The organism is Microcoleus sp. AT3-D2, from assembly GCF_036705715.1.
Lineage (GTDB): Bacteria > Cyanobacteriota > Cyanobacteriia > Cyanobacteriales > Microcoleaceae > Microcoleus.
In genome coordinates this window covers 57672-113756 of the sequence record NZ_JAUBVE010000015.1, presented here as the reverse complement: position 1 = coordinate 113756, position 56085 = coordinate 57672, and the positions used below count along the sequence as shown (strand labels likewise).

40 protein-coding genes (1 of these 40 cut by a window edge) are annotated in these 56085 nt (G+C 45.9%); 21 read left to right on the top strand and 19 right to left on the bottom strand.

Annotation, left to right across the window (positions count from 1 at the left end; translation table 11 throughout):
- Window positions 1–876: 876 nt before the first annotated feature.
- The gene (locus QUB44_RS09455) at window positions 877–1392 is read left to right on the top strand and encodes a phycobiliprotein lyase (RefSeq protein ID WP_333365990.1); all 516 of its coding nucleotides are present in this window, start codon (window positions 877–879) and stop codon (window positions 1390–1392) included.
- Window positions 1393–1417: 25 nt separating this feature from the next.
- On the opposite strand, the gene QUB44_RS09450 is transcribed toward QUB44_RS09455, so the two are convergent.
- The 4 genes from QUB44_RS09450 to QUB44_RS09435 form a co-directional block, all read right to left on the bottom strand.
- A complete protein-coding gene (locus tag QUB44_RS09450; RefSeq protein WP_333365987.1) occupies window positions 1418–2089 on the bottom strand; it encodes a hypothetical protein in 672 nt (223 codons plus the stop codon).
- Between the two features lie 187 nt (window positions 2090–2276).
- Entirely contained in the window at window positions 2277–4808 is a 2532-nt protein-coding gene (locus QUB44_RS09445) for a DUF3769 domain-containing protein (RefSeq protein ID WP_333365985.1), read from the bottom strand.
- A gap of 449 nt (window positions 4809–5257) precedes the next feature.
- Window positions 5258–5374 (bottom strand): photosystem II reaction center protein I, encoded by a 117-nt coding sequence (locus tag QUB44_RS09440; RefSeq protein WP_039887172.1) that lies wholly within the window; start codon window positions 5372–5374, stop codon window positions 5258–5260.
- Between the two features lie 78 nt (window positions 5375–5452).
- Window positions 5453–7447 (bottom strand): hypothetical protein, encoded by a 1995-nt coding sequence (locus QUB44_RS09435; RefSeq protein ID WP_333365982.1) that lies wholly within the window; start codon window positions 7445–7447, stop codon window positions 5453–5455.
- A gap of 182 nt (window positions 7448–7629) precedes the next feature.
- Between QUB44_RS09435 and QUB44_RS09430 the strand changes: the two genes are divergently transcribed.
- Complete coding sequence (locus tag QUB44_RS09430; protein ID WP_333365979.1) at window positions 7630–11337, top strand: alpha-mannosidase; 3708 nt, start codon at window positions 7630–7632, stop codon at window positions 11335–11337.
- A gap of 15 nt (window positions 11338–11352) precedes the next feature.
- On the opposite strand, the gene QUB44_RS09425 is transcribed toward QUB44_RS09430, so the two are convergent.
- Together QUB44_RS09425 and QUB44_RS09420 are read right to left on the bottom strand one after the other, a co-directional pair.
- Window positions 11353–11943 carry a cytochrome b gene (locus tag QUB44_RS09425; protein ID WP_333365976.1) on the bottom strand — a complete coding sequence of 197 codons (591 nt, stop codon included), beginning with the start codon at window positions 11941–11943 and terminating at the stop codon, window positions 11353–11355.
- 199 nt (window positions 11944–12142) lie between these two features.
- On the bottom strand, window positions 12143–12283 hold the full coding sequence (locus QUB44_RS09420) for a hypothetical protein (RefSeq protein WP_333365973.1): 141 nt from the start codon (window positions 12281–12283) through the stop codon (window positions 12143–12145).
- Window positions 12284–12580: 297 nt separating this feature from the next.
- Here QUB44_RS09420 and QUB44_RS09415 point away from each other — a divergent pair, with 297 nt between their 5' ends.
- Both QUB44_RS09415 and QUB44_RS09410 read left to right on the top strand, forming a co-directional pair.
- Complete coding sequence (locus QUB44_RS09415; protein WP_333365970.1) at window positions 12581–16534, top strand: PAS domain S-box protein; 3954 nt, start codon at window positions 12581–12583, stop codon at window positions 16532–16534.
- A 57-nt stretch (window positions 16535–16591) separates the two neighbouring features.
- Window positions 16592–16720 (top strand): hypothetical protein, encoded by a 129-nt coding sequence (locus QUB44_RS09410; RefSeq protein WP_333365967.1) that lies wholly within the window; start codon window positions 16592–16594, stop codon window positions 16718–16720.
- A gap of 118 nt (window positions 16721–16838) precedes the next feature.
- On the opposite strand, the gene QUB44_RS09405 is transcribed toward QUB44_RS09410, so the two are convergent.
- The gene (locus QUB44_RS09405; RefSeq protein WP_333365964.1) at window positions 16839–20096 is read right to left on the bottom strand and encodes a tetratricopeptide repeat protein; all 3258 of its coding nucleotides are present in this window, start codon (window positions 20094–20096) and stop codon (window positions 16839–16841) included.
- Window positions 20097–20306: 210 nt separating this feature from the next.
- On the bottom strand, window positions 20307–21290 hold the full coding sequence (locus QUB44_RS09400) for a glycosyltransferase family 4 protein (RefSeq protein WP_333365961.1): 984 nt from the start codon (window positions 21288–21290) through the stop codon (window positions 20307–20309).
- A 39-nt stretch (window positions 21291–21329) separates the two neighbouring features.
- Here QUB44_RS09400 and rpiA point away from each other — a divergent pair, with 39 nt between their 5' ends.
- From rpiA to QUB44_RS09385, 3 genes are all read left to right on the top strand, one after another.
- Complete coding sequence (gene rpiA / locus QUB44_RS09395) at window positions 21330–22046, top strand: ribose-5-phosphate isomerase RpiA (RefSeq protein WP_333365958.1); 717 nt, start codon at window positions 21330–21332, stop codon at window positions 22044–22046.
- 285 nt (window positions 22047–22331) lie between these two features.
- Window positions 22332–23516 carry an aldo/keto reductase gene (locus tag QUB44_RS09390; RefSeq protein WP_445299881.1) on the top strand — a complete coding sequence of 395 codons (1185 nt, stop codon included), beginning with the start codon at window positions 22332–22334 and terminating at the stop codon, window positions 23514–23516.
- 215 nt (window positions 23517–23731) lie between these two features.
- A complete protein-coding gene (locus QUB44_RS09385; RefSeq protein ID WP_333365957.1) occupies window positions 23732–24487 on the top strand; it encodes a Fe-Mn family superoxide dismutase in 756 nt (251 codons plus the stop codon).
- Window positions 24488–24669: 182 nt separating this feature from the next.
- Here the strand turns inward: QUB44_RS09385 and QUB44_RS09380 are convergent, their stop codons facing one another.
- The 3 genes from QUB44_RS09380 to QUB44_RS09370 form a co-directional block, all read right to left on the bottom strand.
- Window positions 24670–25455: a glucose 1-dehydrogenase gene (locus QUB44_RS09380; protein ID WP_333365954.1), complete on the bottom strand. Its 786-nt coding sequence runs from the start codon at window positions 25453–25455 to the stop codon at window positions 24670–24672.
- A gap of 24 nt (window positions 25456–25479) precedes the next feature.
- The gene (gene rsmG / locus QUB44_RS09375) at window positions 25480–26223 is read right to left on the bottom strand and encodes a 16S rRNA (guanine(527)-N(7))-methyltransferase RsmG (protein ID WP_333365951.1); all 744 of its coding nucleotides are present in this window, start codon (window positions 26221–26223) and stop codon (window positions 25480–25482) included.
- Window positions 26224–26327: 104 nt separating this feature from the next.
- The gene (locus tag QUB44_RS09370) at window positions 26328–26999 is read right to left on the bottom strand and encodes an energy-coupling factor ABC transporter ATP-binding protein (RefSeq protein WP_333365948.1); all 672 of its coding nucleotides are present in this window, start codon (window positions 26997–26999) and stop codon (window positions 26328–26330) included.
- Between the two features lie 423 nt (window positions 27000–27422).
- On the opposite strand from QUB44_RS09370, the gene QUB44_RS09365 reads away from it, so the two are divergent.
- The 3 genes from QUB44_RS09365 (at window position 27423) to QUB44_RS09355 (ending at window position 29634) form a co-directional block, all read left to right on the top strand.
- A complete protein-coding gene (locus QUB44_RS09365; protein WP_333365945.1) occupies window positions 27423–28439 on the top strand; it encodes a Sll0314/Alr1548 family TPR repeat-containing protein in 1017 nt (338 codons plus the stop codon).
- Between the two features lie 127 nt (window positions 28440–28566).
- A complete protein-coding gene (locus tag QUB44_RS09360) occupies window positions 28567–29019 on the top strand; it encodes a DUF3531 family protein (protein ID WP_333365943.1) in 453 nt (150 codons plus the stop codon).
- Window positions 29020–29202: 183 nt separating this feature from the next.
- Window positions 29203–29634 carry an NUDIX hydrolase gene (locus QUB44_RS09355; RefSeq protein ID WP_333365940.1) on the top strand — a complete coding sequence of 144 codons (432 nt, stop codon included), beginning with the start codon at window positions 29203–29205 and terminating at the stop codon, window positions 29632–29634.
- 151 nt (window positions 29635–29785) lie between these two features.
- Here QUB44_RS09355 and QUB44_RS09350 read toward each other — a convergent pair whose 3' ends face one another.
- From QUB44_RS09350 to QUB44_RS09340, 3 genes are all read right to left on the bottom strand, one after another.
- Complete coding sequence (locus QUB44_RS09350) at window positions 29786–30151, bottom strand: phage holin family protein (protein WP_333328440.1); 366 nt, start codon at window positions 30149–30151, stop codon at window positions 29786–29788.
- 21 nt (window positions 30152–30172) lie between these two features.
- Window positions 30173–31264, bottom strand: coding sequence for a redox-regulated ATPase YchF (ychF, locus tag QUB44_RS09345; RefSeq protein WP_333365936.1), 1092 nt, complete (start codon window positions 31262–31264; stop codon window positions 30173–30175).
- A 167-nt stretch (window positions 31265–31431) separates the two neighbouring features.
- Window positions 31432–31680: a gamma-aminobutyric acid A receptor, epsilon-like protein gene (locus QUB44_RS09340; protein ID WP_333365933.1), complete on the bottom strand. Its 249-nt coding sequence runs from the start codon at window positions 31678–31680 to the stop codon at window positions 31432–31434.
- A 555-nt stretch (window positions 31681–32235) separates the two neighbouring features.
- On the opposite strand from QUB44_RS09340, the gene QUB44_RS09335 reads away from it, so the two are divergent.
- From QUB44_RS09335 to QUB44_RS09295, 9 genes are all read left to right on the top strand, one after another.
- Window positions 32236–33294, top strand: a complete 1059-nt coding sequence (locus QUB44_RS09335; RefSeq protein WP_333365930.1) for a C39 family peptidase — start codon at window positions 32236–32238, stop codon at window positions 33292–33294.
- Window positions 33295–33397: 103 nt separating this feature from the next.
- Window positions 33398–37360, top strand: a complete 3963-nt coding sequence (locus QUB44_RS09330) for a caspase family protein (protein ID WP_333365927.1) — start codon at window positions 33398–33400, stop codon at window positions 37358–37360.
- A gap of 67 nt (window positions 37361–37427) precedes the next feature.
- A complete protein-coding gene (locus QUB44_RS09325; protein ID WP_333365923.1) occupies window positions 37428–41915 on the top strand; it encodes an nSTAND1 domain-containing NTPase in 4488 nt (1495 codons plus the stop codon).
- A 55-nt stretch (window positions 41916–41970) separates the two neighbouring features.
- Window positions 41971–43161, top strand: coding sequence for a WD40 repeat domain-containing protein (locus QUB44_RS09320; protein WP_333365920.1), 1191 nt, complete (start codon window positions 41971–41973; stop codon window positions 43159–43161).
- A 140-nt stretch (window positions 43162–43301) separates the two neighbouring features.
- Window positions 43302–44969 (top strand): penicillin-insensitive murein endopeptidase, encoded by a 1668-nt coding sequence (locus tag QUB44_RS09315; RefSeq protein ID WP_333365918.1) that lies wholly within the window; start codon window positions 43302–43304, stop codon window positions 44967–44969.
- Window positions 44970–45409: 440 nt separating this feature from the next.
- Window positions 45410–46876, top strand: coding sequence for an aminotransferase class I/II-fold pyridoxal phosphate-dependent enzyme (locus tag QUB44_RS09310; protein ID WP_333365915.1), 1467 nt, complete (start codon window positions 45410–45412; stop codon window positions 46874–46876).
- A 106-nt stretch (window positions 46877–46982) separates the two neighbouring features.
- The gene (gene cbiT / locus QUB44_RS09305; RefSeq protein ID WP_333105613.1) at window positions 46983–47576 is read left to right on the top strand and encodes a precorrin-6Y C5,15-methyltransferase subunit CbiT; all 594 of its coding nucleotides are present in this window, start codon (window positions 46983–46985) and stop codon (window positions 47574–47576) included.
- A gap of 335 nt (window positions 47577–47911) precedes the next feature.
- The gene (locus QUB44_RS09300) at window positions 47912–48829 is read left to right on the top strand and encodes a phosphatidate cytidylyltransferase (RefSeq protein ID WP_333365912.1); all 918 of its coding nucleotides are present in this window, start codon (window positions 47912–47914) and stop codon (window positions 48827–48829) included.
- Window positions 48830–48843: 14 nt separating this feature from the next.
- Window positions 48844–49068, top strand: coding sequence for a hypothetical protein (locus QUB44_RS09295; protein WP_333365909.1), 225 nt, complete (start codon window positions 48844–48846; stop codon window positions 49066–49068).
- Here QUB44_RS09295 and QUB44_RS09290 read toward each other — a convergent pair whose 3' ends face one another.
- The gene (locus QUB44_RS09290; RefSeq protein WP_333365905.1) at window positions 49069–49860 is read right to left on the bottom strand and encodes a DUF2993 domain-containing protein; all 792 of its coding nucleotides are present in this window, start codon (window positions 49858–49860) and stop codon (window positions 49069–49071) included. It abuts the gene before it with no gap.
- A gap of 618 nt (window positions 49861–50478) precedes the next feature.
- On the opposite strand from QUB44_RS09290, the gene QUB44_RS09285 reads away from it, so the two are divergent.
- Together QUB44_RS09285 and QUB44_RS09280 are read left to right on the top strand one after the other, a co-directional pair.
- A complete protein-coding gene (locus tag QUB44_RS09285; RefSeq protein WP_333365993.1) occupies window positions 50479–51273 on the top strand; it encodes a pseudouridine synthase in 795 nt (264 codons plus the stop codon).
- Window positions 51270–52154, top strand: a complete 885-nt coding sequence (locus QUB44_RS09280) for a RodZ domain-containing protein (RefSeq protein WP_333365902.1) — start codon at window positions 51270–51272, stop codon at window positions 52152–52154. Before QUB44_RS09285 ends, QUB44_RS09280 begins: the two co-directional genes overlap by 4 nt.
- Before the next feature lie 370 nt (window positions 52155–52524).
- On the opposite strand, the gene malQ is transcribed toward QUB44_RS09280, so the two are convergent.
- The 4 genes from malQ to QUB44_RS09260 form a co-directional block, all read right to left on the bottom strand.
- Window positions 52525–54033, bottom strand: coding sequence for a 4-alpha-glucanotransferase (gene malQ, locus QUB44_RS09275; RefSeq protein WP_333365899.1), 1509 nt, complete (start codon window positions 54031–54033; stop codon window positions 52525–52527).
- Window positions 54034–54496: 463 nt separating this feature from the next.
- Entirely contained in the window at window positions 54497–54622 is a 126-nt protein-coding gene (locus tag QUB44_RS09270; RefSeq protein WP_333179230.1) for a photosystem II protein Y, read from the bottom strand.
- Between the two features lie 175 nt (window positions 54623–54797).
- Entirely contained in the window at window positions 54798–55556 is a 759-nt protein-coding gene (locus QUB44_RS09265; protein WP_333365896.1) for a MinD/ParA family protein, read from the bottom strand.
- Window positions 55557–55627: 71 nt separating this feature from the next.
- Window positions 55628–56085, bottom strand: partial view of a CHASE2 domain-containing protein gene (locus QUB44_RS09260; protein WP_333365893.1) — the end only. Its footprint extends 1330 nt past the window's final position; 458 of the gene's 1788 nt are visible here — the last part of the coding sequence; the start codon falls outside the window, past its right edge; it ends in the stop codon at window positions 55628–55630.

Genomic DNA, 56085 nt, shown 5'->3' with positions numbered 1-56085 from the left:
ATCATAAGTTAGGGTGAATCCGACTTCTAAACTCTAAACCTAAACCCTGCCTACTGTCTAGAACGAAATAGCCCTGCTACCGAAAAGCCGATCGAGAATCTTTTCTCTTGACTTAGCATGACATATTTGAATGCTATGTGCTACGGGCTTGCTGTCCTCGGTTTGGTGATGGTTCGATGAATTGCTTGTTTTTTAGTCGAAGTCTGCTTTGAGAATTTTTAAGCAGTGCGATTACAATAAATCGCCGCCAATATAATTCAACTCAGGAATGCCCAATTTACCGATCAATCGACAAAAGCTCACATATATCGTTGTTTTTCTTAACATAGCTGGTATTGGGGCGATGATGTCGATCGATCAACACTGTCAATCGATTTTAGATTTTAGATTTTAGATTTTAGATTGAAGCCTTGACCCTACGGATAAATTCGGGGGCTTGTGTATCGGATACAAGTTTTTTATTTCTGGACGGATTCATTCGGGGGCTTGTATCCTGGATGCTTTCGGTCAAAGCTAAAAAATTTCCGGTATCGCAATCCTATTTAAAGTGCGAAAAAAGACTTTTTATAACGAAATATGATGGCGGATGCTCTAATTTTCTGTCAAGTCGGCCGCCTCAGCGAGGCAGATGTCCCCCTGGTTGGGTTTCCTACCTCAAAGGCATCTGCAATCTGTTTCACCCAAAGCTCTCAGAAAGCTTTGCAGGTGCGCCCCCTTCCTCTAAAATATAGAAAAGGACTTGCACTCTTAAACCGGGTTTCTAGACAAAATCATTGGTTTGACCGCTAGGTACGTAGGAAGAAACCGGGTTTCTGACTCCATAGCGCGCAAGTGGCGATCGCAAATAAAGCAGTATTGACTTTAGAGACAAATTTCATGGATGTTATCGAGTTTTTTGAGTTAAGTGCAGGCAAATGGTTTTCTCAGCGTACCGTACACAATCTCAATTCTGGGGAATTGCAGGCGGGTAAATCCGACCTCAAAATAGAAATACTGACAGCTAGCGATGCAGCAGTCGTTAAACTTTGCCAACAACACTCGATTAACCCGGCTGCAACTGGGCTAACCAGCGTTCGGATTAGTTGGGACGGTATTCCCGATCGCGACAAAGCTAAACAAATCGGTTCTACAATACTAGCGATCGTACCAAATCCCGACAATCCCAGCGAAGGCAAAGTGTTGCAAGATAAGGGTAACAGTCGCTACGTGATGGGCGACGACGTGCTGACATTGATTACAGAATCAGACACCCTCCATGCGGAAGAAAGGCTTTGGTATCTCATGCCCAACCTGCGGCTGCGGACTAGCGTTGTTAAGCAAGCTAACGGTACCGAACAAGCATCTTTTTGTTCGGAAATTCGGATGGGAGGCAGTCCCAAAAGTGAAGAGTGACAAATAACTATCTAGTTTACAAAGTTTACAGTCTATTTCTGCTTTCTCCCTTCTTTCTTCGGCCTTCTCTGGCAATCGCTTTTAACTTGGTATGAAAATCAGTGTGTTTGACAACTGGGAATGATTTTGCCACAGGTTTGTCCGCTAATTTGTGTTCAGCTTCGGCTCGATCGGCGAGGGCGGTAACAGCCACATCTTCATATACTACAAATTCTGTATTTTCTTTTGTACGATCGTCCGCTGCAGGTAATTTTCCTGTTTCCTCTGCTTCTGTGTTTGGGACTTCTGCATGAACCGCCCGATCAAGTTGCGCCTCTGACGGCCCACGAAAATCTAACTCTGCGGCACTGACTTCCGATTCCTGGTTTGATAAAAGTATATCTTCCGGTGACAGTTGAGCAGCACTTTCCCCGGTTAAATTTTGAGGAAAATTGTTGCATACCAAGCGTTCAAACTCGCGATTGAAATGATAGAGAGGTTCACCTATCCGGTGCCACATACTCAATAGCTGTCCCACAGAAACAGCCTTGTAGCGGCCTTGATACAGCGCTTCCACCACTGCTAAACGCAGCCAATAGCCGGGATACTTGGCTAGCCATTCACCCGCCAATTTCTCGGCTTTTTTGCCACCTAGGTCAAAACCGTAGTGAACCAGCAGAGCCGCTGCTTGTGCAGATATTGCGGTCACTTCTGTCATGTGTTGTCTGTTGACTGTTGACTGTTTTCTGTTGACTGTTGACTGTTGACTGTTTTCTGTTGACTGTTGACTGTTTTCTGTTGAGTGTTGTCTGTTATCTGTTGAGTGTTGTCTGTTGGTTCCAAATTCCCAATGACCAATTCCCAATCACCAATTCCCAATCACCAATTACCAATTACCAATTGAATTAATCGGATAAACGCACGCCTCCTTCTACAGTTCGCGCGTCCCCGGAAAAAGGTTCGGGAGTCCCGTTCCAGTTGAAGTCGCTAACTCTAAAAGTCAGGCTGCCGACTTGACGCTCAGGGTTAAAACGCAAAATAATTGCATAGCTGCGGCGGCTGTATTCTAAAGTGTAATTCGTACTGATTGCTTCCCCGCTTTCTAAATTAATAGCACTTTGAAATCCGACTCGAAAGCCTCCGTAAACTTGCTGGACAAGTCCAAAAGACAGGACTCTCAAATCCACTAAGCGATCGAATAAAAAGGGCGAGATACCGTCGCGCCCCACCTGGGTATAAGTCACGTTAAACCCAGTGTAATCGAGGAAAGGGCGGGAGAAATGACCGAACTGCCCTTGAATGCCGACGCTGGGGGCGAGGGAATTTTGTCGATCGCCACTGCTGTAATAAGTACCAACTCCCCGGAGTCCCAAGGCCAGTTGCAAGAAAGGAACCACTGGCGTCCGCGTATACCTCAAACCCTGGGTGGGAGTGCGCGGCAGCGGTTCGCCCTCCCACAGGTTGAAGCCGCGGCTCAAGGCGAAGCTGACTTGGGAACGGCCCAGATCGACGCGGTTGTTTTCCCGCACTGGTTCGAGCAAGTCTGCTCGATCGGTGTCAGCATTGATAAATTGATACCCAGCTTGGTAGCTGAGATTGATGCCAGTGCCTCCCAGTGGGATGACTGGGGAAGTGAGGACTGCTCCGAGGCTGCTCTGCACGGTTTGATAGCCCAGAGAACCGTTGAACAGTCGATCGCGATAACTGTATTCTGCTGCCAGAGTGTGAGTGCCGATCAATTGTCGCAGGCGCAAATTGCCCCGAAAGCTGTCTTCCGGCAAATTCGGGAAATCTTCCAAACTCAGAAATATTGCCGATCCGTCCAACCTGGTGCGCCGGCCGAGACTAGCGCCCAACCTCGCTTTCAGCCCGTAGCTGTCGGGAGAAAACGGATTACCGCCGTTCTCTGCCACAATCCGCTGCAGGTAAATTTGGGGCGTCAGAGTCAGCCGCACCGGCCCGTTTTGCAACACCTCAAAACCGCACTCGGCATACAAACCGCCCCGTTCGCCCCCGTCGTAGCCAAAGGTCAAACACGGGCCGCTCCGCTGCCTGCTGTCAAACACTTGCCTGCGGGGATACACGGGTATTTTCACGCGGTTGTCGAACACCAAGCGGGGTTTCGTTGTGACCAATTCCTCTGCCGTGGGCGAAATCCTTCTAATCGTCGCCGTCCGGGCCCTGTATTCAAATTCCGGCGGGGAAAACGGGTCGTTAGTAAGCCGAATGTTGGTTGCTACCCTCGCGCCGTCTGGCAGCAGTTCGATGCGTTCTGCTTCAAAGCGGATGCGGTTGACGGCACCGACCACTTGGGGGGCTGCTAGCTGTCCGCCGCCGCCGATAGTCACTGTAGCAGCGCCGGGGGATTTGACTCCGCGCACGGGCTGCTGGCTGGTAATTCGATCGCTCAGCGGTTGTTCGAGAAGCGTCCCGGCACTGATATCTGTCGGCAGTGTGGGGGTCAATTCGCTACCTGCTGCGGGCAGAAATATTTCGCCGCGTGCTTGTTCGACTGCGCCGCTGTTGAGGCCGAGATTGAACTCCATCCGCTGGCCACGAACTACTTGTTGCCCGCGGGTATAGGCGACATTGCCGGATGCTACCACTTGGCGGGTGACTAAGTTGACGATCGCTCGATCGGCATCAATCACAGTTTGCCGGAACCGCACAACGACATTACCCACCGCCGTGACAATTTGCTGCTTGTCGTCGAATTCTTGGCTGTCGGCCTTAACTTCAATAGTATCGGCCGGAGTGACCGGAAAAGGAACCGTCCGCTGAGAAGGGGCGGTGCGGACTCCCGGCGGCGCGGCTGGTTTCGGTTTCGGTGTCGGCGCAGCGGGTGTTCTGGGTGCAGGGGCTGGGCCTGGTGCGGGAATGTCGAACTCCTGTTGCCCGCTAGGTGCTGGTTCTAGCGCGGGTTCGGGAACGGGAATTTCAGCAGGTTCGGGAGAGTTATCTTCTAACTGCCGGCCTTGGGCCTGATACCAACTTTCCTGCTTTCCGACAACATTCGTCTCCTGTTGTTTCTGCGCCTCTGCGGTTCGTTCCCGATTCCGAATGGCAATGGCATTTTCTACCGAACCCAATTGGTAAGCCGTAAACGAGGAATCTTGCTCAACAGTCCCTGTTGCGGGTTCTCCCACAGGGGCCTGACGCTGAAATCCCAGAACTGCGTCGCCGCTTTCGACTTCCGCTAGGGGGTCGGCGATTTCTGGAGGCTGGTCGGTGGCTGGGGTGGTGCCGAGGAGTGTGGCTGCGGGTTCTGCTGGGGCTGGTGTGGGTTCTGGCTGAACGATATCTGGGATTGGTTCCGGTATTTCTGCGGGGTTGCTGCGAGTGTCTCCATCGCCGGCCGCGACAGTGAGGGCGACTTTTTTTGGCTTTGCGATGTAGATGATGCCAGGGGGTTCTGGCGGCGGTACCGGATAGGGCATAGTTATAACAGGTAAGTCATCCGATTTTAGATTTTAGATTTTAGATTTTAGATTTTATAGGGTGCAAATTATTGAAAATTTTGCATCTAAAAGGCAACTGTTTAGAGATTAATCTGACATCTAAAATTTGCAGTGGCTTTGGCGTGCCTGAAAATGGCTGATTTGAGAAGTTGCTTCCGCCACAAGATAACCTCGCTGGCGGTGCGAGGTCAATCGATTTTAGATTTTAGATTTTAGATTTGAAGCATTGACCCCACGGATCAATTCGGCGACTTTTTTATCGGATACAGGTTTTTTATTTCTGGGTCCTGAGTCTGCGAAGGAATGAATCCGGGGGCTTGTATTCTGGATGCTTGCGGTCAAGTTTTGTTCGACTAATTTTTGCTGGTTTGTCGGCTGTTGCAGGGGCTGCGGTGACGCGCCCCTACTCTGCGGCCGAGATAACTTGTTTATTCCATGTCTCTGCGGTTGGGGTTCCGGGCTGGGTCATTGGACAAAAATCCAAATATGAACAGGGAAACAAAAAATAAAACAACTACATTAACTACGATTTTGAGGGTTAGCACTGTGGGAGTCTCCAAAGATGGCATAATACTGAGCTGATTTGCTGCTGTTGCAGCAACTTTTTTATCATAAGCTAAAGATTAGTCAATTTTATCTTTGCTTTTGAGGATTTTTGGCAAGTTGATTTTTGCCCAATTCCAGAGTTGCTCAGCTATGTTTTCTAGCCGCAGCATAACTCGATCGAGCCATTCGAGCACTTGTTCTAGGGGGTGCTTAATGTATCCCATAGATTCTGCTTTTGTTTCTAAGTATTCGCCCTCCGGTGGGACGCCTGCGCTGGGATTTTTGGGTTCAGCAGCAGCGCGGTTTGCGGGGGTTGCGGGGGTGTATCTGCGGGTTTGCGCGGTGATTGCTGCTGGGAATTGGTTGTTTTGTCCGGTGTTCGAGTTTGTGTTTTTTGGCACTTGGGTTTCCGGCGCGCGCCCTGGGGTTGATTCTGCTGCGAGTGCAGAGCTATTTTTTTGAGTAACTGCTAAATCAGATAAATCAGATGCGGTTTGGGGTTGACTATTTGGGCTTTTTGTCAGCAAGCTCTGTTTTAGCTGCCCCAGCAGGCGGTGAAGTGCTTCGGGGTAAGGGGAGATTGAGACTGCAGTCGATCGACCTCCTGCCAATTCTCCTACTTCTGCAATTTTCTCCTTGACTATTGGGCTGGCTTGTGCTATGGGGCTTTGAGCTTTTACATCGGGTTCGGAACTTCCCTCGATTAAATGTTGAGGTGCTGCTTCCCCGAATAAGTCTTGCCAATTCAGCCAGGGTCGATCGACCTCTGGGCTATTTTGTGTGTTTTCTAGTTTTGAGCGCTGTTTCAAATAATACTGAATTGCGACTGATTTCTCCGTATTATCACTTGCTGCAGTTTCTTTGCCCAAAAGGTGGTCTACTGACGACCAAATAATTTGTTCGATGTTTCGAGCGTATTTTTCGAGGATGTCGCGGGCGGACAAATCTACATTGGCGTTTGTGCCGGATGTATTAATTTTGACTGCGGAGGCTTCTGTGGGTGCGGCGATTGTTTTTGCCGCTGGCGGCAGGGTAAATTCTTCGAGGTTGACTGCGGCGCGATCGAGTAATGTAACAAAGGAGAGAGGAGTAGAAGGTCGATCGAACTTGGTGTTAAAATTAGTTTCTAGTTTTGGAGTATTGTGGTCGATCGAATTCGATGCCGCAATTGACTGCTGTGCGGTTTTTGCTTCGATCTGCGCGCGGGCTTTTTGGACTAGGATGGCATTGCGGTCGATCGATTTTTTAACTGCGAGGATTGATTCTCCAAATTTATTTCTTTTGAGGGCAACCGGACTCGTCTGAAGCCATGCCATCAATTCCCAAAAACGACGCATCGGCGGCAACTGCGCTTTTTTGGCAGCCGACTCCAAACCGAGATTAAATTTTAATTCTTTTTGGGTAATTTCCCGCCGTTCCGGCCCGCTGTTGGCTACTTCCCAAGTTATGCGACCTTCCAGCATTTCCTGCTGTTCGGGTGTCAAAATATCTAATATCTGATTTTCTCTTCCCACCAATACTAAAGTGCGGGCTGGGATAAAACTGGCAATTCCCTCAACTTTTGGTTGCGGTTTTAGTTCAGTTTTAGCAAGCGGGTGTTCTAAGACGGAAGTTGTTTGATGCTTTGTGATTTGTCCGCTAAAATTGATAGCCGGAGGTAAATCGCTAGCAGTATTTCCCTGATTAATTAACAGCGGGAAGCTGGCTAAAGTTTTCGCAGTTTGCGACGAGTTTAGCAAATTTTCGGCGAGGTGCAAAATTTCGGCGATCGAACTTTCCTCGGAAGTTTCGCCCTGATACCAATTTTGTGGCAAATCGGGATTTTCGTCACCGCCAAATTCTTGCAGTTCCGGTAAATCTACTTTTTGACTTGATTCCCGCAACTGTCGGCCTAGCAGTCGGGAACTTTGCACCAGCAAATAAGCTGGATAAAGCAGAATTTGGGTGGCGGTGAGAGTTGTTTCTTTAATTTGACGCCAAGTTCGATCGCAATTGTCAGCGACTTGGCGGGACTGTTTCGATATAAAATTTAATAGTCGGCTTTGGTATGGGCCGTAGTAACCGTTGGACATAAGTTTTATTATTGAATTCAGATTTTTGATTCGCGCCGGAATTGCGAAATATTGCTGTAAAATCAAAGCGAGATTTTAATCGCAGCTTCAAACCCTCTGAAACCTTTATTTCTTCGCGTCCTTTGCGTCGGGGCGGTTCAATCCGATTTTTGATTAATACACAATTCCTATTTTAGCGAAATATGAGCGCTTCTGTGTCACCTGCTAGCAACAATATTTCTGCCACTGTCGAAAAGTTGCGCCGCCTCAGCCAAGTGGAGGTTCAGTCTGGTTGGAGGTACTGCGATTCTGACTCGGCTGTCTCTTCGGTAAATATTTGTAACAGCCCTGTTGCCGAACTTAACAGCAAAGGACATATTGCTTGGCCGTCTGGGAAGCAAGTTTTGTATTTGGGCCAGCAATTGGTAATTCCTGACAATTTGCACGGCTATCCTGTGGTGGGTTTGCGGTTGCTGCTGGGTTTGACTTGGTGGGCAGAAGATGCTCAAATTTTTGTGAACGGCGAGTTAGTCGGACAGGGAGATTTATTTGATTTTGCCGATCGAGTTTTGTTGAGTTCGTCGGCAAATCCCGGAGATGAATTTTTAGTGATTTTGCGGTTGGTAAGTCCGGGTCACGATAACGGCGCTTTAGTGCGATCGATTTGTTTGTACGAAGCTGCTGACTCTTCTTGTTTCGATCCGGGTTTTGTGGCTGCCGAATTAGAGATTTTGCAAAATTCGCTGTCCGGTAATCTGGAAAATTTAAATTCCCAATACCTCCCCAATGAAATAATAGCCGATAGCGCAATTCTTGTCAAGGGGGAAATGCTGAAATCTGAGATTGATTTGGCGCTTGGTTTGATTGATTGGTCGGCGGTGTGCGATCGCGAAAAGTTCGATCGCTCGCTGTCTGTTTTGCGGCACAATTTACTGGGCTATCTGCGGACTTTTTCGGGGGACTTAGATGAGGGAACCGCAGAGGGCGCAGAGAACACAGAGGGAGGAAGAAGAGATGAGGTTTTTGAGGTTGGAGAAAATAGCAATCCTACATCTATATATATAGGAGAAAGTGGTGCTCTGACATCTTTTTCTGGGGATTTAGATGAGGGAACCGCAGAGGGCGCAGAGGCCGCTGAGGGAGGAAGAAGGGATGAGGTTTTTGAGGTTGGAGAAAATAGCAACGCTACATCTATATATATAGGAGAAAGTGGCGATCGGACATCTATATATAGAGGTAAAATCTATTTGGTCGGTCACGCTCATTTAGACTTAGCTTGGCTGTGGCCTGTCCCGGAAACTTGGGAAGCGGCAGAGCGAACTTTTGAGTCGGTATTGAAATTGCAATCCGAGTTTCCAGATTTGATTTTCTGCCATTCAACTCCAGCACTTTATGCTTGGGTGGAAGAACATCGGCCGGACTTATTTGCTGCGATTAAAAAACAGGTGGCGGCGGGTTGCTGGGAAGTTGTCGGGGGGATGTGGGTAGAACCGGATTTAAACTTGATTTCTGCTGAATCAATGGTGCGGCAAGTTTTTTACGGACAGCGTTATGCAAAAGAAAAATTTGGAGAATTGATGCGGGTAGCTTGGCTACCGGATACTTTCGGTTTTGGGTGGCAATTACCTCAGATTTTGCGGCAAGGCGGAGTTAACTATTTTGTGACGCAAAAGTTGCGTTGGAATGATACAACGGAATTTCCCCACGGTACATTTTGGTGGGAAGGGTTGGACGGTACTAAAATTTTTAGTATGATGTCTCCTCCAATTGGCGAAAGTATAGAATCTGTGAAAATGGCAAGTTATGCTTTTGACTGGCAAGTTAAGACTGGTTTGCAAGATGCTCTTTGGTTGCCTGGGGTTGGCGACCACGGCGGTGGCCCGACTCGTGATATGTTGGAGGTGGCGAAACGCTGGAAAATGTCGCCTTTTTTCCCGAAGTTGGAGTTTGCAAAAGCGGTTGATTATTTGTCTTTGATTGAGAGTCAGTTTTTGCCGGAAGTTACGACAACTAAGCCAGAAAGTGATGTTGCAGAATCGGACAATCAGGAGAATTTGGGGGCGCGAAAATTGTCAAACTTGTCGGCAATTTCGGGTGCAAATCTTCCCATCTCACAACTCAAAACTCTTCCCGTTTGGAAAGACGAACTTTATTTAGAATTCCACCGGGGTTGCTACACGACTCGCGCCGACCAAAAACGCCAAAACCGCCGCTGCGAAGAATTACTCTACCAAGCGGAGTTGCTGTCTTCGCTGGCAACGATTTGTACTGGTGCGGTTTATCCGAAATCTGAGTTAGAATCAGCTTGGAAACAAATTTTGTTTAACCAGTTTCACGATATTTTGCCCGGTTCTGCGATCGCCCAAGTTTACGCGGATGCTAATCTAGCCTTTGCCGAGGTCGATCGCACTTGTCGCGAAATCCTGCTAAAATCTTTGGATGCAATCTCGGCTCAAATTTCTCTGCCGAATCCCCCGCAGCCCGACGCTCAACCGATTTTGATTTTCAATACTCTCAATTGGTCGCGCTCTGAGGTTGTCGCCTTACCGCTTCCCGATGCCGGTGATTCAGCTTGGCAAATATACGATTTTTCCCGACGGCGACTGGCTTCGCAGATTGTCAGGGGCGATCGACCGCAATCGCACTCTACACTGTTATTTTGGGCAAATAATCTCCCCGCCGTTGGCTACCAGGTGTTTTGGCTGTGTCGCGAAGACGCTCAAACTGTGGATAATGCGTCCGCGAGTCCAGAAACCGAAAAAAAGACAGATTTATCAAAACTTACATACGGTATAGCACAAAAAAACACACCTGGTCAAGAAAGGCATTTTGCAGTCGCACAAATGGTTTTAGAAAATGAATTTATTCGCGCAACAGTAGACGGCAAAACAGGGGATTTATCCAGCATTTGGGATAAAGTAAATAACAGAGAAGTCCTGAATGCAGCAGGTGGCAATCAACTGCAAGCATTTCAAGACAGCGGTCAATATTGGGATGCTTGGAACATAGACCCAAATTATGAAAAACATCTGTTACCCGCGCCGACACTTAAAGAGATTGCTTGGGTACAGCAGGGAGAAATACGGCAGAGTTTGCGCGTAGTCCGACAAATTGGCAAATCGGAGTTTTGTCAAGATTATATAGTAGAAATAGGTTCGCCGCTGCTGAAAATCAAGACAGTTGCAGATTGGCAAGAAAAGCACGTTTTAGTAAAAGCAGCCTTTGGGTTAAATGTAGAAGCAGATTTTGCAACTTGCGAAATTCCCGGGGGTGCGATCGCACGCACCACCAAGCCGCAAACATCCGCCGAAAAAGCCAAATGGGAAGTGCCGATTTTGCGCTGGACTGATATCAGCAATGACGGTTTTGGAGTGAGTTTGCTCAATGATTGCAAATACGGTTGCGACCTTCAACCAAATCAAATTCGGCTGACATTGCTCCGGGGTTCGACTTGGCCGGATGAACAAGCAGATGTAGGAGTTTCCGAATTTACTTGTGCAGTGTATCCCCACGCTGGAAATTGGCAGGATGCAGGTACTGTTCGACAGGGCTACGAGTTAAATTTACCACTGCTAGTAAAGGTGTTACCCAAGTTAGAGGAAAATGGGAACAAGACTCTGCCGCTAGTTGGCAAGTTTTTGGATTTGTCCGCCGAAAATTTAGTGCTGATGGCATTCAAACAATCGGAAGATGATTCTAATGTGTGGATTTTGCGGTGTTACGAGTGTCATGGTGAAGAGGCGAAGTTGGAATTAAAGAGTGATTTGGGTTTGGCGATTAGTCAGCCCGTCGATTTATTAGAACAACCCATAAATTTGCCTCAGAAGTCAGAAGATGGGAGAAGTTTCAGAATATCACGGTGGAAAATAGCCAGTTTTGCAGTAAATTTATCATTACCAATTGAGAGATAGTACCTCCGCGCAAATTTATCCAACCTTTTGAGACTTTGGGAACTTAGTGCGAACAAAATTCGTCAACCTACGCCAATTAGCTCTCACAACTTTCTTCTGATCTAAAATATGCAAAATCGCGAACGCTAAAAATGTGTACGCCAGCCAAAAATGCAAACTACTTCCCACCTCAACCATTGCGGAATCCTGCGGAAACAGATCCGGCAAAAGAATTCCGAAAAATTTCACATTGTTACTTTTGTAAGAGTTAGTAAGTAAGAAACCAGCAACCGGAACTAGCCACATAAAAAGGTACAAACTCACGTGCAGAGCAAAATTTTTGTACCATTCCTTCGTAAACTTTGGCAGGCGTTTCGTATATTTTTTCCACCATACGCGGAGCAAAGTTAAAATCCGCCAAGTCAGCAAAGCCATTGTCAGCACTCCTACGGATTTGTGAAAATCGTAAAGGGGGCCTCGAATAGACAATTCTCCTGGCAATTGAGCCATAGAAGTACCGCTAATAAACAGCACTAAATAGCAAGCTGACATTACCCAGTGTAAAGACATCAGTTGTTTGAACGCAGAATTAAGTCTGGGTTTCGCAGCGGGTTTTAGGGTAGTCACTCTTTCTTACCTCCTTAGCGTTTGCTGGACAAGATTAAGTATAAACTATAGGACTAAAGCTCGTGGTCGATTGTGCATTATAAGATTTACTTAACTTAATTATTGCAAATATTTATTAAACAGTCAAATTAACTATATTTACGATCGTCATTCCCAACACAAAACATCGTACTGGGGTCGATTGCCTCCCAAGCAGTTTTCAGGTCGAGTATCCCAAAGCCACCGCAAAAGCTGACCCGATAATTGCCACCGCCGCCCGGTTCATCCGCAGCCCCGGCAAATATCCCAAACCGAATCCGAAGTAGGTCAGTCCCAATACTAGGTATTTGAGTGTTATCATATATACTTAAAACCATTGATTGTCGGTTTTTTTTTATTGTCTAGGATGCTAAAAGTACAGACCGGGTAATTGCAGCTAAACCTGCTGGCATTGCAACTAGCGGGAAATATCGTCTGCAGACCGTGTACCAGCTACAAACAAACACAGTGGTTGGATGGGGAAGCGAAAACCAGCACGCTGGACAAGTGGTATTTTTGTTACAACTTGTAACTTTTTTCAAACAACAGGTTTAATTTAGTTTCACAAAAAAGTTAAATTCCAGAAAGTAAAATTAATTACAGTCGAGTTAAGCTAAAAGTGTTTGCTAAAAAAAGTAATTCAAGCAACCCCGAAACCAACTATTCTCACTTGATCGACACGGACGGCGACTTCGCGACAGCAAAACTTTCGTGCAGCCAACAAGTCGAACAAGATTGGTATGGAACTCTCTACGATAATTTTCCGGGCATTTACTTCGTTCTAGACGCTTTGGGAAGAGTTTTTTCGCTCAATCAATTCGGCGCGTCTCGCCTCGCCTACAAATCGCAGGAATTAATTTGTCATTCAATTTTTAACATATTTTACTGCCAAGAGCAAGGCAAAATGCAGGCAGAATTTGCTGGATTGGCCCAGCCGGAAAACGGTACGCCAACTCCAAAAATTGCCTGTTGGGAAGGCTGCTTGACTTGCAAAGACGGCAAGATTATTAAGGTAAAAGCAACCGCGCGCCCAATGCCGGCGGTAGATTGGAAAATAGAGGAAAATACTAATGGTCGTTCAATTGCCAATTTCCAACGGCCGGCTGTACTGTTAGTTTGCGAAGAAATTAAGGCCGCTTCGCAGTCACCCATGCCGCCCAACCAGAGAGGAAATTGGCGCAGTCCAACTTTAGCGATCGCAAAATTAGCCAAAAGTCAACTGAAAGAACGCAACAATATAGAAGACTTCATCCGCGAAGTAACAGAAACCGCTGTCAGTATTGTCAACTGCGATCGAGCCAGTATTTGGCTGTATGGCGAAGACAAAACACAGCTTCACTGCATCGACCTTTACGAACAAAATACTAAACTCCATTCCGTACAAATCATCATCACAGCAGCCGACTGTCCGGCATATTTTCAAGCTTTAAAATCCGCAAGTGCGATCGCAACAGTTGCTGCAGAGAATGATCCCCGAACGCGAGAACTTGTCGGTCTTTATTTGCTCGATCAGGCAACGACTTCCCTGTTAAATGTACCGATTGTGCTAGCGGGTAAAATGGCGGGCATAGTCAGCGCGGAACGCCAGGGTTCCGACGGTGATTGGACGGAAGAAGAACACGAATTTACCCAAATATTAGCAGATTTTGTCTCCTCAAGTTTGTCAGCTAGCGAAAAGTTAAAATTAGAAGCAATGCGGCACGAACAGCAGCAAAACTTGCTGACCCAATACTACGATCAACTAGAGGAAAGAGTTGAAAGACGCACTGCTGAACTCAAAAAAGCTAACCACAAACTGCAAAAAGAAATAATTAAAAGAAAGCAAGCCGAAGCAGAACTACGCCTGCAGCAACAAGAACAGCAAATAATTTTTGATTCCGTGCCGGCGATGATTTGGCTCAAAGATACCGAAAGTCGCCTGCTGCGAATTAATCAAGCCGCCGCTGCATCGAGAGGTTTGCCTGCGGCTCAATTAGAAGGTAAATCTTTTTATGAAATCTATCCAGACGAAGCAGAGCAATATTATTTAGAAGATTTGGAAGTAATCAATTCCGGCGTTCCCAAGCAGGGCCAAGTCGAACTACTACCAACAGCATCGGGTCAAAAATGCTGGGTGCGGACAGATAAAATACCTTACCGCGATGAAACAGGTAAAGTCGCTGGTGTAATCGTGTTTGCCGTAGATATTAGTGATTTAATTAAAGTCGAAAAAGAACTGCGAGAATATCGCGATCGCCTCGCAGAAAAAGTCGAAAAACGTACTGCTATGTACAGGCAAGCCATGACCGCTTTGTACTCGGCAAATACGCAATTGCAACAGTTAATTAACAACAGCTATTCCTCTGGCGAAAATGGCAGCAGCCAGTCAGCAGCGCGGTTGCTCGAATGCGAAGCTTATTTTGAAGCAGTGGCCGTGGCTGACCGCGACACAATTTTGAGCGTCAGCAGCAATTTTGCCCAACTTTTCGGTTACGAACCTGCGGAAATGGTGGGAATGAGCTTGCTGGAACTACTGTCGCCGAAATCATACAAACAGGCGCCGCAAATGATTTCTGCAGCCAGTAATACAGTCTGTGAAACTGTTTTTCTCAAGCGAGATGGAACTGCTTTTCCTGCTGACGTTCGCAGCAAATTTGTATTTTGGGAAGGTCGTTTAGTACAGGTGAAAGCAGTCCGAGACCTCACGGAACGAAAATTGACCGCAGCAGAATTAGAGCGATCGCGCTCTCTGCTGCACGCTACCTTAGAAGCAACGGCAGACGGCATTCTCGCCGTTACTACCGCCGGAGAAATGATTAGCTATAACGAAAAGTTAGTTCAAATGTGGGGAATTCATGAAGAAGTTAGAAACTCAATGGATAGAACGCTGCGATTGGCATTCCTCACTAAGCAAGTTAAAGATCCGAGAGCTTTTTTGCAGAGAGTTAAAGAATTTTATAGCGATGCGGAGTCGGAAGGTTGCGATATTCTAGAATTTAAAGACGGCCGCACTTTTGAGCGCTATACGCAGCCGATTCGAGTCGGACAAAATATTATTGGCAGGGTGTGGCGCTTCCGCGATATTACCTCTCGCGAAAAGGTGACGGCCATGTTGGGAGATTCTCAAAGGCGCTTTCGGGCAATTTTTGATTCTTCTTTCCAATTTGTGAGCTTATTGAAACCGGACGGCACTCTGCTGGAAGCTAACCAAACTTCTCTGGATTTTGCGGGAATTAAGCTACGGGATGTGGCAAATAAACCGTTTTGGCTGTTGCCTTGGTGGGGAGATTCTGAGGAAGTTCAGGAACAGTTGCAAGAGGCGATTTCTCGATCGGCAAAAGGTGAATTTGTCCGCTATGAAGTAGAAGTTCAAGGTGTAAATCGGACTGCTACTGTTGATTTTTCTCTCAAACCGGTCGCGGATGAAACGGGCAAAATAGTATTGTTGCTGCCGGAAGGTCGGGACATTACTAAAAGTAAGCAAGCCCAAGTCGCGCTGCGGCAACAAATAGAAAGGGAACGCCTGATCGGGCAGATTCAATCGCGCATCCGTTCTTCTCTGGATATCCAAGATATTCTCAACACTACAGTAGCGGAGGTGCGGGAGTTTTTGGTAACCGATCGCGTGCTGGTTTTCCGCTTCCGACCCGACTGGAACGGAGATGTGGTGGTGGAGTCGGTTGGAGAAGGATGGATTCCACTGAAGGGGATGGGAATTGACGATTGCTGTTTTGCCAATACTTACATCGGACAGTATTTAAAGGGCCGCATTCGTGCCATAGAGGATGTTCATGCTTCTAATTTGAGCGAGTGTCACCTTAATTTTTTGGAGGCGTGTCAGGTGAAGGCAAATTTGGTAGTGCCGATTGTCCAGCAGGGAATAGAACCTAGGGAAGGTAACGGTTCTTGTCAAGTGCCGAAGTTGTGGGGTTTGCTGATTGCCCACCACTGTTCGGGACCCCGCCAGTGGCAGCAGTTTGATGTGGATTTGCTGAGTCAGTTGGGTACTCAAGTTGCGATCGCGATCGAACAATCTTTACTTTACCAGCAGTTAGCTGCTGCCAACCAGCGGTTGGACGGGTTGGCGAATTTGGACAGTCTAACTCAACTAGCTAACCGCCGCCGTTTTGACGAGGTGATCAACCGAGAATGGGAGCAGTCAAGCTCTTCGGAACCGCTATCTTTGATTCTGTGCGACATTGACTGTTTTAAACTTTACAACGACAATTACGGGCATCAAGCCGGGGATGCTTGTTTGCAGCAAGTGGCGCGGGCGATCGGGGATGCTTGCACAAACGCACCCGCAGAACGCCTATATTTGGCTGCTAGGTACGGCGGCGAGGAATTTGGCGTAATTTTGCCAAATACGGATGTCGTCGCTGCACAGGCGGTTGCGGAGGGAATCCGCAGCCGCGTCAAAGCATTGGCAATTCCCCACATCAAGTCTGTTGTCAGTGATTGTGTGACTCTCAGCTTGGGGGTGGCGACGATTTCTGAAGGTCAAAACTCGCCGAAAATGCTGATTGAAGCTGCAGATAAGGCACTGTATCGAGCTAAATCTGGCGGGCGCGATCGAGTGGCTATTAGTGATTAGTCAGGTTATTTTAGATTTTAGATTTTAGATTTTAGATTTTAGATTGGGGAATTACTGATGAAGCTGCTGGTTTTGAGCTTGTCTACAGTTGCATTCTTTTTTGAAACTGGTATTACTAAAAAAACGATCGCCCTAACTGGCATAAAGTTAGTGCGATCGCGGTACTATGAATCAGCTATTTATTAATCAGACTCTGGGCGTAGCTTTTACGCCTTTTCACGAAGATTGTTACAAGACTTCACAGAAAGAGGGGAAGAGTGGGAGATGCAGAAATTTTCCTTCTACTGAATGACTACTGACTAACCTATTTAGCTAACAGTTTTTGAAACACCTCATACATATCCTCAGCCAACTTTTTAGGATTCCACAAAGGTGCGAGATGTTCTGGCTGCTTAGATTTTACTAAATGCTCTTTCACCCTATTTCTCAAACCAGCATCGCGGCCAAACTCAACTCCCCGCTGCGTGTATTCCTCCCAACTCCACGCCGCACCAACATCAACATTTGCACTTTTCAGAAAAGCGTAACCCATGCGCGAAAGATATTGGTCGCCAGATCGAGTTACCACTGGCAAATTAGCCCACAAAGCCTCTAAATTGTGAGTCCCCCCGTTGTAAGGATAGGAATCTAAAAGCACGTCGGCTACATAATAAATAGCGCGGTGTTCTTCTTCACTTCTGGTTTGCCCTATAAACTTAATCCGACCAAAATCTACTCCCTGAATTTCGCATTCTTCGCGGTAAGTGCTGTGAATAACGTCGGGGTCGCCTTGACCTTTGCGGATTAACACACTATCTGGTACTTGCTTAAGGATTTTAACTTGAGCTCGTACCATTTCGGGATTGGTTTTTCTGCCCGGAGAAACGCACAGATAAGTCATCTGATCTAAGCCAATTCCGAGAGCATTTCTAATCGCCTCTCGATTCACAGGAATGCTTTGCAGTGCGCCAATTGCTACCGAACAGCTAGGCAATCTTACTAACTGTTCTAAGTAATTTTTTTCAACACCAGGGGGGTGAGTGTGTTCGTCGCACAGAAAGTAGTGATTATCTGAAATGTAGGGTGCGTCAAATCCCAGCCAAGAAACGCAAATTCCCGCAGGATATTGATACAGCACTTCGACATTTGTTGGCACTGTCATCGAGTCTAAGTCTATCAAAACATCCAAGTTGTCTTGCGCTACTTCGGCGAAGATTTCACCGCCATCAGCAAAGCCGTTTGGATATTTTTTAGGCCAGTAAAACTTGCCCGCCATGTCTTCAAACCGCTGCGTAACCTCATCTCGGTGGAGTTTCCCGGTGACGTAAAGGTGAACGTGGGGGGTGATGTGGCTTAATTCGCGAATTAAAGCTTCGCTGCACCAGCCTACTGAGTGGCGGCGGAAGTGTTTGGAAAGGAAGCCAATTTTTAAAGGACGCTGTTCTTTTGTTTGATAATTTGCTAGGTTGCTTCTGTTAATTTCCTGGCGCTTAGGGACGGCTTTTTGGTAGTATTCTTTGGCAATGAGTCGATAAAAACTGGCATTTTTTTCGCGGTTGTCTCGCAGGTGAGAAACTGCAAACAGGAAGATTTCGTAGAGCAGTTTGAGTTCGATTACGCTAAAGGTTTCGACCTTTTCGTAACATAGTTTTTCGATTTCTTCGAGTTTTTGAATTGCCTGTTGGCTGACACCTGATTGCAGGTAGGAAAAGACGTAGGCTGTAGCTGACATGATTGGGGCATTTTCGCCGCAGTTTTCGCAGTATTTGTCGGCTACGCTACGGGCTCCGGCGAGGTTGGTGGAATGGCTTAGCAAGTCGCACAATTGTTGGTAGGCTTCGCTATATTTGGAGTTGCATTGGATCGCCTTTTCAAAATTGGCGATCGCCTCCAAGGGCTTATCTTGTTTCTGAATGTGTCCCATCCGGCAGTAAACCTCTGCCCAACTCGGTTTTAATGCCAAAGCTTGCTGATAGCTTGCTAAAGCTTCTTCCAGCCGCCCCTGCATGGAAAAACAACTGCCGAGGTTAGCGTGAACTTCCGGCCAGTCGGGCTTAATTTTCAGAGTATTTCGGTAATTAGTAATCGCTTCTTCGTACTTGTTTTGCTGTAAAAAAGAATTGGCTATATTGAAGTGCAAAACTTCTAAGTGTGGCTTTAAAGCTACAGCTTTCTGATAGTAAGCGATGGCAGCGTCGAGATTGCCTTGTTGCGATCGCACGCTGCCGATGTTACCGTAGGCTTCAGCCCAATCCGGTTTAATGGCGATCGCTTTTTCGTAGCATTCGATGGCTTCATCGCGCTTTCCTTGGCTGAAAAGTCGATTACCTAAGTTAAAGTGGAAGTCTGCACCGACTAGCTGCGGGTTGAGTTCGGATGTTCTTTTAAAACAGGCGATCGCTGCTTCGATGTTACCGTGTTTCTGATATACTTTCCCTAAGTTCCAGTGAGCTCCCGCTAAATCTGGACTGAGGGCAATGGCTTGCTGGTAATGGGCGATCGCTTCTTCCAAACGCCCCATTTTGAAATACATACTGCCGATATTGGCGCGCACTTCCGCAAAATTTGGCTGCAATTCTAGGGCTTGAGAATACGATCGAATCGCAGCTTCTGTTTTGCCTACTGCTTGCAAAGCATTCCCTAAAGTTACGTAAGCATGGATGAAATCCGGTCGAATTTTTAGGGCTTGCTGACAAGCTGCGATCGCCTCTTTAATTTTACCTTGAACTAAAAACTGTTCTGCCAGTTCTTTGTAGGGTTCTACTTCTTGAAAATTGGCAACTTGTCCGCTATCTGGAACATTAAGCGAGGTAACTTGTTCCGAAAGTTCGGCGGGGTTTGTAAAGGGAGTATTTAAAGTTTCAGTGGTGGGCGCTGGCGGCAAATTGATGCTCGAAGGCTGCAAGCCGTAGCCTTCATCTTTGTTGACAGATACTGGTTGCGCTTCGCCTGATTCTGTTTCTAATTCGATAAAGTTGCTGTCGGTAGTTTGCCGCTGTTTTTGTGCGAGCAAACTCGATATTTTCTCAGCAGCGCTGGCATCTCCCGGTTGCTGTTGCAGCACTTTTTGATAGCAAGCAATGGCTGCATCTAACTTTTCTTGCTGCTGCAAAACGCTGCCCAGCATCATATTAACCGAACACAATTGAGGATTTATTAGCAGAGCTTTCTGGTAATAATTTGCCGCCTGTTCCAATTGCCCTAACTTGTAATACATACTGCCGAGATTCGCGCTAGCTTCAGCAAATTCCGGCTGAATTTCTAAAGCTTGCAAGTAAGCTTGAATTGCCATTTCCAGTTTGTCTTGACTCTGCAAAGCATTGCCTATTGTCAAGTAAGCAGCAGCAAAATTAGGTTGAAATTTAAGAGCGACATTACAAGAGGCGATCGCCTTTTCAAATTCTCCTTGTAAAACATAAACTTCCGCCAACTTTTTATGAACTTCTGCATCTTCGGGATTGAACTCTAAAGCTTTCTGATAATTCTCGATGGCGCCACCGAGATCACCCTGATCTTTCCGCCAATTTCCCTTTTGAAAATAATCTCTCACTGCCTCTAAACCTACTAAAGAATTCCGGCTCATTTGCTCTGCCACTCTTACAGTTTTTACACTAATAATATTCAACCATTCTAACCACTATCGGGATCGCACAGACCAAGTACACCCTCGATTTATATATTCTACCTGCTGTCTCAGATGATTTTCAGCAGTTGCGCCACCCGCACCCGTGTCCTTATTTAAAACTCCAACTACGGCTTCTAAAAACCTCCTTGTATATCCCTCCCAATCTGGTTAGCCCGCCAGCTTCCAATTAGTTATCGATGCAAAATTTTCCACCCCTGACATTGAAACTAGACGGGCAAATCCAGCAGTTGTTTCCGGCAAAGCTGCCAATTCACTCGTCACAATCCGGCAACCGCAGGCCATCGCCTCCATCACGGCAATAGATGAGGTTTCTAAATAGGTATTCAGGTAAGCTAAAACGGCAACTGAAAGCAGTTGCCGGACGAGTTTGGATTGGGGTACGCAACCGATGTACTCGACGCCTTCTGTTTCCTGACACGGGCGGTAAAGTTGACCGAAAAAAAGCTGGTTATCATTGTCGTCTATTTGGTGTACTTTCATGCTTGAAAATACTTTTAATCTGGTTCCGGGGACAGCTTGACGAATTTCGGGAAAGACTTTTAACAAAATATCGAGTCCGCGAAATGGAGTGCTGGTGTAAGCTAGAATGGGCGGTCGAGATTTATGAGATAGGATAGAAATATTATCGGCGAAAATGTTAGCAAAACAAGGTGCAATCGCATTTCTTAAAACACAACTGCGATTGGAGTCAATCCCAAAGCGCCGATGAAATTGCTCGCACTGCCAGTCGCTAACAAATACAAAGGCATCGCAAGCATTGATTTCTTGATCATTTTTAAAATTTTCGAGGAATACAAAGCCCGGTTCGTTATGAATCCACAAAATTAACTTAGTTAGATGCCCCAAAAGCGGCTTGATTTCCAGCGCTTTGCCGACTATATTGACTATAACTAAAAAATCGAGCGATCGCAGCAATTCTAAATTAGATTTGTCCCCCACCCTGCGCCTGCAATCAATGCCGCGCGACATCCCCGACTTGGAAGTATTGTTGAGCAAAAATACCTCGTTTCCCTGTGCAGCCAACGCCTCGGCTAAGTAACAAATAGCCGACTGAGTGCCACCCAAAGGTTCGCGATAAGGAGTTTCAATGTTGTAATCCCAAGTGTAGGTATCGAGAAATCCGATTTTCATTCAATGGTATAATCTTAAAACTATTAAGGAGTACCGAACATGACCACAGAACAAGATCCCGTAAAATTGATGAAACAGCAAGTCGGCTTTGCTGCAGCCGATCGCGTAAAATCTGGTATGATTGTCGGACTCGGCACCGGGTCAACTACAGCTTATACTATTCAAGCATTGGGCGAGCGCATAAAATCCGGTCAACTCAAAGATATCAAGGGAGTGCCGACATCTTTTCAATCAGAAGTGTTAGCCAAACAGTACGGAGTACCGCTGGTAACACTCGATGAAATTGACAGAATTGATGTTGCTATTGATGGCGCGGATGAAGTAGATCCCCACCTCAACTTAATTAAAGGTGGCGGCGCAGCCCACACCCGCGAAAAAGTAGTCGATTACCTCGCAACTCAGTTTATTGTAGTAGTTGACGGTTCCAAAATGGTTGATAAATTGGGCTCGACTTTTCGCGTTCCCATCGAAGTTATACCGATGGCATTAACACCAGTGATGCGGGCCATTGAAAAATTGGGTGGCAAACCCGAACTCCGCATGGGCGTGAAAAAAGCAGGCCCGGTAATTACCGATCAAGGTAATATGGTAATTGATGTCAAATTTGATGACATTGCCAACCCCGGAGAAATGGAAAAAAGCTTGAATAACATTCCCGGTGTGTTAGAAAATGGTTTGTTTGTAGACTGTACCGATTTAGTTTTAGTCGGCGAAATACTAGACGGAAAACCAGTAGTACGGGAGATTTCTAAATAGTCAAAACTGCCCCATTGGTGGTCAAAAACTCTTTGTGGAACAGGCATCTTGCCTGTTCATGAGAATGCTGCAAAAACTCTTTGTGGAACAGGCATCTTGCCTGTTCATGAGAATGCGGCCATATGGGAGTTACAACCCGCAAAAATACCAAAAATAAGGTTTCTTACCCTATAGCAACCGCCAAGACTATTAAGAAATTCTTAATCAGTGAAACCCTTGCGATTGTTACATATTCCTTCTTCCTCCTTCCTTCTTCCTTCTTCTATAGTTTTGACTTTGATTATAATGATGCAATATCGCAGATTCGGTCGCACAGAATTATCCATGCCCGTCTTTTCCTGCGGTGGCATGAGATATCAGTACAAATGGCAAGACGTGCCAGCCAATGAAATTCCACCAGACAATCAACAAAATCTAGAAGCGACGATTAGCTACTCGGTTGAATGCGGCATCAATCACATAGAAACTGCTCGCGGTTACGGCACTTCCGAGATGCAATTGGGGTTGATTTTGCCGCAATTTACCCGCGAAAAGTTGATAGTGCAAACGAAAATTATTCCCAAACCGAACTCCCAAGAGTTTCGCGAAGACTTTGATAAATCCTTAGCTTATTTGCAACTGGAATACGTCGATTTACTGTCACTACACGGCATTAATACGTGGGAATTGCTAGAGGAGTCTATGCGTCCGGGCGGCTGCATGGATGTGGCGAAAAAGTTGCAAGCAGAAGGCAAAGTTCGGTTTATTGGTTTCTCAACTCACGGCCCGACGGATGTGATTGTCAAAACAATTGAAACTAATCAATTTGATTATCTTAACTTGCACTGGTACTACATCAATCAAAGTAATTGGCCGGCTATTGAAGCTGCTAAACGTCACGATATGGGCGTTTTTATTATCAGTCCTTCCGACAAAGGCGGTCAACTTTACAACCCGCCACAAAAATTAATCGACTTGTGCTATCCGCTGAGTCCGATGGTGTTTAACGATTTGTTTTGTTTGTCGCATCCGCAAGTACACACTTTGAGTTTGGGCGCAGCCAAACCTGAAGATTTTAACGAGCATCTGAAAGCTGTAGAATTGTTAGAGAGATCCGATGAAATTTTGCCACCGATATTAGCAAGGTTGGAAAAGGCAGCAATTAATCAACTCGGAGAAGATTGGTTTAACACTTGGCACGTCGGTTTACCAACTATAGAAAATACTCCCGGAGGTATTAATATTTATGTGATTTTGTGGCTGTGGAATTTGGCGCAGGCTTACGATACGATCGACTATTGCAAGATGCGCTACAACCTCTTAGGTAATGCGGGCCACTGGTTCCCGGGTCAAAAAGCCGATCGCCTCGATGAATTAGACTTGCGCCGCCCTCTCGCCCACAGTCCCCACGCTGCTAAAATTCCCGGTATTCTTCAAGCAGCCGATCGGCTTTTTGGAGGCGAAGCCATCCAGCGCTTGTCCCAAGAATAATCGCAAAAAAAACCCGGTTTCGAGACAGAAACCGGGTTGGTGAACCGGAGCACGTGAGTTAGTTACGCGCATACAATTAGCCTATACTTGAGAAACTCTCGCAACCATCGCCCATCCGTCTCATCCATTCGGGCGATACAACTTTTTTTCTCAACTCACTCCCATTTTGCTTTAATCTGAGATAAAACAGTTAATAATTCACTTAGGTATTTTTTATGACTCTCAAACGCCGAGATTTCTTGTATTTGCTGACAGCCAGCGTCGGAGCTATTACCGCAGGTGCTTGCCAAGCGTCAGGAAATAATGTATCGCAAGCAAGTCCAGTTGCAGAAAGCCCAAAAATAGCCCAAACCCCCGGCCCTTTTACACTGCCGCCTTTGCCCTACGAATACAATGCTTTAGAACCGCACATCGATGCGCGGACAATGCAATTTCACCACGACAAACACCACGCCGCTTACGTTAAAAACCTCAACGATGCTGTCAGCAAATACCCGCAGCTCAAAAGTATGAGTGCTGAAAATATGCTGCGAGATTTGAGCAAAGTGCCGGAAGATATTCGCACAACCGTGCGTAACAATGGCGGCGGACACCTAAATCACAGTATGTTTTGGGCAATCATGGGTCCCAACGGGGGCGGCGAACCGACAGGGGCAATTGCAACAGCAATCCAGCAAACGTTCGGCAGTGTTGACGATTTTAAAGCAAAATTTAACGATGCCGGCGCCAAGCGTTTTGGCAGCGGTTGGGTTTGGCTAGTCCGCAATAAAGCTGGCAAACTTGAGATTGCAACTACTGCCAATCAAGACAGCCCTTTCATGGAGGGCAACTATCCAATTATGGGTAACGATGTTTGGGAACACGCTTATTATCTCAAATACCAAAATTTGCGCGCCGACTACTTAAAAGCTTGGTGGAATGTGGTTAATTGGGCGGAAATTAACAAGCGCTACGAACAGGCGAGCGCCTAGTTCAACAAAGTTTGTTGTTGCGATCGAGCCCAGATAGCCCAACAACAAACTCTGTTTTAAGTAGGTAGGCGCTGTAAAACGCAATTAAGTAAGTAAACGATTGTCAAATATCCTGAGCCTTAAGCGTGGCTGACAGAGCCCTGTTTCCATACTGTTAGATGGTTCAGTTTAATGCCGCCTACCTACTTATTTTCTGATTCTGCTGTCAAACTCGGGCTGCCCTCAATGTACAATCCACCATCTACCTTTAACACGCTACCCGTGATGTAGCTAGCTGCATCAGATGCCAGGAAAACTGCTGCTTTGCCTAAATCTTCCGGGAATCCCATCCGACCAAGAGGCATTCTGTTGCTGAACGACTCAAGCAATTCGTCGCTATACCAGCGTCGCTCACCCGGAGTATCAGTCCACCCAGGCTCTAGGATGTTGACCCGGATTTTGTGCCACATCAGTTCATTCGCCATCGAAAGAACGAGGTGATGACAGGCTGCTTTGGTGGTGTTGTAGTCAATCGCACCCTTATACGGAAAATGAGCGTGCGGGGATGAGATATGGATAATCGAGCCTTGGGCCTTCCTTTCCACCATACGGCGGGCGACTATTTGACAGACGTGAAACACACCGTACACCCCTATTTCTAGTGTTCGCTGTAAATCCTCAAATTTAGTTTCTAGCAAGGTGTTTCGGACGCTGGCGATCGCATTTGTTACTAGAATATCGATTTGACCGAGTTCTTGTTCGCACCTATCGACCATCCTTTCCACTTGGTCGCGCTGTGAGACATCTGCTTGAATCGCGATAGCGCGACGGCCGAGTGAGTGAATCTGATTGACTACTTCGAGTGCAGATGTTTGAGAATCGCAATAGTTGACACAAACATCGGCACCAGATTTGGCTAATTCAAGGGCGATGCCAGCACCAATTCCTTTAGAGCTACCTGTAACAAGTGCAATCTTATTGACAAGCATAGTTAGTATTGAAAACGGCTATAGCTAGCGCACGGGACGCTCGAACTGCTGTACAACTTTCCGCAAGTAAACGCAGTGCCGCGCCCCCTGACTCGTCGGCGTTGTGAATGCTTCGACTGACTCAACTGTGCCGCCCAAATGCTCGATCGCCCTTTGCAACTCCGTCTCTTCCTCCACCGTCCAATTCCCTCGGTAAAGTACAGCCAAACCGCCATTTTTTAGCAGAGGCAGCGCGCATTTAGCGCAGAGAGGAGCTGCTCCCACTGCTCGGAGAACGGCTAAATCATAAGCTTGTTTGTGCTGCGGCTGTCGGGCAATTTCATCGGATCTGCCCAACAAAGTCGCCGCATTTTCTATCCCTAAAGATGGCACAACTGTTGCCAAAAAATCAATTTTCTTGCGAGTAGAATCGAGCAAAGTAACTGATAGTTCCGGCAGGGCGATCGCGATGGGCAACCCCGGAAAACCCCCACCAGTCCCAATGTCGATGGCTTTCTGCACCGACTCGGCGGCCAATTCTGGATTTTCCGCCGAATTGTGATTAGCTGGCAGCAGTCTCGCAATTCCCCGCAGAGAATCCCACAAATGTTTTTCCCAAAACTCCATCGGCTCAGTAATTCGAGTTAAATTCAAGGAGCGATTGCCCTCGACAATTAACTCATAAAGTCGCTGAAATTTTTGCTGCTGCGACTCATCCGGCTGCCAATTCAGCGTTTTTTGCCACAACTCGTTCATCTCCGGTAGCACAGGCATTGTAATCTGATTCATCTTGTATTGCCACTTTTTCCTAAACTATGCAAATTCTCTTCGCCCAAAAATGCTTCACAATGCGATCTACGCGCCCGCACTAACTAATGACTGATGACTAATGACTAATGACTAACAAAACTCGTTTCCTTAGCTTCTAACTTAGCCCGATCGACCTCCTGCAAATCCCCGTGGTCTAAAGTCCAAAATCGGTCAGCAACGCTCAGCAAATCGCTAGCATCGTGAGTAACAATCAACAAAGTCCAGTGGCTTTTCAACTTATTCAACAAGCTTACCAACTGTCGGCGCATCGACCAATCCAAACCCGCCGTCGGTTCGTCCAAAAGTAGCAAATGCGGCTGCCGAATTAGCTGCACCGCCAGGGCTACCCTCCGCTGTTGTCCGCCGCTCAAAGCGTGGGGGGAAGCCCGCAGCGGCAAATGTCCGAGCCCCACTTCTGCCATTGCTGAGTTAATTTGTTCTTGTCCCAATTCAGGATGCCCCAACCGCAATTCTTCTAAAATTGTACCTCCGCAAAAATGCCTTTCTGGAAACTGGAACACTAACCCTCCTAACTGTTGCAAGTGTTCCGGTGTTAATTCTTGTTCCCGCCAACGGATGTCGCCGCTAGTTTTTTCTGCTAAACCTGCTAATATTTCTAATAGCGTACTTTTGCCAGAACCGCTGCGACCGACAATCAGCCCCATTTGCTGCGATGGCAGTTCTAAGTTAATATTTTTCAGAATAGGATTCGGACAGGCGGTAGGATGATATACTAAGTTTTTTAGATAAAGCATTAACGGCAGTTGTTAGTTGGCAGTTGGCAGTTGTTAGTTGGCAGTTGGCAGTTGTTAACAGTCAACAGTCAACAATCAGAAAAATAGTTATTGTTGGAGCGGGGAACTTCTGGTTGTGCTATTGATAGTTAAGGCTGTTTTTGGCTGGGGCCGATCGCACACAATTACTTTACATAAATCTTTACAAGATTTTCCTTGTTTTTTCAGGATTGGCGTTTGATTTTTCTGTTGTTTTATGGTATATTTTAATAATGGAAATCTGTTGTTTAATATATTACAATTTACACTTCCATTATTAAAATATACCGCAACAGCAGCAAAAAATCAAGCAAATTTCACTCTTTTTTTAGTCGCGGCCCGAGAGTCTGAAAATTTAACTCTCTTGTTTCTAGTTTACAGTATATTACATTGAGAGAATTGACGATGACGAAAACCCCTTTAGCATCGCTGGGCAAGCAAATGTTAAGTTCTAAAAAGACAGTGCGGGCGATCGCCAGTGCAGGAGCGATCGCCCTCAGCATCTGCATTAACTCAGCAGTAGCGGGCGATCCCTTTCGCAGCAGCAACCCGCAGGCGATCGGGCCCAACACCGAAACCGCTTTCAAAACAATGTTTCAGCAAGGAAACTACAAACAAGCAAAAACTCAAATTCAACAAGCACTATCAGCCGAACCAAACGAGCCACTAGCCTATGCAATGGCAGCCTCCTTCTCCTACATCGAGCAGGACTTAAACTCGATGAATTCCTACGCGCAAAAAACCCGCGAAGTCGGCGAAAAATTGGCGAAAACTAATCCATTGCGCGGCAATATTTACACAGCAGCAGGTCACTTTCTAGAAGGGTCGCACATTATAGCCAAAGAAGGAACAGCCAAAGGCGCGCCCCAAGCTTTGAGTAAATTGCGAGTAGTATTTCAATACCTAGATGCCGCCGACAAAATAGCGCCCAACGACCCCGAACTAAACCTGATCAAAGGCTACATGGACTTAATGCTAGCCACAAACCTGCCCTTTTCCAACCCCAACGAAGCAATTCAAAGACTCGAACAAAAAGCCTCTCCCCGCTATTTAGCTTATCGTGGCATGGCAGTAGGTTATCGAGACTTGAAAAAGTACGATCGCGCTTTAGAGTTTGCCAATAAATCTCTAGCAGAAACGCCCAACAATCCCGAAGTTCTCTATCTAAAAGCACAAATTTTGTTTTCCCAATCTCAGAGGAAAGACGGCAACAAAACCTTACTTGAGGAAGCCAGAAAAAACTTCGATGCAGCCTTAGCAAAACCCGACCAACTGCCGCGCAGTTTAGTAGCCGAAATCTTCTTTCAGCAGTGCAGAACCCGTAACCGTCTCGACAGCCAATCTCGCGCCTGCGACCCGATGCGCGATAAAATTAGAGATGCAGATGGAGTCTGGGGGCCGGCAGCCTTACCACCACTTTAAAAAGATTCAGAGGGAAGTCAGAAATCAGGAGTCAGGAGGAAAATTTTCCCTGTCTCCCTCTCTCCCACTTTTCCTCTCTCCTGCAATCCAATCCCTGCAATTCCATTTCCTTTCTTTGATAAAATTGATGCAAGTAGAGTTTCGCGAGTTTAACCCCTTTGACCTCTGGATTTGGCTGAAGTTCAGCAACGTGCCTTCAAACGGTGAAAAACAGTATGTTGAAGAAGTGTTTGACTCTTGGTTTTTCTTGGGAAAACTGGGAGGATTTAATGCGGAAAATTTGCAAGTTCAAGATGAAGGCTTAGACATCAGTGATATGAATTACGATGTTAATCTAGCCGACCAAAGTATGATGGCTTTGATGCACAATATGGGAGAAATGGAGTATCAAGGTTCTTGGGCTCGCTGCTGGTTTGATTTGGGTACTAGCGATGCAATTGGCCTGGATGTTTTGATTAATGTTTTCCAGCAACTCAGCAAAGAATTCGTAACGATTGAAAAACTCATTATTGGCGGGGAAAATACAGACTGGCCCGTTGACAACAGTCGCCGTCGAGAGTCTTTTGCTGCTGATAATTAGTCATTAGTGATTACTCATTAGGGCCGGATTCTACTCGTTACTAGGCTCTGCCTGGTAACACATATCTGGAGGCTCTGCCTCCTATTTTGCTGCTCCGAAAGCGAGGCAGAGCCTCTGGACATTGATTCCTAGGCAGACCCTAGGAACCAGTTAATGATGATGACTAATGACTGATGACTAATTATGGAAAAAGGTAAAGTTCGCGTAATTGTTTTAGGATTAATTCGATCGGGCGATCGCATTTTCGTGTCAGAATGCCAAGATCCGGTCAAACAAGACACATTTTACCGAGCTCTGGGCGGTGGCATAGAATTCGGAGAACACAGCATCGACGCTTTGCGAAGAGAGTTTCAAGAAGAAATTCAAGCCGAGTTGACAAACATCAAATATTTGGCTTGTTTGGAAAACTTCTTTGTTTATAATGGCCAAGCCGGACATGAATTAATACAACTATACCAGTGCGATTTTGTCGATGCCAAATTTTATGAATTGGAGAGTCTGGATTTTGCAGACGGAGATGGGGAACATACTGCATTTTGGATGCCCATCGAGCGCTTTCGATCGGGCGAATTGCGCCTAGTTCCAGACAAATTTATCGACTACTGCGAAGGCTAATAACTCAACCTGTACCAAAAAATAAATACCTGATATGGGGAAATTAAACCTAAAATATTTGCCGTCGGGGCGGGTTTCACCTGAAATATTGGCGATAACTAACAGGATGAATAAACCCGCCCCTTCCTTCCGCCCCCCGCATTACCCGGAGCTACCTTACACTAGGCAGAGTCCGCAACAGCTCATAGAGCAAAGAGTTGATAAAACCGAGGGCTATAGCACCCAGCAAAGCACTCCAAATTCCCCACCGCAAGCGAAATCCTTCGACTAGCCAAGCCGCTAATCCAAAGATAATCGCGTTAATAACAATTATCCACAAACCAAAAGTTACCAACACCAATGGAAAACCCAAAACCACAAAAAGCGGCCGCACCAAAGCATTCAGCAATCCAAAAACCGCCGCCGAAATCATCGCTTTTCCAAAAGTGTCAATGTCCACCCCGATGGGCAACTTGGAAATAATAAAAAAGCTCACCGAAGTTACCAGCCAAGCAATTGCCAGCGAAACGATATCCATCTGTTCATCTCCTTAAAAAAGCTAAACATTAAATCGGAACAACAGCACATCCCCCTCTTGTACAATATACTCTTTTCCTTCACTGCGAACTAAGCCTTTTTCCTTAGCTGCATTCATCGCGCCCGTAGCAACCAAATCTTCATAAGCTACAGTTTCGGCCCGGATGAAACCCCGCTCAAAGTCCGAGTGAATCACCCCCGCAGCTTGCGGTGCTAACATTCCCGCGATAATCGTCCAAGCGCGAGTTTCTTTCGGGCCGCTAGTAAAATAAGTCCGCAAACCCAATAATTCGTAAGTAGCTCGAATCAGAGATTTCAAGCCACCTTCTTTTACCCCCAGAGATTCTAGGAAATCCGTTCGTTCTTCCTCGGATAACTCCACCAATTCTGACTCAACTTGTGCCGAAACTATGACAACCTTAGCGTTTTCTTTAGCTGCTACTTCCCGCACTTGTTCGACATAGCTATTTCCCGTTGCTAAATCGTCATCAGATACGTTAGCAGCATAGATAATTGGTTTGTTGGTCAGTAATTCCAAACCTTTAACTAATTCAGCTTCTTCATCTGTGAAATTGTACTGCCGCGCCGGTTTCCCCGCATTCAAAACAGCGACCAATTTTTCGAGCACGTCCACTTCTGCCTGAGCTTCCTTATTGTTGCGGGCCAGCTTGCGAGTGCGATCGAGCCGGCGTTCAATTTGAGCTAAATCTGCTAGAATTAATTCGAGATTGATAATGTCAATATCTCGCTGGGGATCGACAGAACCCGCAACGTGAATAATATCATCATTGTCAAAACAGCGGACAACATGGACGATCGCATCTACGGCCCGAATGTGAGACAAAAACTGATTTCCCAGTCCTTCCCCCTGACTCGCCCCCTTCACCAAACCCGCAATATCCACAAATTCCATCCGCGTCGGCACAGTTTGGGCGGAATTGGAAATATTGCTCAGCACCTTCAACCGTTCGTCTGGCACTGCCACGATACCCGTATTTGGCTCGATCGTACAGAAAGGAAAATTAGCAGCAGTCGCCTTGGCATTAGCAACCAGAGCATTAAACAAAGTAGATTTGCCAACATTAGGCAATCCGACAATTCCGGCAGTAAGCATAGCTATTTAGAAACATATCACTGTATCAAAATATCATAAGTATCAGCAATATATCGGACAGGACTTACGGACGCGGCGTGAGAAACCCAGTTTCTGTGCGAATATCTCCTAGCCAAACCCCAGATTTCTCGCCAAAACCGGGAATATGTGCGTAAGTCCTACATAATTTAAACAGGTTCAGGGATTGTCTGAGGAATCGGCCCCGGCACAGTCTGAGGAATCGGCGAGGGTACAGTTTCCGGCACCGGTTCGGGAATTGGCTGCGGAATTGGCGCAGGTACCGGTTCGGGTACTGGCCCGGGAATCGGTTCGGGTACGGGGCCAGGCACCGGTGGCGATGCGGGTATAGTCGGCAGCCCCGGTTCGGTAGTGGGAATCTGCGGGCCTGGAAACGGACTAGGGTTGGGAAAAATCACGGCAATTCTATTAATAACTCGATACAATCATGCTAGATAAAAAACTAAAAATACGACATCTATCTAAATAGTGAAAATTTATTAATTTGATATTTGGCACCATTTTAAATCAGCTTTTTGGAGTAGATGACAGCAACCGGATTTATCTGTATTTTATTTTTTAATGCTGACCGAAAGCAATTTGGTCACAGCCCCCCGGTACAGGCCGTAGACCCTTGAAAAAAGCTCTCCATCCTCATCACAAGCCCCCGGAGCCTGACCGTGGGAGCAATTCTTTAATCTAAAATCTAAAATCGATCGCCCTCCGAAAAGCCTTGCTAGCCTGTAGTTTGGCACGACACCTAGCCAAAAGTACAGGTTATGTCCCGTACTTACGGCCAGTTGCGAGCTGGCCTTTTGGCTAATTTAAGACTCAACTAAAAGCTAGGAAATTTTTGGGGATGATTCTCCTACTATTGAACCTACGCTGTCACAGATTTTTAGGATTAAGCAAAAAGTTTCTCCCAATCCAAATCTGTTTCGGTCTATGCAACAATGAAAACCGAGGCATAAAGGATGCATCTCCAAGATTTTGTCGAGACAAATATCAAATACGATGTCAGCAAAATAGTAGCCGATCGAGAGTTAAGCTTGGAAATCCAAGAGATTCTGATCGATCAAGGGCTACTCTCCCCCACAGTAGAAGATATCTTTGGCCCTGTTTCTATTGCAGTTTTAAAACGCTTCCAAAAACTAAATCGCTGCTATGAACCAGGATTTTTGGGAAAACGAACAGCTACCGAACTCCTCGAAGTTGATAAAGTAGCAACGCGAGGAGCGGAAGGGATTCCCTCAATTCAGGTTAAAATTATCCAAGATACTCTCCTTAAAAATAAACCGTTGCAATCCGATGCTTTGTTGCCGGCAGAAAAACACAATCTTAAAGCCGGCGTCACCCTCAGAGTTGCCTCATTTGAAGTTGAGCGCGGTTATTTAAAAATTACCTTAGCTGATACTCCAGTTGAGAATACTTGGACTGGATATATTTTTGGAGAACACGCCGAAGTTTTTGAAGGCACTACCAGAATTTATCCAAAACGCGACGAAATTAAATTGCCGGTTCCTTACAAATCTCAGAGAGATAATGAAATCAACCCTGATGGTTCCTGCAATGTTACTTCAATAGCGATGTGTTTGGAGTATCTAAAGATTCATCGTCGGCACAGTGAGGGCCAGTTTGAGGATGAGCTTTACAACTATGCCTTAGATCAAGGATTAAGTCGGCACAGTGGTTATGATCTTGCTCAAATTGTTCGCGACTATGGAGCGAAAGATAACTACAGTGAAACGGCTACCATTGAACAAGTTAAAGATTGGCTATCTAGTGGAAATCCAGCCGTTGTACATGGCTATTTTACTTATCCAGAAGGTCACATCGTTGTATTGGTTGGATATGACAGTGACGGCTTCATCGTTCACGATCCTTATGGGGAATGGTTCGCCGATGACTACGATCGCAATGAGCCAGATGGAAACGATGAAAAGGGTAAGTTCTTGCATTACTCCTACGGAATGATTAAAGATACCTGCATCCCCGATGGAAGCTTTTGGGTACATTTTATTTCCCCCTCGTGAGAGTTGGTGTCATTTCTCCATTTCCTAGAATCGTTAATAGCTATAAAATATTAGCTATTAACGATTAAAACCAATTTAAACACTTTAATTAAACAAGACAGTTATGGCTAAAAACATTTACGCGCTGTTAGTTGGTATTGACAACTATTCTCCCGCATCTAATCCTCTCGTCCCTCCCTTAAAAGGTTGTGTTAACGATATTAAAGCTATAGAAGCTTATCTGGGAGAGCGAATTACTCAAGATAGCGAATGGAAACTGATAGAGCCTACAGACCAACCTTGGATACTGCTCAATCAAGATGCCACTCGTCAGGCAATTATCAGCGGTTTCCAGCAGCATTTGTGCAACGCTGACAGCGAAGATGTGGTCTTATTTTACTATTCCGGTCATGGCGCTCAAGAGAAATCACCAGAGGAATTTTGGGAATTAGAGGCAGACCGCTTAGATGAAACTTTAGTGTGCTATGACAGTCGTGCAGAAAATGGTCGGGACTTAGCTGATAAAGAACTAGCCTACCTCATATCCAAAATAGCCCTAAAAGAACCCCGCATTGTTGTCATTCTTGACTGCTGCCACTCCGGTTCGGGAACCAGAGACTTACCCGCCGAAACAACAGTGCGCCGCGCTTTAGTAGACTCGCGGGAGCGACCGTTAAGCACGTTTATTTTTGCCGAAGACGCACCTGCAATTCATGAAATATTAAGCACTGCTAAACAATCAGAAAAAAAGACAACAGGTGTGATTTTACCCAAGGGAAAGCACATTTTGTTCTCTGCCTGTAGAGACTACGAACTCGCGAAAGAATACAAAACTGAGGATGGAGAAAATAGAGGAGCTTTCTCTTACTTTTTGCTGCAAACACTACAGCGAACAAATGGTAGCATAACCTATCGAGATTTAGCGAGAAATATGAATGCTCTCGTGACTGGCAAAGTCAAAGAACAGTCGCCTCAAGTAGAAGCAACCGACAGGGACGATTTAGACCAACCTTTCTTGGGCGGTGCTATTAAAGAACGGCCTCACTACTTCACCTTAACTCACAGTCAAAACCTTCGGAATTGGGTAATTGATGGAGGGTCTATTCACGGAATTCCTAAACCCTTTAATGGGGGAGATACGCGACTAGCATTTTTTCCCTATGGCAGCAGTCCCGAAAAATTGCGCCAACTTTCAGAAGCTTTAGGCGAAGCACGAGTAACTCAGGTATTGCCACAACGCAGCCAAGTAGAAATTATTAACGGTCAAGACAGCTTATCAGAAACTGAGAGCTATTGGGCAGTAGTGACAAGTTTGCCGTTGCCAGCGTTGAAAATTTACATTAAGGGCGATGAAAGTGAAGTCCAAGGCATCAAAAATCTGCAAGAAGCACTGTCAAAAGCAGCAATTGGCAACAAACCTTCTTTGTATGTGCAGCAGGTAAATGAAGCTAAAGATGCAGATTACCATCTGTTAGTCAGTCACGGTCAGTATTGGATTTTACAGCCTGATAATAACCGGCCTTTAGTTGCTCCGATTCCCGAAGAACCAAATCAGTCGGGATACACAGATGAAATTGCTTTACAGGTAATTTATCGTTTAGAACATATTGCCCGTTGGAATAACATTTTACAACTCTCCACTCCGGCGACTAGCCGCATTAAAACCGACGAGGTGGAAATGGAAATAATTCTGCTTTGCGGTCAGCAAGAATCTTCGCCAGGGGATAGAGACGGAAACATCTCGTCATCTGAGATGCGTGTCGATTACGACTATGACAATGGCGAGTGGCAAGCGCCAAATATCCAAATAAAACTGATAAATAAAAGTGACAAGAAGTTGTACTGTAATGTAATCGTTCTTTCCGAAAGTTTTTCTGTAGATACTCCATTTTTTGACCGAGATAGCAGTATCTTGCTCCCACCAAAAACTTCAGAAAATCCCTCTAGTATTACCAGCTTTGATGATATTGTCTTTCAAGTACCTGACGAATATTTTGAACAAGGAATCACTGAGTATAAGGATATTCTCAAGCTAATTGTGTGTAGCACAGAATTTGATGCTAGCTTGCTAAAACAAGATGGACTAGCGCCGCCTAAACTGACTCGTTCTCTTGGAGAAACTGAGGGAACTCTAAATAGCTTGATGGCACAAGTTAATACTCGCGAAGCCGTGAGAGCCAAGGGAAATTATGATGATTGGATGACGAAGGAAGTCACAATTACAATTGTCCGACCTCAAGATGCTCAACCCATTAACGCTAATCGCAGCACTGCCTTACAACAGGGTGCCGTCGAAGTTCAGGCTCATCCAACTTTAAAAGCGAAAGTGAATCTCACCACTGTACCGCAAGCGAGTCGAGATTTAGGGAATTTGATTTTACCTGCGATTTTGCGGCAACAAAATCGCGTGAGTGAATCTTTCCAATTTACAACCAGCCGAGGCACTGATCCAGGGTTAAGTGCTTTGGAGTTAAGCGATGTAGAAGATTATGAAGCGGTGACACCAACAACCCCTCTCAACTTGTTGGTCAATCAAGAATTAGCGGAAAATGAGCATATCTTACCTTTTGCTTATGATGGGGAATTTTTCTTGCCATTAGGAAGAGGGGCGAGAACTGAAGATGGCAAAACAGAGATTACGCTGGAACGCTTACCCAAACCAACAGTTAGCAGTCGCAGCCTTCACGGGTCAATCCGAATTTTCTTTGAAAAAGTCGCCCATCAAAAATTGGGAAGACCTTATGAATATCCTATTTTAGCTGTAGCAGAGGTCAGCGAAAAAGGTGATGTCAGCTACGAAAAAAATCAAGAGCAAGTTAAAGCTAGAGTTGCAAAAGCCCAGCGCATCCTTCTCTACATTCACGGGATTATAGGGGACACGCAAAGTATGGTTCCTAGTGTCAGACAGACGGTAGTAGAAGTGGACGGACAACAGCGACAGATTGCAGAACTTTATGACTTAGTTTTGACGTTTGATTACGAGAATATCCAAACCACTATTGAGGAAAATAGCCGCCTATTAGGGCAAAAATTGCAAGCAGTTGGTTTGGGAGCAAATCACGGCAAGCAGTTGCATATTGTGGCTCATTCGATGGGGGGTTTGGTTTCTCGGTGGTTTATCGAGCGAGAAGGCGGGAATCAGATCGTACAGCACTTGGTGATGTTAGGGACACCTAATGGGGGTTCTCCTTGGCCTACAGTACAGGACTGGGTTTTCACAGCGCTTGGGATAGGGCTGAATCAACTTTCGAGAATTATTTGGCCGACCAAAATTGTTGCTCAATTACTGGAGTTTTTAGAAGCAAACGATTACTCGCTAGAGCAAATGCGACCGGATTCTCCTTTTCTGAAAAAACTTGCCGAAAATCCCGACCCAGGGGTTCCCTATACAATTATTGCTGGCGATCGCTCAATTGTTGCAAAAGCTCTAGAATTTCAACCCGACAAGGAATCAAATCCCTTACAGCGGTTATTGACCAACCTTTTTGGTCAAACTAAAGACAGAGTTGTAGAATTGGCATTTTTCAGTCAACCTAATGATATTGCCGTTGCTTTAACGAGCATAAAAAATGTCAGTGCTAACCGCTCTCCTAGGCCCAAAATCCTATTACCGGATACTGCGTGCGACCATCTTAGCTACTTTACACATCAGGCTGGGTTAGATGCTCTGGCAGCGGCTCTTTTCCCAAGTCCAAATGGCAATAGCCAGTTATTAGTAAAGCCTTTGGTGGCGACAAGAGTAGAGGATGAGCCAGAGAGTATGAATTCTCAGCCTGTGGTTAAAAATACAGTCAGCCCTTTACCTGTTGCAGAACTGCTTGCCAAAACTCCCGTAGAAAGTTCTTCTCCAGCCTCTAACAGTCTCACCAATTCACATCCAGTTGGCTCGGATACGCGAAACGTTCAAACAGAAAATAATTCCAGGATAACAGGTTTAGGAATTGGGCTAGCTGCGTTTTTAATCGCAGCCGCTATTGGCTTAATTGGTTTCTGGCCTCGTTCTCCCGTGCCACAACCAGTAAATCAAAAATCAACGAGTCAGTCAAAGGAACAGGCACTCTATCAGTTTAAAAAAACTAGCAATTAGTTTTGGGTTGACAATTTTGCCAGCATTAAACTGAAATTTGAAATAAATTAGTCGGGGGAATTAAAGAATGTCGGAGATTAAACGCAGTCTGGCAGTGGTGATTGGTATCGATCGCTATGTTAATAACATTCCCCCCTTGCAAACAGCAGCCAATGATGCTCAACAACTTGCCAATCTGATCGAGGAAAAGTATCAATACCAAGTTTTGTTACTGTTAGATACAGATGCCACTCTGTCTAATATCAGCGATCTCTTGGCAGGCTTTGCCGAGAAAATACTGGTTTTTCCGGATGGCAATAAAGTGCAAGTTGCAGCGGACGATCGCATTTTGTTCTACTTTGCCGGACATGGCATCGCCTTAGACGGACTGGATAATGCAGAAGGCCCGGCTGGCTTTTTGATTCCTCAAGATGGCGAACGAGATGATAGCGACACTTGGCTGTCGATGCAGCGATTACACGATAGCTTAATCCAACTGCCATGCCGCCATTCGTTAATTATCCTGGATTGCTGCTTTGCTGGCACTTTTCGCTGGGCGGCAGTTCATCGGGAGGCGGTGCGATCGCAAAAAGTATATCGCGAACGGTACGCTCGCTACACATCCGGCTGCGCCCAGCAAGTCATTACCTCAGCAGCGCATGATGAAAAAGCCGCCGACTCCCTGTATCGGTTTGGACAGCGAAGCGAAAGTTCCAATCACTCTCCCTTTGCAGAACTTTTACTCAAGGCGCTTGAGGGAGAAGCAGACCTTACCAAAGATGGCGTGATTACCGCAACCGAACTCTATGCCTATTTACAATCAGAATTCGGCAAAATAGCAGCTAAACAAACCCCTGGTTTTGCACAGTTAAAACACCATGATAAGGGCGAATATATTTTTATTCTTCCTGGTTTTGATATTAATCAATTGCCGCCCGCTCCCAAACTCAATGAAAACACCAATCCCTACAAAGGATTACAATCATTTGAAGAAGCAGATAGCGACAAATTCTTTGGCCGACAAGCTTTAACTGAAAAATTAGTTGAATTCGTCACAGAACATCCCTTAACTGTGGTTCTAGGCGCATCAGGTTCAGGGAAATCTAGCTTAGTCAAAGCTGGATTACTTCCCCAATTGAAAAAAAGTCAACCCAACTGGCGCATCCTCTCTCCTATTCGTCCGGGTGAGTCTCCTTTCAGTGCTTTAAACTCTGTCCTAGAAAACGAAAATTTACCAGAATTACTTATCTCTAACGAGTTTGTTTCTGACAAAGACTTACCAGAAACTAGCACTAGCTCTCCCAGTTTGGAAGCAGGAAAAACTTTGCAAAGCTTGTTATACAAACTCAGTGCATGGAAAAACTTTAATCCTCACACAAAATTGCTGTTAGTCATTGACCAATTTGAAGAATTAGTGACTCTCAGCCAAGATAGCCAAGAACAAGATTTTTTTTTAAAGTGGTTAGAAAAATCCTTAGAAACTCTCCCTGATTGGTTGCGAATCATCATAACTTTACGTTCAGATTTTGAACCTCAATTTAGAGATACAGCATTAAAGCCCTATTGGAAAAAATCACGATTTGTTGTTCCCGCCATGACACGGGAAGAATTACGCCAAGCGATTGTCGATCCTGCTGCTGCTAAGGTAATGTATTTTGAACCGACCACATTGGTAGAGCAATTAATTGATGAAGTCGCACAAATGCCCGGAGCACTACCTTTACTTTCTTTCACTCTGAGCGAACTTTATTTTAACTATATTAAAAACGTCAGAGAAGGGAAAAGAAATAATCGGGCAATTACTCAAGAAGACTATGAAGAATTGGGCGGAGTTACACGCAGTCTCACCCAAAGAGCAGATGCGGAATATGACGAATTACTTAAAAGCGATCGTGCTTATGCAAAAACCATCCGCCACATCATGCTGCGAATGGTAGCTGTAGGCGGTGGTGAATTAGCTCGCCGGCGGGTATTAGATGAAGAATTAATTTATCCCGAACCGGAAAATCAACGAGTCCAAACAGCCATCGAGCAATTTTGTGCCGCACGTCTATTAGTAAAAGGGCGAGATACAGAAGGCAAAGGCTATGTTGAACCCGCCCACGATGTCTTGATGCGAGGATGGCAAAAACTAATAGTTTGGGAACGAGAAAATCAAGAAAATTTAATTTTGCAACGGCGGCTCACCCCAGCAGCTATAGAGTGGAAAAGCAAAGAAAAACCAGGGAATTTTCAAGAAAAAATAGAACCCATTGTTAAGTTGATAGACAGCACACTCCTCTCTTGTCAAAACGTTTTTGACCAGATTAATGCAACTTTAATTAAAGTCTGGAAGCGCCAACCCAGCCTCCAAAAACGCAGCCAAGAAAAACAAGAAGAATTTCTCTGGGATACCAACCCTTATCTGAAAGTATTAGACGAACATCTCAAATACGATGAAAATTGGTTTAACGAAGTAGAGGCAGAATTTTTACAGCGCAGCCTCCGGCGCCGGCGCAACAACCTCCGCCGCAAAATTAGCCTGATTGCTACAGCCTTCGCTGTGACATTAGGATTTCTCTTTTATCAATGGAATCAAAATTTACAAGCCCAAAGCAGAACCTTAGCGCTATCGGCTGAACAACTTTTTACCTCAGAGCGAGAATTAGATGCTTTAATAGAAGCTTTAAAAGCCAGAAAAATAATGAAACAGGCAATTTTGGTAGATGAAAATACAAAGAATCAAGTTTTATCAGCCCTGCAATCTGTTCTTTATCGCATTAGAGAATACAATCGTTTGAAAGGTCATCAAGCGATTATTTATAACATCAGTTTTAGTCCTGACGGCCAAACGATTGCCTCAGCTAGTGCAGACAATACAATTAAACTTTGGAAAACAAATGGTAGCTTGATAAATACTCTTTCAGGACATACCAACGAAGTTTATAGCATTAGTTTTAGCCCGGATGGAGAAATTTTTGTCTCTGCTAGTGCGGACAAGAGGATTAAAATTTGGAAATCCGATGGCACTTTAATTAATACTCTTTCTCAGCATAAAGGCGAGGTTATTAATGTTAATTTTAGCCGGGATGGTCAGATGTTTGCTTCGGCGGGGGCTGATGGAACAATTAAACTTTGGAAACGCGATGGCACTTTGTTGAAAAGTATTCAGCATCAAGGGCCGGTTAGTAGCGTTAGTTTTAGTCGAGACGGACAGATAATTGCTTCTGGGAGTGCGGATGGAACGGTTAAACTTTGGGAGATCAATGGCAGTTTAGTGAAAAGTTTTTCGGGTCATAAAGAGCAGGTTATGAGTGTTACTTTTAGCCCGAATGGTGAGGTGATTGCTTCATCAAGTCGCGACAAAACGGTAAAAATTTGGAAACTTGATGGCACTTTAGTTAAAACTATTGAGCATAATACTCATATTTTTAAGGTTAGTTTTAGCCCCGATAATCAGTTACTTGTCTCATCCAGTGCTGACAATATTGTTAAAGTTTGGAAACGCGATGGTACTTTGCTGAACACTTTAACTGGACGGAGCCCTTCTTTTAGCCCGGACGGTCAAATTCTTGCCTTTGCTGGCCTCGATCATAGCATTGAACTTTTGAAGTTAAATAATAGCTTACGCCAAACTTTGACGGAACCGTCGGATATTGTTTTGGGTGTAACTTTTAGCCCCAAAGGTGACACATTGGCTTCGGCAAATGCTAACAGATTGGCTCAAGTTTTGAAACGAGATGGCTCTTTATTTAAAACGCTTTATGGGCATCAAGGGCCGGTTAATAGCGTCAATTTTAGCCCCGACGGTCAAATGATTGCCTCTGCAAGTTTAGATACGAAAGTGAAACTTTGGAAACAAGATGGCACGTTGCTGAATACTTTTTCTGGTCATCAAGCTCCAGTTGCCAGCGTTGTTTTTAGCCCCGATGGTCAAACAATTGCCTCTGGAAGTTATGATGGCACAGTTAATCTTTGGAAGCCAGATGGTACGTTGCTTAATACTCTACATAGCCGTTTAGTTACTAGCCTGAGTTTTAGTCCTGACAGTAAAACGCTTGCTTCAGCCAGCCTTGATAAGACGATCGAACTGTGGAAAATGGATGGAACCTTGCTCAATTCTCTGAAGCATGAAGCTCAGGTTTATGGCGTTAGTTTTAGCCCAAATAGTGAGACTATTGCCTCGGTTAGTGCTGATGGGACGCTTAAAGTTTGGAACACAAATGGCACTTTACTCAAAAGCTGGACGGGGCATAAAGTAGCAGGAAATAGCATTAGTTTTAGCCCGGATGGTAACATTTTGGCTTCCACCGGCGATGATAAAACCGTCAATTTTTGGAAACCCGATGGCACTTGGATCGCTACTCTCCCAGGGCATGGTGCGGCGATCCGCAGTCTTAGTTTCAGCCCTGATGGTAAAACTTTGGCTTCGGGGGGCGATGATCAGACGATAATTTTGTGGAATTTGGAAGGATTAAAACTCGATGTTTTATTAAAACAGGGTTGCTTTTGGATGCGCGATTATTTCAATAATCCTAATGTCAATTTTAGTAAAGAAGACCGCGATTTGTGCGATCGCATAAATCGCGGCTATTAGATGGTCAAAGTAGAAGCATCTAAATCTTATTCAGGGTTAAGGGAGGAAATCAGCTATGGAGTTTAAGGCGATATTTCGCAAACAAAAATCCCACAATCTTTTCATAAAGTTGACTGTTTTTTCTAGTTTAGCATTGATATTAGCGTATTGCTTGACAGGCTGGCAGTGGCGATCGGTAGAAAAAGCGACAATTAAGATGCGTAGTATTGATGCAAATTTACTTTTTAATCAAAAAACAAGATTGGGGTCTTACAGAATTATTCAAGTTCAGGATGTGGCACAGATCCAGCAGATCGATCCCTCGGCAGAGCAACAGCGTTCTGTTTGGAGTGTCGCTTTTAGCCCCGATGGTAAAACCCTCGCTGCGGGGACTTTCGACAAAAGTATCAAATTTTGGGATGTGGCTACCGGCACAGTTATTAAAACTTTCAGAGGCGCTCAGAAAGGAGCTTTGAGTATTGCTTTTAGTTCTGATGGCAAAACCCTCGCTTCTGCAAGTTTCGACAACACGATCGAACTCTGGGACGTGGCTACTGGTAAATCTATTGACAGGTTAACGGGTCATAAAAATTGGGTTTTGAGGATTGCTTTTAGTCCTGATGGTAAAACCCTTGCTTCTGCGAGTAGCGACAAAACTATCAAACTCTGGGATGTGGCTACTGGTAAACTCATTCACACCTTGACCGGCCATCAGAGTTGGGTTGAGAGTTTTACCTTTAGTCCCGATGGTAAAACTCTGGCTTCTGGGAGTAGCGACAAAACTATTAAACTTTGGGATGTGGCTACGGGTAAACTGATTCGCGCTTTGACAGATGGCAAGAATTGTGTTTTGAGTATTGCTTTTAGTCCTAATGGTAAAACTCTGGCTGTTGGCAGTTTTGACAATAAAATCGTACTGTGGGATTTGGCTGCAGGTCAAATTTTTGCAAGCTTGAGGGGTCATCACCAAGGGGTTTTGAGTATCGCCTTCAGTCCTGATGGCAAAACTCTCGCTTCTGGGAGTTTTGACAACACCATCGGACTCTGGGATATGGAGACGGGTAAACGGATTCAAACTTTGATCGGCCATCAGGACTGGGTTGAGAGTGTCGCCTTTAGCCCTGACGGTAAAATGCTGGCTTCTGGAAGCTGGGATCGGACGATCGCACTCTGGGATGTTGCGGAGGGTAAGCCTGTTCGCACTTTGGCCGATCGCAATTATCAGCCTGCTGGGAAAATCGCTGCTTTTTGGGCGATCGAACTGTAGCAATTCTCAAGGATTCGTGAAATGGGTCAGGTATTTGCACGATCGACAAAGCTGAACTTAGTTTTCGGAGATATGGTGGTTGCGATCGGCTGTTACTAAGGAGTCATTATGTTAAGCATTCCGTTATCTTGCCATTGGCATTGGCGAAGATCGCCTTCCTAAAAAGCGATCTTGCAACACAAAAACACACTCTAAAAAGGAAATTAACAATGGTATTAGAAATCAATCGCAAACGCTCTGAAACCTTGCAGCATAACCATACCCACTGCACTGCAAATATTGGTTTCACCGCAGAAGAAATTGAGCAGTTTAGTTGGGGAACACGAGGTTTTTTTGAGCATCTGCCTGCCAATGGAGATGGCTATGAATGTTACGGAGACAATTGCTATGGTCGTCCAGAAGTGATTCAGGCTCTTAAATATGTCTGTAATGAGTGGGTAAAAAAATATCCTAAACCCCGCATTGGCATCGGAGATATCAGTACAGCAGAAGGGCCAACACCAGGTCATAGCTCTCATGACAACGGACTTGATGTTGATATTTCTCTTGTTGCTAACACTGATGCAGAAATTGGACTTACTTGGCGCGCTCCTGAATACTCTCGCGATCGCACTCAAGAATTGGTAGATTTATTCTACAATAATCCTATTTTGGGTATTAAAATAATTCTATTCAACGATCCAGAAATTACAGGAGTAGAATTTTGGGATGGACATGACGATCACCTTCATGTGAGTTTCCTTTCCCCTGGAATTGATTCAGCCCCCTACAGCAGTGACCAACAAGGTGATTTGCGACTGGTTGCACCCCCAATGCAGGGAGAACGAGTCCGCAAACTTCAAGAAGATTTAGCCAACGTTGGCATTTCAGTTACAACAGATGATATCTTTGGCACCGAAACTGATGCCGCAATCCGAAAATTTCAGGCTGAACAAGGCTTGCAGGTTGATGGAATTGCGGGATTTGTAACCCAAACTAAACTAACACAGTTAATTTCTGGACAGTCTCGTGCTGTTTCCAGCGAACCATCCGGCCTGAAACTCCAAGACGCGATCGACCAAAAGCAATCGATTCCTTTTGATGATATTGACTCTGGAGTGTTAGTTGAAGATCAACTATTCTGTGCAGAAATTCAAACCATCTTACGCGCTAATCATCTTTTAGAGGTTGTTGATGGGATTTACGGCCCTCAAACGCAAGAAGCCTTAAGAAGTTTTAAAGCCAGCCGTAAACTTGATGGCGGAGATGTGTTAGGGGCAACAACCGCTAAAGCTTTACTGGATGCAAAACCAGGTGTTGGAATGTTACCAGATTGGCAAGGCGGTTATAAGCAAGCCACAGTGGAGGCAATTATCAAAGAAGCTCATCGCCAAGGGATTACGTCTCAAGCTCAAATTGCTTACATTCTCGCAACCGTTGAACATGAAACAGCAGACAGTTTCCAACCCGTAAAGGAATCGTATTATTTGGGTGAACCTGAAGGGGAGAACCACCGCCAAACTCTGCGCTATTATCCGTTTTACGGACGGGGGTACGTGCAACTGACCCATGATTACAATTACCGGAAATATTCAGATGTGTTAGGGCTAGATTTAGTGAATGATCCGGATCTTGTCATGCATCCTGATATCGCACTCTTTATCCTAGTTGATGGGATGAAATGGGGTGCATTTACGGGTATGAAACTGGATGACTGTATTTCTGGCAACGACGTGGACTTTATTAAAGCACGTCAAATCGTTAATTGGACTGACCAGGCAGAGCTGATTGCACAATATGCAATGAATTGGCAAAACCAATTAGGGTAGAGTTTTGGGGATCGCGACTCAATAATCTACCTTGAATTAAAGCTTAACTTTGATAGCTTTTGGGTCAATCGGTTAAAGCGTCTTGGTAGTTTGTGACAGTAGTGCGCGATCGCCCAAAACTTCCTCACAACAGTAAGCTGAAAAATAGCTGCAGACTGTGGTATAATTTTGTGCTTTAACTGATACCACTGCCCCTAGACAAATCATAAGTAAAGCAGTAGCCAGAATTTTCAACTGTTTGGGTATCATACTTAAGCAGTCGATGTTAAGTCATTTTAGAGAAGTTTGAAATTGAGACAGTGTTGCTTGTGGGCGATTGCAAGGAAAAAGGCAGCCGTCGATGCGATCGCGGAATTTCCAGCAATGGTTTCAGCAATTAATAACGTCCAGTGAAACCTCGGCGGTTGCTATAATTCCCAATATTCAAATCAAAATTAAGCGTGTCACCAGCAAACTCTCAAGAACAAACGCCTCTATTAGATGCCTTGCGCGATCGCACAAATCACCCGCACGCCCCATTTTATGCCCCCGGACACAAAGGCGGACAAGGAATCTCTCAACCCCTAATTGACTTATTCGGTGCGGCAGTATTTAGATCGGATTTGCCCGAATTGCCGGAATTAGACAATCTCTTTAACCCAGAAGGTGCAATTGCCGAAGCTCAAGACTTGGCCACCGCAGCATTTGGAGCCCAATCAACTCGGTTTTTGGCTAACGGTTCGACTTGCGGAATTATCGCCGCCATCTTAGCAACTTGCGGCCCCGGCGATAAAATTATCCTACCTCGAAATATCCACTCATCGGCAATTTCTGGTTTAATTTTATCGGGTGCAATTCCAATCTTTGTCAATCCAGAGTACAACCCGGATTGGGATATTGCCAACAGCATCACCCCAGAAGCCACAGCCGCAGCATTAGAACAACATCCCGACGCGAAAGCAGTAATGATAGTTTACCCAACCTATCACGGCGTCTGCGGAGATTTGCGGGCGATCGCCCAAATTACCCATCAATACAACATACCGTTATTAGTAGACGAAGCCCACGGAGCGCACTTTAACTTTCATCCAAACTTGCCAGAACCGGCACTATCAGCCGGCGCGGATTTAACAGTACAATCAATCCACAAAACCCTCGGTGCAATGACACAAGCATCGATGCTTCACGTCAAGGGCGATCGCATAGATATCCAAAAATTAAATAGAGCATTGCAGCTAGTACAATCTACCAGTCCGAGTTACATACTATTAGCATCCCTAGACGCAGCCCGCCAACAAATCGCACTCCACGGCAAAGAATTAATGGCGCAAACTTTACAGCTAGCAGAAAAAGCGCGATCGCACATCAGTCAAATTCCCGGCTTATCAGTTTTAGAACCGTTAAATACACCGGGTTTTGCAGCATTAGACCGCACCAGGCTAACAGTAAAAGTATCAGATTTAGGAATCACAGGATTTGCCGCCGATGAAATTCTGCACTCGGAACTCGCAGTCACCGCAGAACTTCCCATGCCTCAACATCTAACATTTATTATTAGCTTGGGCAATACAGAAACAGATATTGACAATCTAGTTAAAGCTTTTACTATTTTAGAAGGAAGAAGAAGGAAGAAGGAAGAAGGAAGATTTGCCCAATCTCCCACTCTCCCACTCTCCCCCTCTCCCCCTCTCCTCTCCCCCCGTGAGGCTTTCTTTTTTCCAGCGGAAACAGTACCTGCAGACAAAGCAGTCGATCGCCTGTGCGCCGAACTCATCTGTCCCTATCCCCCAGGAATACCAGTCCTGATGCCCGGTGAAATCATTACCCCAGAAGCCGTTGACTACCTGCAACAAATCCTGGCTGCCGGCGGAAAAATCACAGGTTGCAGCGATCCCGGCCTCCAAACTCTCAAGGTTGTGCGACAGTAAATATTAAGGCTTGGGGGAAATTGGGAGAATTTCTACTTCTTCCGCGGGTTTCAACTTCGGTCTTGCTTCAATCAAAAATCAAAAATCAAAAATCAAAAATATAACTATGCTTTGGCCCTACGTCACTCCAGGCATCCCGGATGACTTATTTGAACGTTTACCGGGAATTCCCATGAGTAAGCGAGAAGTCCGACTGCTGTTAATCTCCCACCTGCGGCTGCAAGCAGATTCAGTCGTGTGGGACATCGGTGCAGGTACTGGTACGATCGCCGTAGAAACAGGTTTGCTGTGTCCCAAAGGTCGGATTATCGCCGTCGAAAGGGACGAAGAAGTAGCAAGCTTGATTCGCAGAAATTGCGATCGATTCGATCTCGACAACGTAGAAGTCATAGAAGGCAGTGCCCCGGAATGCCTGGAAAACCTACCCCAACCCCCCCACCGAGTCTGCATCGAAGGAGGTCGCCCCATTAAAGCCATTCTCCAAGAAGTCTGGCGGTACTTGCAACCCCACGGTAGAGTTGTCGCCACAGCATCGAATTTAGAGAATCTTTACGCCCTTTCCGAAGGGTTCGCCGAGTTGCAAGTCCGCAACATCGAGGTAGTCCAGTCCGCCGTCAACCGCTTGGAGACTCGCGGCCTCAGTCAAACCTTTGCCGCAGTCAATCCCATATTTATTCTCAGCGGCGAAAAGCTGGATTAGAAGTTAGTTGACAGTTGACAGTTAACTTTAACCTGGTTCCTCGGCAGAGCCTGGGAGTACATACCCAATGCCCCATGCCCTATGCCCTATGCCCATTCCTAAATGTAATTCTTAATCTTTTTTAAGTTCACTTAACCTTCATACTTAAGAATAGGGGCCACCATAGCTGGATTGACCGCCTGACTTGAGATATTGGATAACGGATGGGGGATAAGGGTTATTTGTGCAAGGGATCAACTCGTGATCTAGAAAAATCCAAAATCTCAAATCCAAAATCTAAAATCTAAAATCTAAAATCGAATGATCCACCGCCGTCTGCAAGAGAAATTCATTTTATGCCTTGGTCTCGTATCCTGAGTGGAATAGTTGCGATCGCCCTTGCTTTGGGAATGATTATTATGGGCGGATGGTACTTCACCGTCGGCTTTGGAGTCATCGTCTACCTAGGCCAATTGGAATATTTTCAATTAGCCAGAGCTAAAGGCATTGCACCCGCTGCCAAAACTACCTTAGCCGTCAGTCAAGGGCTATTAATTACTGCCGCCCTAGCACCGGAACTCGTAGATGCCATGTTCCCCTTAGCGGGAACCTTAATTTGTTTCTACCTGTTATTCCAACCTAAATTATCGACGATCGCCGATATTGCCTCCTCAGTTTTAGGATTGTTCTACGGCGGTTATTTGCCCAGCTATTGGGTACGGCTGCGAGTCGGCCTCGACCCAGCCAATCTTGCCACAACCCAACTTTCGCAAGCAGTAGCAAGCAATTTGCCGGTTAACATTTACCCGTCCCCGTCTTGGACAAATTCCAGCCACATATCTTTAGGATTGACTTCGCTGCTGCTGGCTTTCTTCTGCATCTGGGCCGCTGACATTGGGGCTTATTTTGTAGGCAAATTCTTCGGCCGCACTAGCCTATCCCACATCAGCCCCAAAAAAACCGTTGAAGGTGCCGTATTTGGAGTTTGTGGCAGCATCGCCGTTGCAGTCGCTGGCTCTTGGTATTTACACTGGCCGGGGTGGCTGTATACTGGGGCTGCTTTTGGTCTGTTGATTGGGGTTGCTAGCCTGTTGGGAGATTTAACTGAGTCGATGATGAAGCGAGACGCCGGCGTTAAGGATTCGGGACAGTTGATCCCCGGTCATGGCGGCATTCTCGATCGCACCGACAGTTATGTTTTTACCGCACCGTTAGTCTACTATTTTGTCACTTTACTGTTGCCCGCGATCGACTCTTTTTTAATTAATCGGTAATTGGGAATTGGGCATTGGGAATTGGGAATTGGGCATTGGGAATTGGGAATTGGGAATTGGGCATTGGGCATTGGGCATTGGGTAGTATTCCCAGGCTCTACCAAAGAACCACGTTAAAGCCAACAGTCAACAGTCAACAGTCAACAGTCAACAGTCAACAGTCAACAGTCAACAATCAACAGTCAACAATCAACAATCAACAGTCAACAGTCAACAGTCAACAGTCAACATTCAACTAACTAAGGCAACACTCTAATTCCTCCCCGACAAACAATCTCCCCCGGACTCAAAATCAATTCTTCTATCTCAACTTCCGGCCCAAAATCAATTTTAAAACCATTGAAATCACTGCTCTTTAATTCTCCATCCATTTCGATTTCTGGTGCTTCAAACATCAATTCGCGACCGCTGGCTATCCGCAAACCAGTCCGCAATACAAAAGGAATTTGCGTACCGCCAGCGCGCAAAATTGCCGCCGAAAGCGTCAAAACACCCGCCTCAATTGCAATCTGCGAATTTTGCAACTTCAGCAACTTTTCGCTATCTGTCAGCGGCAGCATAGGCAGCAAAAATTCGCTCAAAGCATCAGCCAGCAAAGGCGCTTTCAGTGACGCATTCAAATCCGCCTGACAGAGCCTCAAAACGCCTGCCACGGGAACGGATTCCAGGAGGCGCAGGGGTTGGCCTTTGAGAGCTTGACCGAGGTTGATGCGAATGCCACAGCCCTCTATGGCAACTTCAGTTAGGTGTAGTCCTTTATACACAGCACCGCGAGCGGCAGCCGTGACTTTGGGGATCGCACCGCTGAAGATTTGTCGATCGCTCCCCTCAATTTTCACCTTCAACTCGTCCACCTGCTGAACTTGCGATCGCAGCCACAACTGCACCGCCGGAGACAGCACCGCGCTCGCTATCCGGCTGCCTTGACTCGGCGAAGGGCTCCCCGGCTGCTCGCCGAAATTAACAGTCCCACCAGAGCCTGCAGCGCTATCTCTATTGTCAAATTGAAGAGAGTTTCGATCGACATTCATAAACAATTTCAGAATATAAACCTTAATATTCAAGCACAGAAATTTAACTAGAACTTGCACATCCGGCCTCAAAAACCCGGTTTCTGCACATTTCTACCACTGTCAACCTCTGATTTTCCTTAGAAACCGGGTTGATGAATACAAGTCCGATTAACTCCAAAACCAAGCTGAAATCTGGCATCAGCAACGCCAGAAGCAGAAAAATTCTCACCTTTCCCCCCTTGGGATCTTTGGGTAGTTCACGAGTTGTGTGATCCCGATGAAAAATTCGCGATCAAGCGTATAAATTTAACCAGCAGTACGGGATTTATGGTAGTGTTGGTTTATGGTCGGGTCTGACCCACACCTTTCAAACCAGCCGCAAACCAACGGTGCAAACCTGTGCCTGCCGCGAGTCTTTTCGTCGTAGTTTTTGCACAGCATTCAGGGTACTGCCATCAGGACAATCTGCACCGGGCACAAGGACAATCTGCACTCTTGCCGGGCGTCCTGTAATAATTGGTCAGCATTATAATTTATTCCCAACCAGGAATTGAGCATTGCTAGTACGGTTAATCAATTAACCGTGTCGTGTTTCCTCCCCACCGCTGGCTCGTTGGGGATTTCCACACTCCCGTCATGTCTGATGAAAGGCTGCAAAAAATCCTCGCCCAGTGGGGCATTGCCTCTCGCCGTCTTGCAGAACAGATGATTGTAGCTGGACGAGTCCGAGTTAATGGCAATATTGTTCGCTTAGGAGAAAAAGCGAATCCCGATCGCGATCTCATCCAAGTCGATGGAGTCCCGGTGAAACCAACGGATCGACCCGCAAAGGTCTATCTGTTGCTCAACAAACCGGCAGGCGTAGTTTCTACTTGCAGCGATCCAAGGGCCCGATCGAAAGTTCTCGACTTGCTGCCACCCCAACTGCGCTCCGGTCAAGGCATCCACCCCGTAGGACGCTTAGATGCAGATTCCACCGGCGCCCTCTTGCTCACCAATGATGGTAAGCTGACATTTTGTTTGACCCATCCGCGTCACTTGATCGCCAAAACTTATCAGGTTTGGGTGAGCGGCGATCCCCCGGAACCCATACTGGAAGCGTGGCGTCAGGGCATCATCTTGTCCGGCAGAAAAACTTTGCCCGCGAAAGTTAAAGTTATCGATCGCGCGCAAGACCAAACTCTGTTAGAAGTCATTCTATCAGAAGGCAGAAACCGACAGATTCGGCGAACAGCCGATCTCTTGGGATATCCCGTGGTGCGCCTGCACCGCACAGCCATTGGCCCGATTCAATTGCAGCGGCCCGGTTCGCCAATATTGCCACCAGGCTGCTGCCGACCCCTAGAAGATGCGGAAATTATTTATTTATGGAATCTAGTCAACCTAACATCAATAAGCGTGCCAGTAAATTCCCCGGAGCACAGCATATGACAAAGAATTTATTGTTTTTATTCTTCAAAACCACTAAGCAGAAACTGCACTCCCAAGAGCCAGAAACAGCTCAGAAGAAGCTAGCGGAAATTGGAACTAAACTCCGTCAGTACCGCGAACAGCAGTCGATTTGTTTGGACAAAGTAGCCGTGGTAACAATGATTCGGCGGAATCTGCTACAAGCAATCGAGGACGGTCAACTAGACCAACTTCCCGAACCCGTCTACACTCAGGGTTTGATCAAGCGCTACGCTGAAGCAATGGGTTTGGACGGAAATCAGTTTGCCGAATTTTTCCCGATCGAACCGGCGCCCCGATCGAGAACCAAGCTATCCTGGCAAGATGGGCCTCAGTTGCGGCCGATGCACCTCTACCTCTTTTACACATTTCTAATTATCTGTTCGGTCAATGTCTTATCTCAGTTGATGAGCGGTTCTGTTACCGCAAAAAACGGTGCCGGAACCGAAGAACTAGCGCTTGGGCAGCAGCAGGAACAAACTCGTTTAACTGCTGAGGCATCAAGAGCCTCACAAAATCTGAAACCGGATAGTTACGAGCGTGTCGAAGCAGTAAGAACCGGTCAAAATTTAAATAAATCCGGCAATAAACCAGTAATGGTTAGCGTCACTTTTAAAGCAGAATCGTGGATGCAGGTTGAAGTCGATGGTAAAACAGAGTTTGAGGGAATTTTGCCGACCGGGACTGTTCGCACCTGGGGGGCTCAAAAGCAATTGGTAGTGGTAGCAGGTAACGCCGGCGGGGTAATGGTTGCTGTTAATAACGGACAAGCCGAACAACTCGGAGATCCTGGAGTCGCCAAAGAAGTTGTTTTTAAAGCAAGTGAACTCAAGCCTTCAGCACCGCCCAAGAATGAAGGTTGAGTGTTAATTGGTAATTGTTAATCGGTAATAGGTAATAGCGGGTAGTCCACAGAGTTTAATTAGAATGTCCGTCTTGATGGACTCATTACCAATTACCAATTAGATCAATTCCGGTAGCATCGGAAGAGTCAAATCCAGTCAACAGTCAACAATCAGGGATGGATGGTGCAAGGGGAATTGATAGAATTCATCTGCCTGAATCTGTGTTAATCTGCCCTCATCTGCGGGAAAAAAAAGAGAATTTATCGGGCCGCAGATGACAATGGATTGACACAGATTCACGCAGATAAAGTATAGAGATAGGAATAATTCCGATGCTAACAGATTTGATATTACCCATTAACAATTACCAACTACCCCTTACCGACGATCAATTTTTATTGGGAGCGCGGCCGGAAATGTAAGTCATGCTTTTGAGCCGATCGCGCACTTCCCAATTCACAGCTTCGGGCCGATACCGCCAGCCCCAATTTCCCTCTGGTTTCCCCGGAAAATTCATCCGCGCGTCTGTACCCAAACCCAACAAATCTTGAAACGGCACAATTGCCATATTAGCAACAGAAATCCAACCCATGCGGATTAAAGACCAGTGAATTCCTTGGGGATCGATGCAGCCCAAATAACGCAAAACCTCATCTCTTTCGTAGTTTTGCAGTTGATTGAACCAGCCGACAGTCGTGTCGTTGTCGTGGGTGCCGGTGTAGACTACGGAGTTGCGATCGTAATTGAAAGGCAAAAAAGGATCGCCAGGGCCCGCGCCAAAAGCAAACTGCAAAATCTTCATTCCTGGAAACTCGTATCGATCGCGCAAAGCTTCCACTTCTGGAGTAATTACCCCTAAATCCTCAGCGATAATCGGCAAGTTGCCAAACTTCTCGTTAATTAGATCCAACAACGCTGTTCCCGGCGCTTTAATCCACTCTCCCTCGATCGCAGTTTCTTGTCCGCGCTTCACCGCCCAGTAAGCGTCAAATCCTCGAAAGTGGTCGATCCGAGTCACGTCTACATAAGAGAAAATCGCTTCAAAACGCTGCACCCACCACTCGAAATTAGTTGCTTGCAACTTCTCCCAATTGTATACTGGGTTCCCCCACAATTGACCTGTATTGCTGAAGTAATCAGGGGGAACTCCCGCCATTAAAGCTGGTTCTCCGCTGGCTTCATCCAAGCAGAATAAGTTGGGATTCGACCACACATCCGCGCTGTCGTGAGCTACATAAATCGGAATGTCACCAATAATTTGAATGTTGCGCTGGTTGGCATAGCGTTTCAACTCCGTCCACTGGCGAAAAAACTCAAACTGAACGTATTTGTAGTAATAAATCTCAGCATTTAGCTGCTTGCGCCACTTTTCTAGGGACTTGGGTTCTCGACGGGCAATTTCGGGTTCCCAATTGTTCCAGCTAACACCGCCAAAGTGATCTTTTAGTGCCATAAAGAAGGCATAATCTTCCAGCCAACTCTCTTTGCTTTCGCAAAAAGCTGAGAAATCTCTTTGCTGCACCGGCGATGCTTTGGCTTTGAAGTTTTCGCAAGCTTTTTTAAGCAAAGACACTTTCAGGGCGATCGCCGGCTCGAAGTCTACATAATCGAGCGGAAATTCTGGCAAATTAGCGAAGTCTTCATCTGCGAGCAATTGATCGTTCCGCAGCAGTTCTGGGTTGATCAGCAGCGGATTTCCCGCCATCGCTGAATAGCATGAATAAGGAGAATTGCCGTATCCTGTCGGGCCCAGCGGCAATATCTGCCAGTATTGCTGGTCACTCTCTACTAAAAAGTCAATAAAGCGATATGCTTCCATTCCCAAGTCCCCAATGCCAAATCGACTGGGAAAGGATGTGGGGTGGAGTAGCATGCCGCTTGATCGGGGAAAAAGCATAATCTATCTAAAGATATAGGAATTTAACATTGACAATTTGACCTATCTTCCCTACCAGTTAAACTTCGTAGTTTTTATGGCGATTGTCAGGGCAAATACTTTTGTGATTGTCTCATATTTTGTGCGATAACGTGCTTACCAAATATTTTTATGCAACTCTACTCATCACTCCTGAGTAGAGCTCAAAACATCAAAATCCGGAGTTACGCGATCGCCCTACTTTCACAGCTAGGTTTTTTACCCAGGCTCGTTTGCTGCAACAAAGTATTTTGCTTGAGCGTACCCGGTTTCTGCTTAATCTTTAAATGTAACTTTTCTTTTGTTTTCGCCCCATCTCTCTGCAGTCGTAAATTGCCCGCCAACAATCAGCCATCACTTAAGCAGAGCCAATGCACAAATCAGCCGGCTGTTTTTGTATCTCAAAAAACAGCCGGCTGCGAAATTACTGGTGATAATGCTTAGTTCACGCTTGCTTGTTCAACATTTTCTGCACTTGTTTGAGAGCTATACTGCCGATGTTGTAAGCAGCCCAGCCGCCCGCCAACAATACGGGCATCAATACTATTAGTATGCGGAAGTCAAAATCCATGAGTTCTCCTCCTAAAGTTTTTTAACAAATTCTCATAATCTATTTGTATCTCATTTTGTCGCCATTCTCTTGACTCTTTAACCAAATATTCGGGATACGCAGGAGGACATGGCTCCGCAGGAATGGAGAGCGAAAGCGAAACTCCTGGGCGGGCGATCGGCATTCGCTCCACCAATTATCCCACAATCTGTTTCGCAATCCCTTCCACCACATGAGTTAGAGGGTCGTTAGGGAAGTGCAGCACAAACACCCCCTTGCTGGCGAGCAGCATCATCTGGTCGCTGTGGGGCAGTACCCCTGCCACTGGGATGTTGTAAATACTCTCTACTTGCTGCTTCAAATCCTCGAAATCCAGGGATTCTGGGGCTTTATTGATCGTCATCAAAATCTTGGGAACTTCTAATTTGCGGGCCACATCTACCGTGACAGCCGTTCCCTGAAAATCTTGCTGATCCGGACGCAGAATCAGCAGCAGGATGTCGGAAATGGTGATGCTGAGGAGGGTTTCTTCGTTGAGCCCCGGGTGCGTGTCTATAAATAGGTAGTCTAAGTTCAAAACCTCGATCAGTTCTTGAAAGCCGTCGGTAAGCAGTCCCACATCGTAGCCTTCCCGCAAAACTCGTGCTATCTCCCCTGCTTTAATGCTCGAAGGAATCAGGTAGAGGTTGCCGTTACTGGCTAATTTTGGGAGCAGCGAACTCACATTGTAGGCCGTATCCGCGATCGGACACCTGCCCCACAGGTAATCGTTCAGGCAGCGATCCATGTTGCTCTCGCTGAAACCGAACAGCACGTGAATTCCGGGCGATTGAATGTCGGTGTCCACAATGGCGACCCGATTTCCGCCGCGAGCGATAATAGATGCCAGGTTTGCTGTCGTGTTCGATTTGCCAGTTCCGCCCCGGTAAGAGTGGACAGAGATGATTTTGGACATGATCTGCGTATGAGGGTAAGAAACGGGGAGAATCAATTATGATGCAATTCTTGATGCAGTCAAGTTCTCTGTCATTCTTCCTTGTCCCCCAAATCCTCCTTGTCAGTTAGACTATCAATTTTTTCATCTTTTATGCTCTTTTGTGCGCCCCTGCGCTGCCGCATCTGTTTGGCTTTTGCTTGCAAATCGCTGAACTCGTCATCCGGTTTGGTTTCGGCTGAACTAGCACCGCCGCCGACATCCATCGCACCCGTTTTTGAGCTGCTTTCCGATTCTGTCACGGCGGCGCGCTGCTTCTGCTGTTTGGCTTTTTCCTGCAACTGAGCTAAGTAATCCTCTGTCTGACTTTCGACCTTGGGAAGCTCTGGGGTACTTGCAGTTATTTCTTGGGGTTCGGAAGGTGCTTTTTCAGAGGTTTCTTGTTTGCTAATCCTCAGTTTATCTTTCTTTTGCTGCAATTCTTTAAAGAAATCCGATTCTGTGATTTCTGCGACTTGCTGTTCTTTTTTGGCTTGGTCTATTTCGATTT

Coding starts and splice junctions, on each gene's coding strand:
- QUB44_RS09385 (WP_333365957.1), top strand. CDS start 23,732: ATGACTCTCAAACGCCGAGATTTCTTGTATTTGCTGACAGCCAGCGTC.
- QUB44_RS09325 (WP_333365923.1), top strand. CDS start 37,428: ATGTCGGAGATTAAACGCAGTCTGGCAGTGGTGATTGGTATCGATCGC.
- rsmG (WP_333365951.1), bottom strand. CDS start 26,223: ATGAATCAGATTACAATGCCTGTGCTACCGGAGATGAACGAGTTGTGG.
- ychF (WP_333365936.1), bottom strand. CDS start 31,264: ATGCTTACTGCCGGAATTGTCGGATTGCCTAATGTTGGCAAATCTACT.
- QUB44_RS09290 (WP_333365905.1), bottom strand. CDS start 49,860: ATGAATGTCGATCGAAACTCTCTTCAATTTGACAATAGAGATAGCGCT.
- QUB44_RS09330 (WP_333365927.1), top strand. CDS start 33,398: ATGGCTAAAAACATTTACGCGCTGTTAGTTGGTATTGACAACTATTCT.
- QUB44_RS09355 (WP_333365940.1), top strand. CDS start 29,203: ATGGAAAAAGGTAAAGTTCGCGTAATTGTTTTAGGATTAATTCGATCG.
- QUB44_RS09410 (WP_333365967.1), top strand. CDS start 16,592: ATGAAGCTGCTGGTTTTGAGCTTGTCTACAGTTGCATTCTTTTTTGAA.
- QUB44_RS09365 (WP_333365945.1), top strand. CDS start 27,423: ATGACGAAAACCCCTTTAGCATCGCTGGGCAAGCAAATGTTAAGTTCT.
- QUB44_RS09335 (WP_333365930.1), top strand. CDS start 32,236: ATGCATCTCCAAGATTTTGTCGAGACAAATATCAAATACGATGTCAGC.
- QUB44_RS09450 (WP_333365987.1), bottom strand. CDS start 2,089: ATGACAGAAGTGACCGCAATATCTGCACAAGCAGCGGCTCTGCTGGTT.
- QUB44_RS09405 (WP_333365964.1), bottom strand. CDS start 20,096: ATGAGCCGGAATTCTTTAGTAGGTTTAGAGGCAGTGAGAGATTATTTT.
- QUB44_RS09350 (WP_333328440.1), bottom strand. CDS start 30,151: ATGGATATCGTTTCGCTGGCAATTGCTTGGCTGGTAACTTCGGTGAGC.
- QUB44_RS09280 (WP_333365902.1), top strand. CDS start 51,270: ATGACAAAGAATTTATTGTTTTTATTCTTCAAAACCACTAAGCAGAAA.
- QUB44_RS09300 (WP_333365912.1), top strand. CDS start 47,912: ATGCCTTGGTCTCGTATCCTGAGTGGAATAGTTGCGATCGCCCTTGCT.
- QUB44_RS09270 (WP_333179230.1), bottom strand. CDS start 54,622: ATGGATTTTGACTTCCGCATACTAATAGTATTGATGCCCGTATTGTTG.
- QUB44_RS09400 (WP_333365961.1), bottom strand. CDS start 21,290: ATGAAAATCGGATTTCTCGATACCTACACTTGGGATTACAACATTGAA.
- QUB44_RS09320 (WP_333365920.1), top strand. CDS start 41,971: ATGGAGTTTAAGGCGATATTTCGCAAACAAAAATCCCACAATCTTTTC.
- QUB44_RS09265 (WP_333365896.1), bottom strand. CDS start 55,556: ATGTCCAAAATCATCTCTGTCCACTCTTACCGGGGCGGAACTGGCAAA.
- QUB44_RS09370 (WP_333365948.1), bottom strand. CDS start 26,999: ATGCTTTATCTAAAAAACTTAGTATATCATCCTACCGCCTGTCCGAAT.
- QUB44_RS09380 (WP_333365954.1), bottom strand. CDS start 25,455: ATGCTTGTCAATAAGATTGCACTTGTTACAGGTAGCTCTAAAGGAATT.
- QUB44_RS09285 (WP_333365993.1), top strand. CDS start 50,479: ATGTCTGATGAAAGGCTGCAAAAAATCCTCGCCCAGTGGGGCATTGCC.
- QUB44_RS09435 (WP_333365982.1), bottom strand. CDS start 7,447: ATGTCCAACGGTTACTACGGCCCATACCAAAGCCGACTATTAAATTTT.
- QUB44_RS09455 (WP_333365990.1), top strand. CDS start 877: ATGGATGTTATCGAGTTTTTTGAGTTAAGTGCAGGCAAATGGTTTTCT.
- QUB44_RS09390 (WP_445299881.1), top strand. CDS start 22,332: ATGATGCAATATCGCAGATTCGGTCGCACAGAATTATCCATGCCCGTC.
- QUB44_RS09445 (WP_333365985.1), bottom strand. CDS start 4,808: ATGCCCTATCCGGTACCGCCGCCAGAACCCCCTGGCATCATCTACATC.
- cbiT (WP_333105613.1), top strand. CDS start 46,983: ATGCTTTGGCCCTACGTCACTCCAGGCATCCCGGATGACTTATTTGAA.
- QUB44_RS09360 (WP_333365943.1), top strand. CDS start 28,567: ATGCAAGTAGAGTTTCGCGAGTTTAACCCCTTTGACCTCTGGATTTGG.
- QUB44_RS09430 (WP_333365979.1), top strand. CDS start 7,630: ATGAGCGCTTCTGTGTCACCTGCTAGCAACAATATTTCTGCCACTGTC.
- malQ (WP_333365899.1), bottom strand. CDS start 54,033: ATGCTTTTTCCCCGATCAAGCGGCATGCTACTCCACCCCACATCCTTT.
- QUB44_RS09420 (WP_333365973.1), bottom strand. CDS start 12,283: ATGATAACACTCAAATACCTAGTATTGGGACTGACCTACTTCGGATTC.
- rpiA (WP_333365958.1), top strand. CDS start 21,330: ATGACCACAGAACAAGATCCCGTAAAATTGATGAAACAGCAAGTCGGC.